The 56,922-nt window shown below is 58.5% G+C and carries 50 protein-coding genes and 1 pseudogene (2 of these 51 only partly in view); 40 read left to right on the forward strand and 11 right to left on the reverse strand.

Annotated elements, in window-relative coordinates; genetic code table 11:
- The 7 genes from ACCW71_RS05250 to biuH all read left to right on the forward strand — a co-directional run.
- A protein-coding gene (locus tag ACCW71_RS05250) for a hydantoinase/oxoprolinase family protein (protein ID WP_436370026.1) crosses the window boundary here: on the forward strand, positions 1-1,693 show its 3' portion. The gene continues 350 nt to the left of window position 1, outside the view; the window shows 1,693 of its 2,043 coding nt (coding positions 351-2,043); the start codon falls outside the window, past its left edge; it ends in the stop codon at positions 1,691-1,693.
- A gap of 1 nt (position 1,694) precedes the next feature.
- Entirely contained in the window at positions 1,695-3,653 is a 1,959-nt protein-coding gene (locus ACCW71_RS05255; RefSeq protein WP_436370027.1) for a hydantoinase B/oxoprolinase family protein, read from the forward strand.
- Between the two features lie 63 nt (positions 3,654-3,716).
- Positions 3,717-5,498: a thiamine pyrophosphate-requiring protein gene (locus ACCW71_RS05260; protein ID WP_436370028.1), complete on the forward strand. Its 1,782-nt coding sequence runs from the start codon at positions 3,717-3,719 to the stop codon at positions 5,496-5,498.
- Between the two features lie 96 nt (positions 5,499-5,594).
- Complete coding sequence (locus tag ACCW71_RS05265) at positions 5,595-6,437, forward strand: oxidoreductase (RefSeq protein WP_436370029.1); 843 nt, start codon at positions 5,595-5,597, stop codon at positions 6,435-6,437.
- Positions 6,438-6,826: 389 nt separating this feature from the next.
- Positions 6,827-8,263: an amidase gene (locus tag ACCW71_RS05270; RefSeq protein ID WP_436370030.1), complete on the forward strand. Its 1,437-nt coding sequence runs from the start codon at positions 6,827-6,829 to the stop codon at positions 8,261-8,263.
- A complete protein-coding gene (locus tag ACCW71_RS05275; protein ID WP_436370031.1) occupies positions 8,260-9,564 on the forward strand; it encodes a purine-cytosine permease family protein in 1,305 nt (434 codons plus the stop codon). The genes ACCW71_RS05270 and ACCW71_RS05275 overlap by 4 nt, the downstream gene beginning before the upstream one ends.
- Complete coding sequence (gene biuH / locus ACCW71_RS05280; protein ID WP_436370032.1) at positions 9,557-10,243, forward strand: biuret amidohydrolase; 687 nt, start codon at positions 9,557-9,559, stop codon at positions 10,241-10,243. Before ACCW71_RS05275 ends, biuH begins: the two co-directional genes overlap by 8 nt.
- Positions 10,244-10,276: 33 nt before the next feature.
- On the opposite strand, the gene ACCW71_RS05285 is transcribed toward biuH, so the two are convergent.
- Positions 10,277-12,463, reverse strand: a complete 2,187-nt coding sequence (locus ACCW71_RS05285) for a putative bifunctional diguanylate cyclase/phosphodiesterase (RefSeq protein WP_436370033.1) — start codon at positions 12,461-12,463, stop codon at positions 10,277-10,279.
- 414 nt (positions 12,464-12,877) lie between these two features.
- Here ACCW71_RS05285 and ACCW71_RS05290 point away from each other — a divergent pair, with 414 nt between their 5' ends.
- Positions 12,878-13,984, forward strand: coding sequence for a mechanosensitive ion channel family protein (locus tag ACCW71_RS05290; protein ID WP_436370034.1), 1,107 nt, complete (start codon positions 12,878-12,880; stop codon positions 13,982-13,984).
- Here the strand turns inward: ACCW71_RS05290 and ACCW71_RS05295 are convergent.
- On the reverse strand, positions 13,975-14,580 hold the full coding sequence (locus tag ACCW71_RS05295) for a LysE family translocator (protein ID WP_436370170.1): 606 nt from the start codon (positions 14,578-14,580) through the stop codon (positions 13,975-13,977). The genes ACCW71_RS05290 and ACCW71_RS05295 overlap by 10 nt on opposite strands.
- A 388-nt stretch (positions 14,581-14,968) precedes the next feature.
- Between ACCW71_RS05295 and ACCW71_RS05300 the strand changes: the two genes are divergently transcribed.
- From ACCW71_RS05300 to ACCW71_RS05310, 3 genes are all read left to right on the forward strand, one after another.
- Positions 14,969-16,447: a SulP family inorganic anion transporter gene (locus tag ACCW71_RS05300; RefSeq protein WP_436370171.1), complete on the forward strand. Its 1,479-nt coding sequence runs from the start codon at positions 14,969-14,971 to the stop codon at positions 16,445-16,447.
- An 18-nt stretch (positions 16,448-16,465) separates the two neighbouring features.
- Positions 16,466-17,290, forward strand: a complete 825-nt coding sequence (locus ACCW71_RS05305; protein WP_436370035.1) for a universal stress protein — start codon at positions 16,466-16,468, stop codon at positions 17,288-17,290.
- A 128-nt stretch (positions 17,291-17,418) separates the two neighbouring features.
- Positions 17,419-18,609 (forward strand): MFS transporter, encoded by a 1,191-nt coding sequence (locus ACCW71_RS05310; RefSeq protein ID WP_436370036.1) that lies wholly within the window; start codon positions 17,419-17,421, stop codon positions 18,607-18,609.
- Between the two features lie 220 nt (positions 18,610-18,829).
- On the opposite strand, the gene ACCW71_RS05315 is transcribed toward ACCW71_RS05310, so the two are convergent.
- Positions 18,830-19,534, reverse strand: a complete 705-nt coding sequence (locus tag ACCW71_RS05315; RefSeq protein WP_436370173.1) for a DJ-1/PfpI family protein — start codon at positions 19,532-19,534, stop codon at positions 18,830-18,832.
- Positions 19,535-20,255: 721 nt separating this feature from the next.
- Between ACCW71_RS05315 and ACCW71_RS05320 the strand changes: the two genes are divergently transcribed.
- The 5 genes and pseudogenes from ACCW71_RS05320 (at position 20,256) to ACCW71_RS05340 (ending at position 25,063) form a co-directional block, all read left to right on the forward strand.
- The gene (locus ACCW71_RS05320) at positions 20,256-20,816 is read left to right on the forward strand and encodes a hypothetical protein (protein WP_436370037.1); all 561 of its coding nucleotides are present in this window, start codon (positions 20,256-20,258) and stop codon (positions 20,814-20,816) included.
- A gap of 426 nt (positions 20,817-21,242) precedes the next feature.
- Entirely contained in the window at positions 21,243-22,112 is an 870-nt protein-coding gene (locus ACCW71_RS05325) for a hypothetical protein (RefSeq protein WP_436370038.1), read from the forward strand.
- A 110-nt stretch (positions 22,113-22,222) separates the two neighbouring features.
- Positions 22,223-22,825: pseudogene (locus ACCW71_RS05330) on the forward strand (tyrosine-type recombinase/integrase).
- A 171-nt stretch (positions 22,826-22,996) separates the two neighbouring features.
- Positions 22,997-23,662, forward strand: a complete 666-nt coding sequence (locus ACCW71_RS05335) for an AbiV family abortive infection protein (protein ID WP_436370039.1) — start codon at positions 22,997-22,999, stop codon at positions 23,660-23,662.
- 690 nt (positions 23,663-24,352) lie between these two features.
- Positions 24,353-25,063 (forward strand): RES family NAD+ phosphorylase, encoded by a 711-nt coding sequence (locus ACCW71_RS05340; RefSeq protein ID WP_436370040.1) that lies wholly within the window; start codon positions 24,353-24,355, stop codon positions 25,061-25,063.
- Positions 25,064-25,102: 39 nt separating this feature from the next.
- Here the strand turns inward: ACCW71_RS05340 and ACCW71_RS05345 are convergent, their stop codons facing one another.
- A complete protein-coding gene (locus tag ACCW71_RS05345) occupies positions 25,103-25,747 on the reverse strand; it encodes a DNA-binding protein (protein WP_436370041.1) in 645 nt (214 codons plus the stop codon).
- Positions 25,748-26,080: 333 nt separating this feature from the next.
- Here ACCW71_RS05345 and ACCW71_RS05350 point away from each other — a divergent pair, with 333 nt between their 5' ends.
- Positions 26,081-26,821, forward strand: coding sequence for an SDR family oxidoreductase (locus ACCW71_RS05350; RefSeq protein ID WP_436370042.1), 741 nt, complete (start codon positions 26,081-26,083; stop codon positions 26,819-26,821).
- 125 nt (positions 26,822-26,946) lie between these two features.
- Here ACCW71_RS05350 and ACCW71_RS05355 read toward each other — a convergent pair whose 3' ends face one another.
- Positions 26,947-27,567: a LysE family translocator gene (locus ACCW71_RS05355; protein WP_436370043.1), complete on the reverse strand. Its 621-nt coding sequence runs from the start codon at positions 27,565-27,567 to the stop codon at positions 26,947-26,949.
- 640 nt (positions 27,568-28,207) lie between these two features.
- Here ACCW71_RS05355 and ACCW71_RS05360 point away from each other — a divergent pair.
- The 15 genes from ACCW71_RS05360 (at position 28,208) to phnE (ACCW71_RS05430) (ending at position 41,327) form a co-directional block, all read left to right on the forward strand.
- Positions 28,208-29,746 (forward strand): methyl-accepting chemotaxis protein, encoded by a 1,539-nt coding sequence (locus ACCW71_RS05360; protein ID WP_436370044.1) that lies wholly within the window; start codon positions 28,208-28,210, stop codon positions 29,744-29,746.
- A 285-nt stretch (positions 29,747-30,031) separates the two neighbouring features.
- Entirely contained in the window at positions 30,032-30,745 is a 714-nt protein-coding gene (gene phnF, locus ACCW71_RS05365) for a phosphonate metabolism transcriptional regulator PhnF (protein WP_436370045.1), read from the forward strand.
- Positions 30,745-31,191, forward strand: a complete 447-nt coding sequence (phnG, locus tag ACCW71_RS05370; protein WP_436370046.1) for a phosphonate C-P lyase system protein PhnG — start codon at positions 30,745-30,747, stop codon at positions 31,189-31,191. The genes phnF and phnG overlap by 1 nt, the downstream gene beginning before the upstream one ends.
- Complete coding sequence (gene phnH, locus ACCW71_RS05375; RefSeq protein WP_436370047.1) at positions 31,191-31,766, forward strand: phosphonate C-P lyase system protein PhnH; 576 nt, start codon at positions 31,191-31,193, stop codon at positions 31,764-31,766. Before phnG ends, phnH begins: the two co-directional genes overlap by 1 nt.
- The gene (locus ACCW71_RS05380; protein WP_436370048.1) at positions 31,766-32,842 is read left to right on the forward strand and encodes a carbon-phosphorus lyase complex subunit PhnI; all 1,077 of its coding nucleotides are present in this window, start codon (positions 31,766-31,768) and stop codon (positions 32,840-32,842) included. The genes phnH and ACCW71_RS05380 overlap by 1 nt, the downstream gene beginning before the upstream one ends.
- Complete coding sequence (locus tag ACCW71_RS05385) at positions 32,835-33,683, forward strand: alpha-D-ribose 1-methylphosphonate 5-phosphate C-P-lyase PhnJ (RefSeq protein ID WP_436370049.1); 849 nt, start codon at positions 32,835-32,837, stop codon at positions 33,681-33,683. Before ACCW71_RS05380 ends, ACCW71_RS05385 begins: the two co-directional genes overlap by 8 nt.
- Positions 33,673-34,434, forward strand: coding sequence for a phosphonate C-P lyase system protein PhnK (phnK, locus tag ACCW71_RS05390; protein WP_436370050.1), 762 nt, complete (start codon positions 33,673-33,675; stop codon positions 34,432-34,434). Before ACCW71_RS05385 ends, phnK begins: the two co-directional genes overlap by 11 nt.
- Positions 34,435-35,145 (forward strand): phosphonate C-P lyase system protein PhnL, encoded by a 711-nt coding sequence (phnL, locus tag ACCW71_RS05395; RefSeq protein ID WP_436370051.1) that lies wholly within the window; start codon positions 34,435-34,437, stop codon positions 35,143-35,145. It begins immediately after the preceding gene.
- Complete coding sequence (gene phnM / locus ACCW71_RS05400; RefSeq protein WP_436370052.1) at positions 35,142-36,278, forward strand: alpha-D-ribose 1-methylphosphonate 5-triphosphate diphosphatase; 1,137 nt, start codon at positions 35,142-35,144, stop codon at positions 36,276-36,278. The genes phnL and phnM overlap by 4 nt, the downstream gene beginning before the upstream one ends.
- Positions 36,278-36,814 carry a ribose 1,5-bisphosphokinase gene (phnN, locus tag ACCW71_RS05405; protein ID WP_436370053.1) on the forward strand — a complete coding sequence of 179 codons (537 nt, stop codon included), beginning with the start codon at positions 36,278-36,280 and terminating at the stop codon, positions 36,812-36,814. Before phnM ends, phnN begins: the two co-directional genes overlap by 1 nt.
- Positions 36,815-36,860: 46 nt before the next feature.
- Positions 36,861-37,631 carry a phosphonate metabolism protein PhnP gene (gene phnP / locus ACCW71_RS05410; RefSeq protein WP_436370054.1) on the forward strand — a complete coding sequence of 257 codons (771 nt, stop codon included), beginning with the start codon at positions 36,861-36,863 and terminating at the stop codon, positions 37,629-37,631.
- A gap of 79 nt (positions 37,632-37,710) precedes the next feature.
- Positions 37,711-38,550, forward strand: coding sequence for a phosphonate ABC transporter ATP-binding protein (gene phnC, locus ACCW71_RS05415; RefSeq protein ID WP_436370055.1), 840 nt, complete (start codon positions 37,711-37,713; stop codon positions 38,548-38,550).
- Positions 38,551-38,564: 14 nt separating this feature from the next.
- Positions 38,565-39,491: a phosphonate ABC transporter substrate-binding protein gene (gene phnD / locus ACCW71_RS05420; RefSeq protein ID WP_436370056.1), complete on the forward strand. Its 927-nt coding sequence runs from the start codon at positions 38,565-38,567 to the stop codon at positions 39,489-39,491.
- Positions 39,492-39,585: 94 nt separating this feature from the next.
- Complete coding sequence (gene phnE, locus ACCW71_RS05425) at positions 39,586-40,446, forward strand: phosphonate ABC transporter, permease protein PhnE (protein ID WP_436370057.1); 861 nt, start codon at positions 39,586-39,588, stop codon at positions 40,444-40,446.
- Positions 40,443-41,327 carry a phosphonate ABC transporter, permease protein PhnE gene (gene phnE / locus ACCW71_RS05430; RefSeq protein ID WP_436370058.1) on the forward strand — a complete coding sequence of 295 codons (885 nt, stop codon included), beginning with the start codon at positions 40,443-40,445 and terminating at the stop codon, positions 41,325-41,327. The genes phnE (ACCW71_RS05425) and phnE (ACCW71_RS05430) overlap by 4 nt, the downstream gene beginning before the upstream one ends.
- On the opposite strand, the gene ACCW71_RS05435 is transcribed toward phnE (ACCW71_RS05430), so the two are convergent.
- Positions 41,281-43,887, reverse strand: a complete 2,607-nt coding sequence (locus tag ACCW71_RS05435) for an ATP-binding protein (RefSeq protein WP_436370059.1) — start codon at positions 43,885-43,887, stop codon at positions 41,281-41,283. The two genes, phnE (ACCW71_RS05430) and ACCW71_RS05435, sit on opposite strands and share 47 nt — an antisense overlap.
- 147 nt (positions 43,888-44,034) lie before the next feature.
- Here ACCW71_RS05435 and ACCW71_RS05440 point away from each other — a divergent pair, with 147 nt between their 5' ends.
- From ACCW71_RS05440 to ACCW71_RS05455, 4 genes are all read left to right on the forward strand, one after another.
- Positions 44,035-45,549 carry a sugar ABC transporter ATP-binding protein gene (locus ACCW71_RS05440; protein WP_436370060.1) on the forward strand — a complete coding sequence of 505 codons (1,515 nt, stop codon included), beginning with the start codon at positions 44,035-44,037 and terminating at the stop codon, positions 45,547-45,549.
- Between the two features lie 10 nt (positions 45,550-45,559).
- Positions 45,560-46,540 (forward strand): ABC transporter permease subunit, encoded by a 981-nt coding sequence (locus tag ACCW71_RS05445; protein WP_436370061.1) that lies wholly within the window; start codon positions 45,560-45,562, stop codon positions 46,538-46,540.
- Between the two features lie 91 nt (positions 46,541-46,631).
- A complete protein-coding gene (locus tag ACCW71_RS05450) occupies positions 46,632-47,570 on the forward strand; it encodes an ABC transporter substrate-binding protein (protein WP_436370062.1) in 939 nt (312 codons plus the stop codon).
- 254 nt (positions 47,571-47,824) lie between these two features.
- Complete coding sequence (locus tag ACCW71_RS05455; protein ID WP_436370063.1) at positions 47,825-48,505, forward strand: D-lyxose/D-mannose isomerase; 681 nt, start codon at positions 47,825-47,827, stop codon at positions 48,503-48,505.
- A gap of 22 nt (positions 48,506-48,527) precedes the next feature.
- Here ACCW71_RS05455 and ACCW71_RS05460 read toward each other — a convergent pair whose 3' ends face one another.
- On the reverse strand, positions 48,528-49,271 hold the full coding sequence (locus tag ACCW71_RS05460) for a response regulator (RefSeq protein ID WP_436370064.1): 744 nt from the start codon (positions 49,269-49,271) through the stop codon (positions 48,528-48,530).
- Between the two features lie 433 nt (positions 49,272-49,704).
- Here ACCW71_RS05460 and ACCW71_RS05465 point away from each other — a divergent pair, with 433 nt between their 5' ends.
- Positions 49,705-51,003, forward strand: a complete 1,299-nt coding sequence (locus tag ACCW71_RS05465; RefSeq protein WP_436370174.1) for an NCS2 family permease — start codon at positions 49,705-49,707, stop codon at positions 51,001-51,003.
- A 1,327-nt stretch (positions 51,004-52,330) separates the two neighbouring features.
- On the opposite strand, the gene mltC is transcribed toward ACCW71_RS05465, so the two are convergent.
- Genes mltC through mutY form a run of 3 tightly spaced genes read right to left on the reverse strand, consistent with a single transcriptional unit; the run spans position 52,331 to position 54,822 of the window.
- Positions 52,331-53,410 carry a membrane-bound lytic murein transglycosylase MltC gene (gene mltC, locus ACCW71_RS05470; protein WP_436370065.1) on the reverse strand — a complete coding sequence of 360 codons (1,080 nt, stop codon included), beginning with the start codon at positions 53,408-53,410 and terminating at the stop codon, positions 52,331-52,333.
- Positions 53,411-53,464: 54 nt separating this feature from the next.
- Positions 53,465-53,737 carry an oxidative damage protection protein gene (locus ACCW71_RS05475; protein WP_128086611.1) on the reverse strand — a complete coding sequence of 91 codons (273 nt, stop codon included), beginning with the start codon at positions 53,735-53,737 and terminating at the stop codon, positions 53,465-53,467.
- A complete protein-coding gene (gene mutY / locus ACCW71_RS05480) occupies positions 53,737-54,822 on the reverse strand; it encodes an A/G-specific adenine glycosylase (RefSeq protein WP_436370066.1) in 1,086 nt (361 codons plus the stop codon). The genes ACCW71_RS05475 and mutY overlap by 1 nt, the downstream gene beginning before the upstream one ends.
- A 154-nt stretch (positions 54,823-54,976) precedes the next feature.
- On the opposite strand from mutY, the gene trmB reads away from it, so the two are divergent.
- The 3 genes from trmB (at position 54,977) to ACCW71_RS05495 (ending at position 56,834) form a co-directional block, all read left to right on the forward strand.
- Entirely contained in the window at positions 54,977-55,696 is a 720-nt protein-coding gene (trmB, locus tag ACCW71_RS05485; RefSeq protein WP_436370067.1) for a tRNA (guanosine(46)-N7)-methyltransferase TrmB, read from the forward strand.
- The gene (locus ACCW71_RS05490) at positions 55,696-56,022 is read left to right on the forward strand and encodes a YggL family protein (protein ID WP_436370068.1); all 327 of its coding nucleotides are present in this window, start codon (positions 55,696-55,698) and stop codon (positions 56,020-56,022) included. The genes trmB and ACCW71_RS05490 overlap by 1 nt, the downstream gene beginning before the upstream one ends.
- A gap of 95 nt (positions 56,023-56,117) precedes the next feature.
- A complete protein-coding gene (locus tag ACCW71_RS05495) occupies positions 56,118-56,834 on the forward strand; it encodes a DUF2884 domain-containing protein (protein ID WP_436370069.1) in 717 nt (238 codons plus the stop codon).
- 37 nt (positions 56,835-56,871) lie between these two features.
- On the opposite strand, the gene hemW is transcribed toward ACCW71_RS05495, so the two are convergent.
- Positions 56,872-56,922, reverse strand: partial view of a radical SAM family heme chaperone HemW gene (gene hemW / locus ACCW71_RS05500; protein WP_436370070.1) — the end only. It continues 1,089 nt past the right edge of the window; 51 of the gene's 1,140 nt are visible here — the last part of the coding sequence; its start codon lies off the right edge, out of view; the stop codon is at positions 56,872-56,874.

Raw genomic sequence — 56,922 nt, forward strand, 5'->3', positions numbered from 1 at the left:
CGATCGGGTGTTTGCCATCCGCGAACGCAGCGACGCGCAGGGCAACGTGCTGCACGCGCCCGATCGCCAGAGCGTGCTCGACGCGATTGAGCAGGCGCGCGCCGCTGGCTGTCAGGGCATTGTGGTGTCGCTGCTGCACAGCTACCGCAACCGGCACAATGAAGCGGCGGTAAAAGCGATTATCGACGAAGTGGCTCCCGAGCTGCTCACCTCCTGCTCCGCCGACATCTGGCCGATTATCCGCGAATATGAGCGCACCATCACCGCCACCATTAACGCCTATGTGCAGCCGATGGTGATCCACTACCTGGAATCCTTTGAGCAGGCGCTGCAACGGCTCGGCGTGAAGCCGCCGCCGCGCATTACCAAATCCAACGGCGGGGTGATGGGGGTCGATCAGGCGAAACGTGAATGCGTGCAGATGGTGCTCTCCGGCACCGCCTCCGGGGTGATCGGGGCCAGCTATCTCGCCAGCGCCTGTGGCTTTGACAAAATTCTCAGCCTGGATATTGGCGGCACCAGCGCCGACGTGGCGGTGATCATCGACGGGCAGGTGGCGCAGGGCAACGGCGAAATCATCGGCGATTTTCCGATCTTCATTCCCTCTGTGGCGGTGACGTCGGTGGGTCAGGGCGGCGGCTCGCTGGCGTGGATTGATGGTCAGGGCGTATTGCAGATGGGACCGGACAGCGCCGGATCGCTGCCCGGACCGGTCTGCTTTCAGCGCGGCGGCACCCAGCCCACCGCCACCGATGCCTTTGCCGCCTGCGGCATGATGGGCCACGGCGCACTCGGTTATAACGCGGTGAACGTTGACGTGGCCGCCGCCTGCGCCGCCTGGCAGCCGCTGGCCGGGGCGCTCGGCATCACGGTTGAGGAGACGGCGGAAACCGCCATCCAGTTGGCGATCTCCAGCATGTATAGCGACACCAGCGGCCTGCTGTCGCGCTTTGGTCTCGATCCGCGCGAGTTCTGGTTTCTGGCCTTTGGCGGAGCCGGACCGATGATGGGCTGTTTCCTCGCCCGCGAACTGAACATGAAAGGGGTGATCGTGCCGCCGACGCCGGGGGTGCTCTCGGCGCTGGGCGGGCTGGTGGCGGACATCCGCAACGACTTTATCCGCACCCTCTACAGCGACCTGACCCCGGCGCTGGCGGACACCTTAGCCAGCGAAGCGGAGGCGTTACAGCAGCGCGCCAGCGGCTGGCTGGCACAGGAGCATGGCAGCGACATGCCCTACAGCCTGCACTTCAGTGCGGAGATGCGCTATCGCGGTCAGTCGTTTGAGATCGAGGTGCCACTGGAGGCGAGCTGGCTGGCGCAGGCTGACGTCGCCGCGCTGCATCACGCCTTTGATCGCCAGCATCAGCAGCTGTTTGGTCACAGTGACGCGGACGCGCCGGTGCAGCTGATCAACCTGCGGCTGGTGATCGCCTCACCGACGCCCAAACCGGCGCTTAACCGGCTGCCAGCGGCCAGCGGCCCGGTGCCGGTGCTGAAGCAGGTCAGGGCGTGGATCGATGGCGCATGGCATCAGGTGGATGTGGTGCTGCGTTCAGTGCTGTGCGCCGGGCATCAGCTGACGGGTCCGGTGATTGTCGCCCAGGATGATTGCACCACCTGCGTGCCGCCCGGCATGGCGTTGAAGGTTGATCCCTTTGGTAATCTGCTGATCACGATGAGCGAGGCGTAACATGGCGATTGATGGACGTAACCTACAGATCCTGGCGAACTACTGCGCGGCCGCCGCCGATGCGATGGCTTTTACCCTGATGCGCACCGCGCACTCCACCTTTGTGAAAGAGACCGAGGATTTCTCCTGCCAGATTGTCAGCCGCAGCGGGCTGGCGTTCGCCTCGCCGCGCAGCTTTGGCGCGCCCTGGTATAGCGGCATCGACTATGCGCCGGTGCTGGCGCTGATTGAGGAGTACGCCGAAGGGGATATCTGTATCACCAATGACGCCTACGCCGGCAACGTGGCGACCCATTCACCCGATATTCATATCTGGAAGCCGGTGTTTCATCAGGGCGAGATTGTCTGTTTTGTGGTGGGGCATATCCACAACACCGACGTCGGCGGCGCGGTGCCCGCCTCGCTGTCACGCTCGCTGACCGATATTGTGCAGGAGGGGATCCGCATTCCGCCGCTGAAGATTATGCGCCAGGGCCAGCTCAATGAAGAGGTGGCCAGCATTATGCGGCTCAACGTGCGGGTGCCGGATCAGAACTGGGGGGATTTCAAAGCCCAGCTGGCGTCGGTGAACGTCGGCGAGCGCAAAATCCATGACATTATCGCCCGCTTTGGCATCGACGATTTTTTGCAGGGCATTGAAGGTATTCTCGATTACGCCGAAGCGCAGGCGCGCACCATTATCCGTACCATTCCCGACGGTGAATATTTTTATGCCGACTACGCCGATGAAGATGGCGAGGGCGGCTATCCCTGCCGTATCGCTATTACTCTGCGGGTTGCGGGCGATCAACTGGAGCTGGATTACACCGGCAGCGACCCGCAGCTGGCCTCGTCGCTGAACATGCCGACCGGCGGGCGCGAGCGGCATCCGCTGGCGCTGGTGGGCGTGACCTATGTGCTCTCCACCCTCGATCGCTCGCTGCTGCTTAACGCCGGTACGCTGCGGCCTACCCGGGCGATCCTGCCGCCGGGCACGGTAATGAACTGTGAAGCTCCGGCGGCGGTAGGGATGCGCTCGCTGACCTGCGCGCTGTCACAGATTGCCACCGTCGGCGTTTTCTCGCTGGCGATGCCGGACCGTCTGCCCGCCAACTCACCAGGCGGCAACTCGATCATGAATATCCGCACCCAGACCCACAACCGCAGCGTGGTCGCCTCGCTGGGGCCGGTGGGCGGCGGCGCGGGCGGCACGCCGCGCCATGACGGACCCGACGGCTCCGGTGGCCTCTCCGCCTTCCTGAAAAACACCCCGATTGAGATCAACGAAGCGGAAGTGCCGATTCGCTTTCATCGTTACGGGCTGGCGCAGGACAGCGCCGGAGCCGGTCAGTATCGTGGCGGCCTGGCGACCGAAATGGCGTTTGAGATCTTCTCACCCAACACCACCATCACCGCGCGTAACCGCAACCGTTCGGTGTTCGCCTCGGCGGGCGTGGTGGGCGGGCGGAGCGGGGCGCTCTCATACTTCCGCACCCGCCGTGATGGTCAGGTGATTAACCACGGCAACACCGATGTGATTAGCTGCCAGCCGGGTGATGTGGTGGAAGTGCAGGGACCAGGCGCGGGCGGTTATGGCCTGCCGTCGCAGCGCGATACCGAGGCGGTGATGCAGGATGTGCGCTGCGGCTATCTCAGCGTCGCGGCGGCCAGGGCGCAGTATGGCGTGGTGATCACCGATAACCGCGTGGATCACCCGGCCACCGCGCAGCTGCGCGCCGATATGCCGCAGCAGTTTTCGGATCATTTTGAGCACGGCGAAGCACGCAGTCGCTTCGAAGCGCGCTGGACGCCTCAGCGGTATCAGTTACTCACCGATTTTCTGGCCAGTGCGCCGGTGAGCTGGCGTCACTTCCTGAAAACCCAGGTATTCCGGGCGGTGGCGGAGAAAGGCGAAACGGCGGATATGAGGCAAATATTCAGTGATTTGCGTCAGCGATACCCGGCAATGGCGAACAGTTAACGGCGATTGCTCAGCGTCGACTACGCTTTAAGTCTGCATGGACTTACGAGGGGAAACGCGACGATGAGCATGAAAACCAGTGATTTTTTTGTCCAGCGCCTGAAAGAGTGGGGCGTCACACGCATTTATGGCTATCCGGGAGACGGGATTAACGGCGTATTAGGGGCGATCCAGCGGGCGAACGCCAAAGGCGACGGCATCGAATTTATTCAGGTGCGTCACGAAGAGATGGCGGCCTTTATGGCGGCCGGACACGCGAAATTTACCGGTGAGCTGGGCGTCTGCCTCTCCACCGGCGGGCCGGGCGCGACCCATCTGCTGACCGGTCTCTATGACGCCAAAATGGATCATGCCCCGGTGCTGGCGATTGCCGGACAGGCGGAAGCGACGGCGCGCGGTGCCAGCTATCAGCAGGAGATGAATCTGGATCGCATCTTCTCGGACGTCGCCAACTTCGTTCAGGAGGCCTCGACCACCACCCAGGTGCGCCATCTGCTGGACCGTGGCGTGCGCATCGCCAAAGCGCAAAACGGCGTGGCGGTGATCATCATTCCAAAAGATATTCAGGATGAAGAGTGGCAGCCGCCGCAGCATCTGCACGGCTTTACCCATTCCGGCAGCGGCTATCAGCGTCCTAAAGTCATTCCTTACGAAGCGGATCTGCAACGCGCCGCCGAAGTGCTGAACGCCGGTAAAAAAGTGGCGATTCTGATTGGTGCGGGGGCGCGTGACGCCGCCGTCGAGGTGGTGCAGGTCGCCAATGTGCTGGGGGCGGGCGTGGCCAAAGCGCTGCTGGGCAAAGATGTGCTGCCGGACGACGCGCCTTTTGTCACCGGCTCGATTGGCCTGCTCGGCACCAAACCCTCTTCCGATTTAATGCAGAACTGCGACACGCTGCTGATGATCGGCAGCGGCTTCCCCTGGACCGAGTTCCTGCCGGAAGAGGGCAAGGCGCGGGCGGTGCAGATAGACATCGATCCGGCCATGCTCGGCCTGCGCTATCCCAGCGAAGTGAACCTGCACGGTGACGCGGCGGAAACCCTGCGCGCGCTGCTGCCGCTGCTGGAGCACAAAGAGGATCGCAGCTGGCAGGAGGATATCGCGGTTCAGGTACGCGACTGGTGGACGCTGATGGAGGAGCGCGCCATGGCTCCGGCCAATCCGGTCAATCCGCAGCGGGTGGTGTGGGAGATGTCACCGCAGCTGCCGGACAACGCCATCGTCACCTCTGACTCCGGCTCCTGCGCCAACTGGTTTGCCCGCGATTACCGGGTAAAACAGGGGCAGCGCGCCTCGCTCTCCGGCGGCCTGGCCTGCATGGGCGCGGCGGTACCTTATGCGATTGCGGCGAAATTTGCCCACCCGGAAAAACCGGTGGTGGCGCTGGTAGGTGATGGGGCGATGCAGATGAATAATATGGCGGAGCTGATCACCATCCAGAAATACTGGCAGCAGTGGGCCGATCCGCGCCTGATCGTCTGCGTCTTCAACAACCAGGATCTGAATCAGGTCACCTGGGAGCAGCGGGTGATGGAGGGCAATCCGCGCTTTGACGCCTCGCAGCAGCTGCCGGATGTGAAGTATGCCGAGTTTGCGCAGTCGCTGGGGATGACGGGCATCTTTGTCGACAATCCTGACGATCTGGCTACCGCCTGGCAGCGTGCGCTCAGCGCTGACCGCCCGGTACTGCTGGAGGTGAAAACCGACCCGGAAGTGGCTCCGCTGCCACCGCACATCACCTTTAAGCAGGCGAAAGCCTTTATGGCGTCGATGGTGAAGGGCGATCGCGGTGCGGCGCAGATCATCACGGACACCGCCAGCCAGCTGTTCAGCAAAAAGCATTAAGGGCTAAGCCGGGCGGTAACGCCTCACTAGCCTTATCCCGGATGCCTTCGCATCCGGGTTCACCCCGGTTTTCGCACCCTCAACAGGAGTCTTACTATGGCTGTTCAATCAAGCCCTGTCTGGTTTATCTCAGGATGTTCCACCGGCTTCGGTCGCGAACTGGCGCAGCAGACCATCGCGCGCGGATTTAAGGTGGTGGTCACCGCGCGTGATACCGCGAAAGTGGCCGATCTGGTGGCGGGACATGACAACGCGCTGGCGCTGACGCTGGATGTTACCGATCAGGCGAGCATCGATCAGGCCGTCAAAGCGGCACTGGAGACGTTCGGCACGATTGATGTGCTGGTAAATAACGCCGGTTATGGCTATCAGAGTTCCGTGGAGGAGGGTGAGGAGCAGGCGATCCGCGCCCAGTTCGACGCCAACGTCTTTGGCCTGTTTGCCCTGACCCGCGCCGTGCTGCCGACGATGCGGCAGGCGCGCAGCGGCCACGTAATCAACATCACCTCGGTGGCGGGCTTTATCGGCTTTGCCAGCTCCGGCTACTACTCCGCCAGTAAACACGCGGTGGAAGGCTGGTCCGATGCGCTGGCGCAGGAAGCGGGGCCGCTGGGCATCCACGTCACCTGCGTCGAGCCAGGCCCGTTCCGCACCGACTGGGCCGGACGTTCACTGCATCAGACGCCGAGCACCCTGCCGGAATATGCCGATACCGCGGCGGCGCGGATGAAAGCCACCGCCGAATACAGCGGTACCCAGAAGGGCGATCCGGCACGGGCGGCACAGGCGATGATCGCCATAACCGAACATGACAACCCGCCACGCCATCTGGTGATGGGGGCCTGGGGCCATGAGGCCGTGACCAGCAAGCTCAAAGAGCGGCTGGCGGAGATTGAAGCGTGGAAACAGACTTCTGTGGAGACCGATTTTCCAGAGTAACGGTCTGTGCATAAGGCAGCCAGTGTCATTCACAAGCCGGTAAAAACAGTAACGGCCCGTTTAACGGGCCTTTTTTTCGGCAACCCGAGTGCACTGGACATTTTCTCAGCCAGTCCGGGCGTCACAGATCGCGGCGGCCATGAAAGCGGGTCGCCCCATTCAGTTACTCCTGCCGCAAAAACCCACAGCGGTCGCGCCCCCTTATCGCGCAGCCCTGCGCCATCATCGTGCTGAAAAAATAAACAGCGCCACGCCCCGGCATCATAAGAATTCGATCTTGTATCCCAGCCCGTATTCCATCTGGCATCCCCGCAGCAGCCCGGCGTTCAGGCCGTTTTCTGGCACGCTTCCTGCACCGGCAACACTGTGATTTTTTGCCGAGGTAGACCATGTTTGACTCCTTATTAGATGAAGATGCCACCACGATGGCTGCACTGATCCGCCAGGGTGATGTTTCAGCCACTGAACTTACCCAGGCGGCGCTGGCGCGGATGGAAGAACGGGAACCGGCAATCCAGGCGTTTTGTACGCCCACGCCGGAGGTCGCCTTAAAGCAGGCGAGAGCGGTGGATGCCAGACGGGCACGCGGAGAAACCCTGGGCGCACTGGCGGGCGTGCCGCTGGCGGTGAAAGATCTTATCTGCACCGCCGGCGTCAGAACCACCTCCGGGTCGGCGGCGTACCGGGATTTTGTGCCGGAAGATGACGACATCACGGTGGAACGGCTGCTGGCGGCTGACGCCATCCTGCTTGGCAAAACCACCGCGCCGGAGTTTGGCTACAGCGGCGTCGGGCACAATCCGCTGTTTCCGTCGCCGCGCAACCCCTGGGATCTGACGATGACGCCCGGCGGTTCCAGTGCCGGGTCCGGTGCGGCGGTGGCGGCACGGCTCTGCCCGATTGCGCTCGGCAGCGACGGCGGCGGCTCGGTGCGCATTCCGGCGGCGCACTGCGGCATTTTCGGCTTCAAGGCGTCGATGGGACGGGTGCCGCTCTGGCCGGGCTGTCGCGATGAACGCTATCCCGGCGTGTCGAGCTGGGAGTCGCTGGAGCATATCGGGCCGATGACGCGCAGCGTGCGAGACGCCGCCCTGATGATGTCGCTGATGGCGGGACCGGATATGCGCGACCGCCACTCTATCCCCTGTAGCGATGTCGACTGGCTGACCGCACCCCAGCAGCCGCTGGAGAAACTGCGCATCGCCTTTAGCGCCGATTTTGGCTATGTGGCGGTCGACCCGGAGGTCCGTGCGCTGGTCACAGCCGCCGCCCAGCGCTTTGCCGCAGAGCTGGGCGCGGAGCTGGAGCTGGCCGATCCCGGCTTCAGCGATCCCGCGGCAGCCTTTGGCGCGCTGGTGGCGATGGAGAGCGATCTCAGTGGTATGCGTCAGATGATGGCGGAGCAGGGCGATGAGATGTCACCGCACCTGCTCGCCATGCTGCAACGCGACTGGCGGGCGGAGAACTTCACCGATGCCATCGCCACCCGTAAAGCGGTCAGCAACAGCCTGTGGCGCTTTATGCAGCGCTTTGATCTGCTGATCACCCCGACGCTGGCGGTGCCGCCGTTTCCGCTGGGGATGCAGGGGCCGGAGGTGATTGATGGCCGCATGGTGCGCAGCGATCACTGGCTCTCGTTCTGCTTCCCGTTCAACTTCACCGGTCAGCCCGCCGCCTCACTGCCCGCCGGTTTTACCGCCGCTGGCCTGCCGGTCGGTCTGCAAATTGTCGGTCGTCATCTTGATGATGGCTTAGTGCTGGCTGCCAGTGCGGCTTTCGAGCACATTCAGCCGTGGAATCACCTTCAACCCGGAATCGCCCAATGAAAACATCGTCTTCACCTGCGCTGGAGCAGGAGTTTGAACATCAGCCGGTGCCGCTGTCGCACCGTCACTCCACCCGCTCCGTCTCGGCGGTCTGGTTTGGTTTTCCGATGATCCTGACCAACGCGCTGTTTGGCGGGATTATCACCTGGCATCTGGGTTTCTGGCCGGCGCTGATTGCCATCCTGCTCGGGAATCTGGTGCTGTTCGCCTACGTCGGCGCACTGAGCTGGTACGCCGGTAACAGCGGGATGAATTTCGCCCTGCAAGCCAGACGCACCTTTGGTAGTAAAGGCTACATCCTGGTGTCAGGTTTTCTCTCGACGGTGGTGATCGGCTGGTACGCCTTTCAGACCGGGCTGACCGGCACGGTGATCAATCAGACCTTTGGCTGGAATGCGCTGGCGGTGACCGCCTTTGCCATGATCCTCTACACCGGTATCACGTTTCTGGGCGTGCGCGCGCTGTCGGTGCTGGGGATGATCGCCGCGCCGCTGTTTGTGGTGCTGGGGTTGGTGGCGCTGTGGCTGATCGGCAAACAGCATGACTTCTCGGTGGTGACGCAGTGGAAGGGCAGCGCCAGCGCCGCCGGGGCGATGAGCATGGGCACCGCTGTCACTATGGTAGTGGCCGGTTTTGCCGACTCCGGCACCATGACCGCCGACTTTACCCGCTGGTCGAAAAATGGCCGCTCGGCGGTGATCGCCGCGTTCTCCGCCTTCCCGGTCGCCAACGTCATCTCCTATCTGTTCGGGGTGGTGATTGTGGCGGTGGGCGCGGCGGTTGATCCGCTGACCAACGGCGGCAACTTCCTGCCGATGCTGATGGGACACAGTGCCTTCCTGTCGGTGGTGGCCTGCCTGTTTGTGTTTATCAATCTGGGCTCGGTCTGCACGCACTGTCTCTACAACGGCGCGGTGGGCTTCAGCCATCTGTTCAGCAGTAAAATGCGGCTCTGGACGCTGATCCTTGGGGCGGTCGGCGGCGTGCTGGCGCTGGCGGGCGTCTGGTCTTACTTCCTGGAGTGGCTCAGTCTGCTGGGCATTGTGGTGCCGCCGTTTGGCGCGGTGATGATTGTCGATTTGATTTTTATGGCGCGCAGCAGCGAACAGCGTCCGGCCGAGCGCTTTCGCGGCACCGCGTTTGCCGCCTGGGCGATTGGCAGCCTCTGTGCGGTCATCGCCCACGTCGCTTTCCCTCAGTTCGGTGAAGCGGTGATCGGCCTGGTCACCGCCGCGCTCAGTTACAGCCTGATCAGCCGGATGCGCCTGCCACGCCCGGTGATGGAGAAAACCAATGCCTGACTACAGTGTCAACTCCACCCCCTACGCCTGGCCATTTGATGGCGGGTTTACCCCGGCCGACACCGCGCTGGTCGTGATCGATATGCAGACTGACTTCTGCGGGGTCGGCGGTTATGTCGACAGCATGGGCTATGACGTCAGTCTGACCCGCGCGCCCATCGCTCCGCTACAGCAGGTGCTGGCGGCGATGCGCGCCCGGCAGTTCCCGATTATTCATACCCGTGAAGGGCACCGTCCCGATCTCAGCGATCTGCCCGCCAACAAGCGCTGGCGCTCACGCCGGATGAATGCCGGGATCGGCGATGTCGGGCCATGTGGCCGGATTCTGGTGCGCGGCGAACCGGGCTGGGAGATTATCCCCGAGCTGGCCCCGCTGCCGGATGAGGTGGTGATTGATAAGCCGGGCAAAGGATCGTTCTACGCCACCGACCTGGAGCTGATCCTGCGCAGCCGTGGCATCCGCAATCTGATCCTCAGCGGCATTACCACCGATGTCTGCGTCCACACCACCCTGCGCGAAGCCAACGATCGCGGCTTTGAGTGTCTGGTGCTGTCAGACTGCTGCGCCGCCACTGAGCGGCGTCATCATGAGGCGGCGCTGAGCATGATCCATATGCAGGGCGGCATCTTTGGCGCGGTCGCCAGCTCCGCCGCGCTGCTGGATAGCCTGGGCGTATAGCCGCGCCCCGGCGGGTGCGGAACGGCGGGGCGATTACCCCTGCCGTCCGCGCTCTGCCAGCGCGGGCTTCATCAGCGCCGCAAGCTGATCGGCCGGCACCGCCTGACTGAACAGATAGCCCTGCAACTGATTGCAGCCCGCATTCGCCAGCGCCGACATCTGCCCGGCGGTTTCCACCCCTTCAGCCGTGACCATCAGGCCCATGGCGTGGCCGAGTTTCACCACCGATTCAATAATCGCCACCGAATTTTCCGCCACCCCCAGCGACTGGGTAAACGAGCGATCAATTTTAATTTTATCCACCGGAAAAGTGCTGAGATAGTTCAGGCTGGAGTAGCCGGTGCCGAAGTCATCCAGCGCAATGCGGAAGCCCGCTTCGCGCAGCGCCACAATTATCGCGCGGGCTTCACGTTCATCATCAATTAACACCCCTTCGGTGATCTCCAGTTCAAGGCGGGTGGGATCGCCGCCGTGCTGGCGCACCAGCGCCAGAGTTCGCTCAACAAAACCGCTGGCGCGGAACTGCACCGGCGAGACGTTGACCGCCACCAGCAGTTCAGGAAAGCGCTGCTGGGTCGCGCAGGCTTCCGCCAGCACCCACTCTCCCAGCGGAATGATCAGGCCGGTCTCTTCGGCAATCGGGATAAACTCGCCGGGGGCGATCGGGCCGCGTGTTGGATGGTGCCAGCGCAGCAGCGCTTCGATGCCCATCATCTGCTGGCCGCCAATATCCATCAGCGGCTGATACCACACCTCCAGCCCCTCGCCGTTTTGCAGCGCCGCGCGCAGATCGGCGGCGACGATCTGCCGGGTGCGCACCGACTCATCCATCGCCCGCTCAAACTGACGATAGCGGCCGCGCCCGCCATTCTTGGCTTCATATAGCGCAATATCCGCTTTACGCATCAGCTCCTGCCGGTCGACGCCATCCTTTGGTGCCAGCGCCAGCCCGATACTGGCCCCGCTCCAGACCTCGCTGCCAGAGAGCGTAAAGGGCTGGCTCAGCTGTTCGACAATGCGCTGTGCCAGGCTCTGCACCTGGCCGATGTTATCGACCTCCGGCATCACCACGATAAATTCATCGCCCCCCAGACGTCCCACGGTATCGCTGGCGCGCACGATGCGGCTCAGCCGCTGCGCTACCGCAATGATCAGCTCGTCACCGGCGTGATGGCCGTGGGTGTCATTGATGGTTTTAAACCGGTCGAGATCGATCAGCAGCAGGGCGACCCGCTGCTGGTGCCGTGTCGCCAGCGCCAGCGCCTGGGTTAAGCGGTCCTCCACCAGCGCGCGATTGGGCAGGCCGGTCAGCACATCATGAAACGCCAGATGCTGCGCCTGCGCTTCAGAGGCACCGAGCCGCAGCATCGACTGCGACAGGCTCATTGAGGAGGTCCAGAGTCGCCGCACCATGTAGAGACAGAGCAATGAGATCGCCAGCACCGACAGGCCGGTCGAGGGGCCAATGGTGCGCAGCATCTGTGCACCGGGCCGGGCCGGGACCCAGTTGAGATAACCCACCGCTTCGCCCGCCTGGGCAATCAGCAGATAGCGCGCGTCGGTGCCCGGCTGCGAACTGCCGTCGGAGAAATGCAGTCCCTGAAGCTGGTTGCGCTCCGCTAAGCTCGCCAGATAACCGTCGTCGAGGAACTTCAGGCTGACCAGCCGGAAACCGGGCAGGTCACGGCTTTCCCGCTGGATATTTCCGACCGCCAGCGCCGCTGCACGGCCCATCAGCCGGGCATAATCGGCGTTATCCTGGCGGGCCGGAGCGCTCACCAGCGGGTTTTGCAGCACTTCATCCACCAGCGGGTCGCGTTCGGGGGCGGCGAGCGGCTGACCCTCACGCCAGACTCTGACCAGCTGGTTCTGCGGGTTCAGCACCAGGATCAGCTGATGCCCGAACATCTCGTAGAGCCACTGACCCACATTCTCATCCATCCACCCGACGCTGTTGCTGCTGATCAGATGCTGCTCAAGCGGGCCCCAGCGCGACAGGCTGTTCAGCTGGCGCAGATGCTCGCTGAGACTCTGCGAAAACGAGGCCTCAATCATCTGCTGCTGCTGCTGACGGGCCTCGCTGTTGGTCAGAGAGGTACCGACAAACAGCCCGGTGCCCGCACCGATATAGGTCAGGGCTAAAATGGCCACCAGCGGCACCAGTACTTCACGCAGGAAGCTGCGACGGAAATCGGCAGAAAGTTTAATGGTATTAATCATTTTTTAGTTTTTCGCTTAGCCAGAGGAACAGTTTAAAAACTAGCAGACCGGCGCGTCTCGTCCAGACAAACATTCCTGCAAGGTGAATCCGGCAGCGATTATTTTTAACAAAAGGCGGAAGGGCGCGGGTGAGTGCGTGATAAAAATGAGAGCGGCATATCAGATTTTCTAATGCATGCGGGCGCACAGACAGCGGCTTAACCCTGGCCGCGCAGCGGCCCCGGCGGTGGCGGGCAGCGTCGCGCCCGCTGCTGTGGTCACGCCGCGGTCATGACCATTTCCTGTTAACTTCGCCGCTATGGTTCATACTGAAATGCGTTAATTGTCAGCCACGGATAACCGGAACGACAACGGTTACGGATTCTGCAACTTAGCTGACCACCTGGTGTTGTCAGCTTGATATAAGGGGAAATAATGCCACTGTTATTTGGTGAGTTATCTGGCTTTCCATCCTGGGTGCCTGTTGTATTACTCGTCTCTCTCTCGTTTATTGTGGGTTTTCTCGCCCGACTGATCCTGCTCAGGTTCATCCGCTACTGGCAGAATCGCGACCGTAAGCTGTTTAAATCGCTGGAAAAGCACCTGAGCGGCTCGATGTTTTTCTTTTTCCCGTTGATGCTGATTAATGTTGGCGTCAATTACATCAACATTCACCCCGACACCCTCTATTTCATTACCAATACGCTGAATGTCTTTATTATTTTATCGTTCTGTTCGGTTCTTATCCGGCTGACCAACGTGGCGCAGGATATGCTCTATATCCGCTACGATATCAATATTTCGAATAACCTGCGCGCGCGTAAAATCCGCACCCAGATTATCTATGTCAAAAAGGTGGTGATTGTCATCCTGGTGTTGTTCTGCCTCTCGCTGATCCTGCTCAGTTTCCCCGGCGTGCGAAAATTCGGCACCACGATTCTGGCCGGTGCCGGGGTGGCGGGCATCATCATTGGTTTCGCCCTGCAAAAATCGCTGGTTAACCTGTTTGCCGGTATTCAGATCGCCTTTACCCAGCCGATAAAAATCGATGACGCAGTGGTGGTGGAGAAAGAGTGGGGCTGGATAGAGGAGATCAACCTGACCTATGTGGTGGTGCGCATCTGGGATCTGCGTCGGCTGGTGCTGCCCATCACCTATTTCACTGAAAATCCGTTTCAGAACTGGACGCGCAACAACGCGCAGATTTTAGGCACGGTGTTTCTCTATGTCGATTACTCCATGCCGGTTGAACCGCTGCGCAGGCACTTTGAAAAGATCCTCAGTGAAACCCGACTCTGGGATCAGGAAACCCAGGTGCTTCAGGTGACCGATACCACGGAGAAAACCATGACTATCCGTATGCTGATGACCGCCCAGAACTCGCCTATCGCCTTTGATTTACGCTGCTACGTGCGGGAAAAGATGATTGAGTTTATTCAGCAGAACTATCCGCAGAGCCTGCCACAGGTGAGGGCGACGCTGACCGATTCCGCTGGCGATTCCACCGACCGCGCCGCCATCCCGCCTTCTGCTCATGAGTGAAGGAGGCTATGCAGGGAGAAAACAATCAGCAGCAGGCCGCCGCTGATGTTGACATACTTTTTCAGCCGTACCGGATCGGCTTTTTGGGTGGAGAAGACCAGCGCCTGACTCAGGGTGATCAGCCAGAGGCTCATCACCATGACGTGGACCGTCGCCAGGGTCAGATAGCTGGCGACGCCGCCGCCGATCCCGGCAAACTGAGACACCACCGTGAGATAAAAAATAATCGCTTTGGGATTGATGACGTTAGCCAGCCAGGCCTGTTTAACCGTCACCGCGTGGGGGGAATGTTCAATGCGGGCGCGGCTGGCGTGGAAGCCGCTGCGCATCAGCATCCCGCCCAGCCAGAGAAGATAGACTGTTCCGGCTATTTTCAGCAGGCTAAACAGCGCGGGCGATGAGACCAGCACGGCGGTGATGCCGAAACCGATCAGCATCGCATGGGTGTAGATGCCCAACGCGGTGCCGGCCAGGGTGCTGAAAAGCCCTTTACGTCCGCCCGCCAGCGCGCTGCCCATCACCAGGGTAAAACTTGCGCCGGGAGAGAGTGCCACCGGCAGAAGGGCAGGCATAAAGCCGAGGAGGTTAATATCCATATGCTGAAAGCCTATGCCAGATTGCGCTCCGTCGCCAGCCGCAACCGGGCCACCGTCGCGGTGGTGAAATTTGATCTTCATCAGGTTTCGTTTATAGTAAAACGCTGTTCTGCGCTAAGCCACCCCGGTTGCTGACGATGCAGACTTCGCCACCCGCGCTGAACCACTGTGTCAGCCGGGTATATCGGTTCCTGAAGGCACACCGCTGCCGTAAAGGAGAAGTAAAATCATCATGCGTCTTACGCCACCCTGAGTCGTCACCCCTCTCTGCCGCACTGAGTCACCTCAGCTGCGCGCCTGAAAACATCCCTTCTGCGGATATGCTTTTTCGTACCTGAAATCTTTGTGCCCTGACGGGCTGACTGCATTCAAAATTTGAGAAATGACTATGTTGCTGTCCTCGACACGTAAGGACTGGCTCGGTAACGTCCGTGGTGACGTCCTTGCCGGTATTGTGGTCGCGCTCGCGCTTATTCCTGAAGCGATCGCCTTTTCTGTCATCGCCGGTGTTGACCCGCAGGTCGGGCTCTACTCCGCGTTCTGTATTCCGATTGTGCTGGCCTTTTTTGGTGGCCGCCCGGCGATGATCTCCTCCTCAACCGGCGCGATGGCGCTGCTGATGGTCACGCTGGTGAAGGATCACGGTTTGCAGTACCTGCTTGCCGCCTCGATACTGACCGGGCTTTTTCAGCTGGCGGCGGGCTATCTGAAACTCGGCAGCCTGATGCGCTATGTCTCGCGCTCGGTGGTCACCGGCTTTGTTAACGCGCTGGCGATCCTGATTTTTATGGCGCAGCTGCCGGAGCTGACCCACGTCAGCTGGCACGTTTACGCCCTGACCGCCGCCGGTCTCGGCATCATCTATCTCTTCCCCTATGTCAATAAAACCCTCCCTTCGCCACTGGTCTGCATCATCGTGCTGACGGCGATCTCCATCTGGCTGCATCTGGACGTGCGCACCGTTGGCGATATGGGACAGCTGCCCGACAGCCTGCCGGTCTTTCTGCTGCCTGATGTCCCGCTTAATCTCAGCACGCTGCTGATTATCCTGCCTTACTCAGCGGGTCTGGCCGTGGTCGGGCTGCTGGAGTCGATGATGACCGCCACCATCGTCGATGACATGACCGACACGCCGAGCGACAAAAACCGTGAATGCAAGGCGCAGGGTGTCGCCAATATCTGCACGTCGCTGATTGGCGGCATGGCAGGCTGCGCCATGATTGGCCAGTCGGTGATTAACGTTAAATCGGGCGGGCGCGGGCGTCTCTCGACCCTGACCGCCGGTGTGGTGCTGTTCTGCCTGATTATCTTCCTGCGTCAGTGGGTCGCTCAGATCCCGATGGCGGCGCTGGTGGCGGTGATGATTATGGTTTCGATCGGCACCTTCTCCTGGCGCTCTATCGCCAACCTGCGCACCCACCCGCTGTCAACCAGCGTGGTGATGCTGGCGACCGTGGTGGTGGTGGTCGCCACCCATAATCTGGCGTTTGGCGTGCTGACCGGCGTGCTGATTGCGTCACTGAACTTTGCCACTAAGGTGGCCCGTTTTATGGCGGTCTCCAGCGAGCGGAAAGCGGATTGCCGTATCTACACCGTGACCGGTCAGCTCTTCTTTGCCTCGGCCGATCGTTTTACCCGCTGTTTTGACTTCCGCGAAGCGGTGGAGCGGGTGGTGATTGACGTGACGCACGCCCATTTCTGGGACATCACCTCCGTCAGCGCATTGGATCGGGTGGTGATCAAATTCCGCCGGGAAGGCACCCAGGTAGAGATCCGCGGCATGAATCAGGCGACCCGCACGCTGGTTGACCGCTTCGGGGTGCATGACAAGCCGGAAGAGGTGGAAAAACTGATGGGCGGCCACTAATCAACAGGAGATGAAGTCATGAAAAAGAGTGTTATCGCCTGCGTAGACGGCTCGCCGTCAACCCGCGCAGTCTGTCTCTATGCCGGCTGGGCAGCCCGCCTGCTGAATAGCCCGCTGACCCTGTTGCACGTGCTGGAGAAGAGTGACCAGCCTGCCGTCTCCGATCTCACCGGCAGCCTCGGCGTTGACAGTCACGAGCAGCTGACCGAGGCGCTGGTGCGTGTTGAGAATGAGCGCAGCCGCCTGCTGATGGCGCAGGGAAAAGCGGTGCTGGCAGGCTGCGCCGAACTGCTAAAGCAGGGACATCCTGAGGTGCAGCAGCTTCAGCGGCATGGCGCGCTGGATACCATCCTGGCGGAGCTGAGCGAGGCCGGTCTGATGGTGCTGGGCCGCCGGGGGAGGGAACATCCGGTTGGCAGCCATCTGGAGAGCGTGATCTGGTTGCAGAAACAGCCGGTGCTGGTGGTACCGGAAACCTTCTCTCCGCCGTCGCGGATGATGTTTGCCTATGACGGCAGCGATGTGGGCCGCCGAAATCTGGCGCGCCTCAGCACCAGCCCGCTGCTCAGCGGACTCGACTGGCATATCGTGATGGTGAACGGGGAACCGGCAGCGATGCAGGAGGCGCAGGCGATGCTTCAGGAGGCGGGTATCCACGCTGACGCCGCGCTGCTGAGTGATGAATCGGTGACCGGTGCGCTGCGACGTTATGCGGATGAGCATGAGATTGATCTGACGGTGATGGGGGCTTATGGACACTCCCGGCTGCGCCGCTTTTTTATTGGCAGCCACACCTCGGCGATGCTCGCGGAGAGTCGGCAACCGCTGCTGATGCTGCGGTAAACGGCACGGATCGCACCGGCGCTGGCCTGCTTAAAAGGTCAGAACACCCGTTGCCATCGCCTGGCAGGCTGAAAAGTCTGGCCTGACGTTGCGCAACGGTATTTTTCCAGCGACGTTTGGGGAGAAATATGCGTCAGCTATTTCGTTTTATCTTTCAGCACGGCCACTCTCTGACTTTTGGGGCCATCCTGATGGCGATGTCGAGCTTTGGACAGACTTACTTTGTTTCGCTCTACGGACAGGATTTAAGGCAGAGTTTTGGACTCAGTGACGGCGGGCTGGGCGGCCTGTACGCCGCCGGGACGATAATGAGCGCCGTGACACTTAGCTGGGTGGGACAGCTGATTGACTATACTACGACCCGTCGCTTTACGCTGGCCGTTACGCTGCTACTGATGATCGCCTGCCTGCTGGTTGCCGGTGCGCAGGGGAGCTGGATGCTCTGTATTGGCTTCTATTTTCTGCGGCTGGGCGGTCAGGGGCTGATGGTGCATACCGCACTCACCGCAACGGCACGACAGTTTCCGCTTGATGCAGGTAAAGCCCTCGGGGCAATCGCGCTGGGTCTGTCACTGGCGCAGGCCCTGTTTCCGGTTGTAGCGGTGCAGATAACCGATGTGACAGGCTGGCGTACCGCCTGGCTTATTAATGCCGTGCTTCTGGCTACAGGCGTCGCGGTGGCAACCCGCTTTTTGCCTGCCGGACGTGAGGTGCCGTTGCGCAGGTTCAGAAAGCCCGGCGAAGCAAAGGAGCGGCCACTTTCACTATGGAAAAACCGCAATCTTCTGCTGGCGCTGCCGGTGGTGCTGGCCTCTCCTTTTATTACGACGGGCTTCTTCTTTCACCAGGCGCGGCTTGCTCAGGAAAAGGGCTGGGCGCTGTCATGGGTGGCGGCGTGGTTTATCGCTTACGCTCTCACTCAGGCCGTCTCGCTGCTCTCTTTTGGTCCTGTCATTGACAGATTGACGCCGCGCCGCCTCCTGCCGTGGTTTCTGATGCCACAGGCCGCCGCCATGCTCGCGTTATGGCTGAGCAGCAGTCAGTGGGTTACTCCGTTTTATCTCATCATGACCGGCATCTCATCGGCCATTGCTTCCACGCTTGCGACCGCACTCTGGGTACAGTTGTTCGGTCCGGCGCAGCTGGCGAGGGTGCGATCAGCGGTCGAGGCCGCAACGGTCATCGCCAGCGGCGCTTCGCCGCTGATCATTGGTGTTCTGCTTGATCACCACATTACGCTACGGACGCAGGCGCTGGTGTGTCTGATTTACATCCTCACTGCCAGCGTTCTTGCTACCCGCATCAAAACCCAGGGCTGAAACCTGTCGCTCTTGCCGCGCGCTGACTTGCGATAACTGTGACTCCGGCATGCATGACAACCAAAGGGGGAGCTCGGTTTACGGGGAGAGGTGACGCTTTTCAGCGCTGAGGTTTAGCTTTACGTTTGCGGGTTGCATCGGGAAAACTGTCCCTGTTTTCCGCACTGCCCTGTGCCGGTCGCGGCCGCTGTAAACACCAGCGCGCCATTCTCCTGGTTCGCTACTTTCCCTGCTGCTGAAGCCTGGCGGCTGCTTTTAATGTCGCCTGTCGCCTCTTTTCAAGAAAGGGTGCAGCCTGCGCCTGTGCATTTTTCAGCTGCTCTTCAGAGGCTGTTCGCGGTGAGCCACTGTTAAAGGGTGGGGCGGGGTCATACTCCATTTGCAGTTGAATATTCTGAGCCACCTCGCTTCCATATAATTCCGCCACGACAGTGAGGGCAAAATCGATTCCTGAAGTCACACCTGCGCCTGTTATACGGTTGCGGTCACGCACCACGCGCTGATTGACCGGCACCGCACCTAATAACGCCAGCTGATCCAGCGAAGCCCAGTGGGTGGTGGCTTTATATCCCGTTAACAGTCCGGCAGCACCCAGCACCAGCGATCCTGTGCAGACGGACGTTACCCACGTTGCCTGTTTGCTCTGCGTGCGGATAAACGCAAGGGCTTCCTCATCCGTCATTAAATCTATTTGTCCCGGTCCGCCGGGAACACAGATGAGATCCAGTGCCGGACAGTGGCTAAAGGTTGTGGTGGGTTGTATTGCCATCCCACGGTCAGAAACGACCAGATCCCGGTTTTTCCAGATGAGATGAACCTGCGTGTTGGGCGCTCTGACAAACACTTCATACGGGCCGGTAAGATCGAGCTGGGTAAGTGACGGAAACAGGAGCAGGCCGATCGACAGGGGAGGAGAATTATTCATAAAAAATCCTTTGCCTAAAAAGTCATCATTACGGATCTGTCGATTAAAGCAACCCCCGTTCTTTGCCCTGAAAGCCCGAACTTCTTTTTCAAACCCTTCAACACTCAACACTCATCGCTTTTTCACCACCCGCTAAGGTTCTGTCATCTGATCCCAGCAAGCTGACACTATTCCGCCGCCGCTTTTCACCATATCCACGCTGTAATCCGCGAGGAATTGCTCGTGATGGGGTTATCTGAACATCTGACCACTATCTGTCAGGCGGTTGCCGCCCAGCGGGAGCAGGCGCTGAAAGCGCGCTATCGCTGGGCCTGGCCGTCGACGATCGGGGGCAAAAAGGGTTGCTGCAAAGGGTCACGGCGTCGGCATTCTGGTGCTGATGCGGCTCTATGACTTTCGAAGCAGGCTCACAGGCTGAAGCTATGGCAGATGGGTGCCAGAAGCGGACGTAGCTAACAACATTTTGGTGTGGAGTAACTGGGGGCAGTTCAGTACGCTTCAAGCCAGATACATACATACGATTATATCTTTTTTTCAATCCAGGTGGAGAACGACATATTAAATTTATCATAAAGCGATATAGCATATGATTTTTCAGGTCAGCAGATTCAAGCTTTTCGGATATAAAAAGTGTTGGGAGGGAATAAAAAATATTGCATTAATATCCTAAAGTTATGATTTATCTTGCCGATAATATTTTTTATTTGAATGGTGCATGCAAGTGAGTAATTTTTTTGTTAGATTAACAATGGCCCTCATCATGACACTCAGCCTGTCCGGTTGTGGTACTTTGCTGGGAAGTAAGTTTTACGATGTCGACATCCATCCTAAAAGATATAATGATACCCGTCATAAGTTCACAGAATATACTAACACCGTTTTACTGTCTGAAAATATTGATGGTAGTCATAATTTTATTACAGATGGTGGTACCGTATTTCTTCTGGTTGCTGGCACAGGGAATTTTACTAAAGAAAATATAAATCAGAGACTTAAGCCTTTTTATGATTTCTTGACCTGGGCTAAGCTGGAAGGCAGTGAAAGCGAAAATAAACGTATTTTTTACAATATGCAAAAGGAAATGAAGCGGCGTCATATAGAGTTTCGTTACTTTCCAGACGGCACGCCAGCGTTTGTTGATACCAATGACGGGAAAACAGCTTTTGAGAAAGCTATTTTCCAGAATATTTCAGATTATTATACGACACAGCAAATCGCTGAGCTTGTTTTAATCGCTATTAGTGTCACTTACCAGCGTGAGTCCAGGGAGGTTATAAAATGAAAATCAATTATAAAAATAATCAGCAGCCATTTTGGTTAATTGCCATTAAATCTTCGACATTCCAGTCTAAATAGACGGATACAGCGTTATTACCCGCTTTAACAGGCAGGATGACCATGCAGCAGATTGCCGATGAAATTGCTGCTGCAAAATCTGCCTGCCGGGAGAAAATTCGATGGCTCAGCCACGTTACACTCCCGGATTGGCATCCGTGAAACTATGATAATCAGTCCTGTCGCGCGAACGCTTTCAGCTTTCGTTCATTTCTTGTAAAGCTGGTATGATGTCCGCTTTGTGGCAAAAGCGGACGTTGAAATATGTCACAAGTTCAAACGTGTGATTAACCATTTTTTCATTTAATGCTACAGTTTTAATGCATTATATCAGTCCATTTTTATTAGGCATTCATGATAAATAAGAGGAATTATGAAGTTTGAATTTGGTGATTTATACAGGTTTATCGTTTCATTGGGTATTTTTCTGATAAGTTCTGCATTTATTTTTCCATGGTTATTTTTAAAGGAAAAGCTGGAATTAAATACTGATACTATATGTAAGATATCAAGTCTTGATTGTGACGTTGCGCATACAAAAAAAGAAATTATTTACTATATACTTAAATCAATACCGGTTATTTCCCCTGTGTTTTTTATCGTAGGGGTATTGGTTGTTATTTTTGGCATGGCGAAATGGAGAAAGAATCAATTACTATTGGATGAGCAAATAAAAATTGAGCACGATTTGAAACAAGCCAGTCTGAGACCTGCTACTCAGGATGAGATCATTGACAAACTTGAGAGTGAGATCATAGAGTCAGAACCTGAAATAAGTTGCGTGAATAACTTTTCGGAGAAGGTAAGTGTTTGGGAACGTATGGAGGATAAAATTGCCGGAAAATTAACAAACACTAATGTAGGCAATGGACTGGAAAGAAATGTTATCATAGCAAATCATGAAGTGGACTTTATTGTTAAAGGTAACTTTTTCAGAAGGGATTGTTTGGTAGAATTAAAATACATACGCAAAGGATTTAATTTTGGTTGGTTAAAAGAGGTGTTTCTAAAGCATCTTTATAAAAAAAATTTATATGAACAGTTCAGAGGAAAAAAAGCAATCGCTCTTGTGTTAATATTAATAGAGGACGAGGTTTTCAGTAAAGATAAATATGAAGAATTGCAGACAAGATTGATTCATTCAAATGTTTATCATGATAAAAATGACAGGATAAAAATCTTCCCAGTGAGTCAGTTTATGAACATTGAAGCATCCAAAATGGATTCAGTATTGTTTGGCTAAACTTACAGACGTATACTTTCTCAGTTGCATGTAAGAACCATATATATGGCAGCTCTTCGCTCATAAGGGACAACCATACTCAAATCTCCCACATTGTAGGAGATTTGAGTATGAACACGTCACCGTGGAACAAAGACCGTATCATCGGCCAAAAAAGACCACTTCAGATATCTCATATCTGGGGGATCCGAATCCGGCTTGAACTGGAAGGTAAAACGCGCGATTTAGCTCTGTTCAATATGGCCTTGGACAGTAAGCTACGAGGCTGTGATCTGGTCAAACTCAAAGTATCTGATGTTGCATATGGTAGCTCTGTTTCAAGCAGAGCTACGGTGTTGCAACAGAGAACCGGTAGCCCTGTGCAGTTTGAGATAACCAAAGGGACAAGAGAAGCTGTTGCTCCATTGATAAAGCCTGGTAATTTGCATAGTAAAGACTTCTTGTTTCGGTCTCGAATCGGAACTAACCAGCCCATATCTACCCGGCAATACAACCGAATTTTTCATGGGTGGGTAGAAAAGCTTGGTCTCGAAGATTCGCTTTACAGCACACATTCCATGAGATGAACAAAACCTTATCTAATCGACAAGAAAACCAAGAATCTCCGAGTGATCCAGCTTCTGTTAGGCCATAAGAAACTGGAAAGCACAGTCCGTTATCTGGGCATTGAAGTCGATGATGCATTAGAGATCTCTGAATCGATCGAAGTCTAAGGTTGTCAGGGCTGCAACAGCAGCCCAGTGCCAAGAGCGGAATCTGGAGCGCCAGAGGTCCTCTAAAAATTGATGGTTCGTTTTGCAGGGATACTTACAGTAGAGCATCTAGCTTTTCAGTAGGAATTATGTGTTCTAAGATTGATGAAATTTTTAACTCGAGCAAATGTTATGACAAAAAAGCTAGAGCAATGGAAAAATTCACTTGCCGTTGAGAAAATTGTAGAAGGCATGAATGCTGCATCATCTAACGCACAAAGGCTTCTGAACGATGCCTCTGCTTTGTTTGATTTAGAACGCTATCCCTCTGCTACCTCTTTAGCAATCTTGGCTATAGAAGAAGCAGGAAAGGTGTCAATACTTCGAGAGATGTCGCTGTTGAAAGATGGCAAAGATATTAAACAGATTTGGCACAGGTATCGCTCACATACTGAAAAAAATATGATGTGGGTGTTTCTTGATGCATTTAAAAAAGGCGCTAGGAATCTCAACGATTTTGCACCAATTTTCAGCGATCAATCAGAACATCCCTTTGTATTGGAGCAATTAAAGCAAATATCATTTTATACGGATTGTCTTGGTAAAGCACATTGGTCGATACCAGACAATGTAATCGATAGAGGTACAGCTATAAGCATCATAGAAGCCGCTAAACCTTTAGTGTCGTCAAAATTACACACAGTCGAGGAGGTTGAACTCTGGGTGAAGTACTTGGGACCTGTGTGGAAAACTGATGATGCTATTAAGCGTGAGGCATTAAAAAGTTACTTCGATGCCATGTCCGCAAAAGGACTACTTTCAAATAAAACTGCCGTCTCAGCATTCTTAAGCATCTGAATCAATATTTCTTTAGGGATATTGCTGTTGGCGCTGCGAGAGACCTGAGATGGTTGAGCTGCTCCCCGTTGATTAACACGCCGCAATGTTAGTAACGTGACTGTTTGGCTACGAGATAAACTGCGAACTTCCGCTGTTCGCTCATAGCAGACCTTCATCTCAATCAGCCTGTCCGCTTTGTGCCATAAGCGGAAGTATTAGGCCTTCGACGGCTGCGGAAAACGCGTTGTGAACGGTGAGTCTGGGCCGATAAGATTACCTGTTCTTCGGCTCGGATTATAGCGGCGATCGTGGCGCGTCATCCTGCCCGGGGAATAATCTCCGGGTCATGCTGCCAATACGGCTCTCGTTAGACGCTTATTGAGAGACTCAAACTATCTTCACTAAAAATACAGTTTTCAGTGAAGTTATCATTTCTAATTCTCCTGATAAGGATCTGTATGGTCCTCCTTTCGGTAAAACTCTCTGCGTTATTTCTTATTTTCAAACCTACCAATATATCAAGAAGGCACGCGAAGTATTTTAAAGAAATTTCTAAATTTCTGAAACATAGAATTTTTTCTTGGTATAATCGAGATTGAGATGCACGTGGTCTCGCGAACCCTGCTGGGCAAGCACGGCAGGGATTTTTTTTCAATCAATATGGAGAGGAGCCTATGGCTTAATCTGTTTATAGAAGGAGAATTAAAAATGACCAAATGGACATTTGATAAAACTGTTGTTGCAAAAGGGATTGCTGCACAAAACAAATCTGGACGTATTCCGGCGATTGACATTCAACAAGGCCCTAGTCTTTTGAAGCGTCATCAAAGGAAGTTGTATAAAAGCGCAATCAACTTCAGCGCGCCAATTGAGAAAGACGACTGTGGGCGATACAACCCTCCCGGGGGAAGTGTGGCGGTATGGTATGCTTCTGACTCGGCGTTAACGGCGGCGGCGGAAGCATACGGGCGTTTGTTCCATCTCAAAGGAACGATTTCTTATCCTGAAACGGTACTTTCACAACATTATATGTGCTCTGTGGATGTCGCGAGAACGGTGAAAGTGATTGATGTTGTGGCACTCTGTGAGTTGTTACATATCCCTTTGGATAGCTTAGAGAACGAGGATTACACCTTTCCTCAGTGGCTAATGGAACATCTTTATACGCATTTCGGGCGTGACTATGACGGGATTGCCTATACCTCAAGACATAAGCGCTATAAGCGTTGTTATGCCTTTTGGGAACGACCGGGTAGTACACCAGCCTTTACCGATACCCCTCAGGGGATGTGGCCTTATGCTAGTTACGTCGAAACTGACGAAGGCATGTTCCCTAAGGGGTGGCACAAAGGAACGATGTCAGGTGAAGAGATGTTCGAAGAATTGCTTGGATTCGAAATTACGCCAGAACCAGTGTAAATCAAAGAGGGGCGGGCTGGCCCCCTTTTTTTAAATCCGTTAACTAGCTACTTGATTTCCGAACTGTTTAGCTGCACGTATGGCCAGACTAAGTTCACACTTTTTAGCACCGTCCAGCATGATTTGAATCGGCGTCTTTTGTAGGCCTTCACTATTAACCTCTATCGGTGATTTCAGCACACCCAACCGCAACATTGGATGTGTATCCTCTTCGAATGCCGCCATCACATCTTCAAAGCCGGGAATTAGCCCATTATCAGCGAACTGAAATTTCGGGAAAATAAAATCCCTGTTTTGTTTGAATGCTAAAAGCTTGTTCTTCTTAACGCGAATGTTGATCGCCTGGCGTGTGATACCAAGGATATCGACCACGTCGTTCACTTTAAGCGTACCGCCCAATTCCTGAAGCTCACGATAAAATCTTTCCAGATTTTCGCGACGACGGCGCACTTTACGCATTTCGTAGTCGTTGACGCGTGTCTTCTGCTCGAGTTGAACGGTATAGAGCAACTGCATCAGAGAACCGTCATCTAGCGTGATAGCATCCATAGCCTGATTTTTGTCTTCAAATTCAGGCATCAGGGAAATAGCGAGGTTGTTAATCCTTTTCAGAAGGTTCAACTGGAACTCATTCAGCTTTGCTGAAGTGTTGATTTCTCTTTCTGCTGTGGTGTGTTTAATCATTATGCACCTCCATTTGACCATTATCATAATTGATTTTTTAGGAATGGTCAAATAATGGATGTTTTTCGAACAATCCATGATCACGCAAGGCGTAAGACTTTGACCTGCTCCCGGTCGATTCATACACCGTGATGGCAGCATGCATACAATTATGGATGTCCGCTCCTCGCTCATAGCGGACATTAGCTTTTTCGTGAGTCCATTCTGCGCCAGAAACAGATGTCCAGGCAGCAATCCAATTACTCCCATCGTTGCGTAATGAAACAGATGACGAATAGTGTTTGTTTTACGTATGGTAGAGGCTGATTTTGCAGCAAAATAGAGGGAGTTAGCATGGGCAGATTTCAGGGTAAACGGATATTAATTACGGGAGGTACCAGCGGCATGGGGCTGGCAGGCGCTCAGCGTATTGTCACTGAAGGCGGCCATGTAGCCATTACGGGTCTCAATGAAGAACGGCTGGAGCGTGCACGTAGCCTGCTTCCTGCGTCATCGCTTATTCTGAAAAGCGATGCTGCGAGCGAAGCTGATATAAATGGGCTTGAAGAGGCTATTAGCGGCTGGGGTTCACTTGATGGATTATGGCTTAATGCGGGCTTTGCAGAGGTAGGTTCTCTGGAATCTGTAACGGCAGACTCTTTCAATCACATGATGAACGCTAATGTGCGCGGTCCGATGTTACAGCTGGCAGCTCTCTCCAAATCACTTAATTCAGGCGCATCCGTTCTGGTTACTTCCTCTTCCTCAGTATATGAAGGTGCGGCGATGACAAGCCTGTATGCAGCAACGAAAGGCGCCGTTATCGCTATGGTCAAAAGCTGGGCATCAGCGCTGGCTGAACGTGGCATCCGCGCTAACACGCTAGTACCGGGTCCGATTGAAACCAACTTCAGGCACTTTATGCCAGAGAAGTCGCGTCAGCAGTTTGAAGATTTTGTGGTGAGCCAGGTTCCTTTGGGGCGCGCAGGGACAGCCGAAGAGGCCGCGGCAGTTGCACTTTTCCTCCTTTCAGATGACGCATCCTATGTGACCGGCAGCCAGTATGCTGTAGATGGCGGTCTGGTTCATTACTGATCGTTAGTAGAATGCAATAAAGCAATTGAAATTAACCCCATGCTGTCCGCTTCTCGCTCAAAGCTGTCTCTGGCCGATCCTGGGGCAGCTTTGAGTCAGAAGCGGAAATAGATAGCCCGTCCAGGCTATCTGGTACTTATGGCAAGTTTAGCCGCGAAGCATAAAAATAAGCCTCCTGTTGCTCTGTCCATAACCTGGACAACGCGATCTTTCTTCAATACGGCTGACGCAAAATGTGTGGATAAAATGAGAGTCACTGACCACATAGTTCCAATCGTTACGTGGATGCTGACAAGGATGAAAGTCCATATTAAAGGCGAGTGGCCGGTGGGTATAAACTGAGGCAAAAAAGAGACATAGAAAATGCCCATTTTAGGATTGAGCACATTTCCAAGCATTCCTCTGATAAACCAGTTCCTCTGAGAACCGTTGTTCCTCTCGCTGTTATTGAAAGACGATCGCGGGCGTATCAGGAGTTGCAAGCCCAGCCAGCTCAGGTAGAGCGCTCCACAAACTTTGAGTATTGTATAAGCCACCTCTGAAACTGCCAGTAAAGCACCAAGACCTAATGCTACCAGCGCACCCCATATAAAACAGCCCGCATCAATACCAAGAGCAGCCTGAAAAGCCTTCTTGCCACCCTCAGTACAAGCGGTGCGAAGAATAAGTGCCGTATCGAGGCCGGGAGTAAGAGTCAGTAACAGTGCGGCGAGAGAGAATGTCAGGAGGGAATCGTTAACAGTCATTTTCTTTGTCCGAAAGAGCAAATGCTAATCATTTAGTTCCACACAATCAATCCGTCAAATATTCCTTTTTTAAACGTCCTCCCTTTCGCTCATCGCCACCGCTGGCTCCGCCATTCACGCCAACAGCCCGCACTGGCAGCCGTGCTTTGCTCCGCCGTGACGCTCAGAAGAGCCTGTGAAATCTATGCCGCGAACCCGGTCTTAAAACTCATCTCAGAAAAGAGGTTATGTCAGTCTGGATAAACAATCCTGCGAAATAACCGCCATAAAACAGTAATTACTCTCATGTCTCAGGCCGATTGAGAGTTGATGCAGGCACCCCTGTTCAGTAATTTAATTAACACATACAGCCATTTAAGAAAGTGATCGCTTCCTTTCAGCTCTGTTTCTATTCGTCGCTTACACCGGTCTGCCATCCTTTCACCCTGAGTACTCACCGCGCCGCGATACCCACGGCATCCCCAATCCTCTCGCGTCACGGCCTGAGCCGGAAGAGGTAAATCACAGTAATGATTAAGGATTGCGACACTTCCCGCTAAATATAAAAATAACTGTTTAGTTTCACCGCTTGACTATAAAGTGTGATTCGGGCAGGCCGATAAAGGAAAGGTATCTTGACTTCTGCCTCGGGTAACCTGAAATGACTATTTTAAAGAAACTTACGCTGGTATTTACCTTTACGCTGCTGGCGCTGCTTTTCCTCGGCGTCATCGGAATCCGTTCTCTGAGCAACGCCCAGGACCGGTTCGACTATGTGACCACTAACTCTCTGCCCAGCATCAATAAAATCAGTGAAATCTCTCAGTCTCGCGAAGAGGCGAGACGACAGATACTGATGGGTCTTCTGGGTACCGACAAAAGTGTATTTGAAAAACATCTGGTTTCCGCACGGGGGTATCTGAACCAGACCCGCGAAGCTATGGATTACTATAAAGCCCATCTGATTTCCGATGAGAAGGATGGGCAGGCAATAAACCAGACCATTCAGAACTTCAGTCTCTATCTGGACAAAGTCAACAAGATGGCAGGCGTCTATCAGAGCGGCGGGATCGAGGCTGCCAGGGCGATGGTCTCCGATCAGGGTGAGACGGCGGCGGCCTCCGTGGTTGTCAGCCAGAACCTGAAAGACCTTCTGGCTTATAACTATCAGATAGCCAAAAACTTTGCAGCGGAGAACCATGCGCAGTATCTGCATACGCTCTGGCTTCTGAGCGGCATTATTGCCGCGGCGGTGATACTGACAGCGCTTTCTTCCTACTCTGTGCTGAGCTACATCAGAAAAGGCTTACAGAATTTACAGAGCACCATGAAAACCATTGAGGAAAACCTCGATCTGACCCTTCAGGTCAACCTGAATAAAAAGGATGAACTTGGCGCGACGGCGGGCAGTTTTAACGCCCTGGTCGCGAAGTTCCGCGACGTTCTGGCGGGCGTCAGGGATGCCAGCAAAGAGGTGGATACGGCGTCGGAAGAAATCGCGCTCAGCAATAACGATCTTTCCTCACGCTCAGAGTCTCAGGCCTCTTCACTGGAGCAAACCGCGGCAAGCATGAATCAGCTGTCGGCCACAGTGAAACATAATATGGATAACTCAGCAGAAGCGAATAGCTTCATCGGTAAGGTGCAGACGATCGTTAACCACAGCAACCGTGAACTTAACGATTTGAAAAGCGCCATCAACGATATATCCCGCTCTTCAAATAAGGTTTCAGAAATTATCTCGATTATTGACGGCATCGCATTCCAGACCAATATCCTGGCGCTTAACGCCGCCGTGGAAGCGGCCCGAGCCGGGGAGCAGGGCAAGGGGTTTGCGGTGGTCGCCGGTGAGGTGCGCTCATTGTCGCAGCGTTCTTCGGTTGCAGCTCAGGATATTCGGGGTCTGATTGAGGAAGCCATCCAGAATGTGGACAAAGGGGTGGTCTATGCCGCCAATGTGACGTCGCGAATGGATGAAGCCCTGAATGTGGTCGACGAAACGACCCAGTTGATTAATCAGGTTAATAACTCATCGAAAGAGCAGAGTTACGGTATCGATCAGGTGAACATTGCGGTCACGCAGATGGAAAGCAATCTGCAACAGAACGCCGCGATGGTCGAGCAGATGTCCGCGGCCGCCAGCTCATTGAGTCAGCAGGCTGGCAGGCTGCTGACAGAGGTCAGCGCCTTTAAGCTCTGAAGCCGCACATAATCGCTGACGCATCACCCTCTGGCCGGAAATGTGACTGACACCTTTCCGGCCTTCGCCGTTCTGCTCCATTCTGCTGTATGCCAATCCCCGGTTAGCGCCTCGCGCTCTGCGCTAAACCCAGGCCGGTTGGCTGTCGCTCACGCACGATGTCCATATTCACCGCTCCTTCACCCCCCCGTCACGGTTCTGTCATCTGATCCCCGCAAGCTAACCCCATCCCGCAGCTGCTTTTCACTGCGTTCCCACTCTGTAATCCGTGAGGAGTTCATCGTGATGGAGTTATCCAGACATCCGACCACTGTCTATCAGGCGGTTGCCGCCCAGCTGGAGCAGGCGCTGAAAGAGCGTTATCGCTGCGGCGACTATCTGCCCTCGGAGCAGCAGCTGGCCGACCACTACGCCGTCAACCGTCACACGCTGCGCCGGGCCGTCGATGAGCTGGTGCAAAAAGGGCTGCTGCAACGGCGTCACGGCGTCGGCATCCTGGTGCTGATGCGGCCCTATGACTATCCGCTGCATGCCCAGGCGCGCTTCAGCCAGAACCTGCTGGAGCAGGGCAGTCACCCGACCAGCGAGCGGCTGCTGGCGGTGCTGCGTCCGGCCAGCAGTGACGTTGCCAGCGCGCTGGCGGTGAAAGAGGGCGACAACGTGATTCATCTGCGGACCCTGCGCCGTGCCAACGGCGTGCCGCTCTGCCTGATCAACCACTTCCTCGCCGACCTCAGCTGGTGGCCGCAGCTGCAACATTTTAACAGCGGATCGCTGCACGACTTCTTAGTTGAGCACACCGGCAAACAGCTGGTGCGCACCCAGACCCGCATCAGTACCCGCCGGGCGCAGGCGAAAGAGTGCCGCCAGCTCGATATTGCCCTGCATGCGCCGCTGCTCTGCGTACGCACCCTCAACAAAACCAGTGACGGCGCGCTGGCGGAATACTCCGTCAGCCTGACGCGCGGCGACATGATCGAACTGACTCTGGAGCACTAATGGAACAGCAAACCGATCGCCAGCGCTGGCTCTCAGTGCTGGCACACAGCAGCGCCGCCTTGCTGGAAGCGCACTGGCAGGCGCTCAACCTTCAGCCTGCCTTCACCCTGATCCGTCCGGCAGAGATCGGGCTGACCCGGTTGCAGGCGCGGATGGGGGCGACCGGCAAACGCTTTGTGATGGGCGACGCCACCGTGACCCGCGCCGTGGTGCAGCTGGGCGACGGCACCCTGGGCTACAGCTATCTGTTAGGGCGCGACAAAGCCCACGCCGAGCGCTGCGCTCTGCTGGATGCGCTGTTGCAGCAGCCGGAAACCCGGCCACTGCTGGAAGAGAAGATTATTACCCCGCTGGCGGCCTGGCGCGATGAGCAGCGACAGCTGCGCGCCCGTGAGATCGCCAGCAGCAAAGTGGATTTCTTTACGCTGGTTCGCGGAGATAACTGATGACTTTACTGGCAAGTTTTAACCATCCGGTGGCGGATGCGCAGCGGGCGTTTCGCCGCATTCTGAAAGCGATGAGCGAACCGGGCGTGATGGTCGCGCTGCCGCTGCAACAGGGCTGGGGCGCGCTGTCGCCGGCCGCCACCGCGCTGCTGCTGACGCTGGTCGATCAGGAGAGCCCGGTCTGGCTCGATGCGCGGATCGACACGGAACAGCTGCGCAGTAACCTGCGCTTCCATACCGGCGCACCCATTACCAGTCAGCAGGATGCGCCCTTTGCCCTGAGCCATGCGGCGGCGCAGCCCGACCCGACGCAGTTCGCGGCAGGCGATAATCTGTCGCCGGAAAAAAGCACCACGCTGATTATCGAAGTGCCGTCGCTGAATGGCGGCCTGACGCTGCGCCTCTCCGGTCCCGGCCTGCGGGAAACCCGTGCCATCGCGCCGCAGCTGCCGGAAAGCGTGCTGGAATATCTGCGCACCCGGCCGCATCCGTTTCCGCAGGGGGTGGATCTGATCTTCACCTGTGGCGAAGCGATGATGGCCGTGCCGCGCACCACCGTTGTGGAGGTGTGCTGATGTATGTCGCGGTGAAAGGGGGCGAAAAAGCGATTGCCCATGCTCATCAGCTTCAGGCCGATCTGCGGCGCGGCGACCGGGCGCTGGCGGAACTGAGCTGCGATCAGCTGGCGCAGCAGCTGGGGCTGGCGGTGGATCGGGTGATGACCGAAGGCGGGATTTACGATCCTGAACTGGCGGCGCTGGCGATTAAGCAGGCGAGCGGCGATCTGGTCGAGGCGATCTTCCTGCTGCGCGCCTATCGCACCACGCTGCCGCGGCTGGCGCAGAGCGTGCCGCTGGAGAGCGGCTCGATGCGCATCGAGCGCCGCATCTCGGCGGTGTATAAAGATCTGCCGGGCGGCCAGGTGCTGGGGCCTACCTATGACTACAGCCACCGTCTGCTCGACTTCACCCTGCTGGCTAATGGCGAAACCCCGGCTGCGCCGCGTGACGATCGGGCGATGCCTGAGTCCTGCCCGCACCTGTTCAGCATGATGAGCGGGGAGGGGCTGGCGGCCGCGGAGGTGGATGATGGCAGTGAACCCACCGACATCACCCGCGAGCCGCTGAGCTTTCCCGCCTCACGCGCGGCAAGGCTGCAACAGCTGGTGCGCGGCGATGAGGGTTTTCTGCTGGCGCTCGGCTACTCCACCCAGCGCGGCTATGGCCGCACCCATCCGTTTGCCGGTGAGATCCGCACCGGCTACCTTAGCGTCAGCCTCTGCCCGGAAGAGCTGGGGTTTGAACTGGAGATTGGGGAAATCCTGCTGACCGAATGTGAAATGGTCAACGGCGTGGCCCACAGCGAGGAGAGTGCGCCGCACTTTACCCGTGGCTACGGACTGGTGTTTGGCCGCGCCGAGCGCAAAGCGATGGCGATGGCGCTGGTCGATCGCGCGCTGCAAAGCCGCGAGCAGCAGGAGCGCATCACCAGCCCGGCGCAGGACGAGGAGTTCGTCCTGTCCCACGCCGATAACGTCGAAGCCGCCGGGTTTGTCTCCCATCTTAAGCTGCCGCACTACGTCGATTTCCAGGCGGAACTGGCGCTGCTGAAGCAGCTCCGGCACGATTATCAGGAGCGCGACCATGACTAAGCTCACCGGCTATAACAATGGCTATCTCGATGAGCAGACCAAGCGCACCCTGCGGCGTGCCATCTTAAAGGCGGTGGCGATCCCCGGCTATCAGGTGCCATTCGCCGGTCGCGAGATGCCAATGCCCTACGGCTGGGGCACCGGCGGTATCCAGCTTACCGCCAGTCTGATTGGCGATCAGGATGTGCTGAAGGTGATCGATCAGGGTGCGGATGACACCACCAACGCGGTGTCGATCCGCCAGTTCTTTCAGCGGGTCAGCAATGCGGCGACCACCGAACGCACCGCCGACGCCACCCTGATCCAGACCCGTCACCGCATCCCGGAAACCCCGCTGGAGGAGGATCAGATCCTGATATTCCAGGTGCCGATCCCGGAGCCGCTGCGTTTTATCGAGCCGCGCGAAACCGAGACCCGGACGATGCACGCGCTGGAGGAGTATGGCGTGATGCAGGTGAAGCTCTATGAAGACATCGCCCGCTATGGCCATATCGCCACCACCTACGCCTATCCGGTGAAGGTCAACGATCGCTATGTGATGGACCCGTCGCCGATCCCCAAATTCGACAACCCGAAAATGCACATGATGCCCGCGTTGCAGCTGTTTGGTGCCGGGCGTGAAAAGCGTCTCTACGCCTTGCCGCCCTATACCCGGGTAGAGAGTCTCGACTTTGACGATCACCCCTTCACCATCCAGCAGTGGGATGAGCCCTGCGCGCTGTGCGGCTCGCGCCACAGCTATCTCGATGAGGTGGTGATGGACGATCAGGGAACGCGGATGTTTGTCTGCTCCGACACCGACTTTTGCCATCAGCAGCAGGAGCAGCACCATGCAGAGTAATCAGCCGCTGCTGGCGGTCAACCAGCTCACCCATCTCTACGCGCCGGGCAAAGGCTTTGAGCAGATCAGCTTCGACCTCTATCCGGGCGAAGTGCTGGGGATTGTCGGCGAATCCGGCTCCGGTAAAACCACGCTGTTGCAGAGCCTCTCGGCGCGCCTGACGCCGCAGCAGGGCACCATTCTCTACCAGGGGCGCGACCTGTGGCAGATGAGCGAAAGCGATCGCCGTCGCCTGCTGCGCACCGAATGGGGCGTGGTGCATCAGCATCCGCTGGAGGGATTGCGTCCGCAGGTCAGCGCGGGCGGCAATATCGGCGAACGGCTGATGGCGACCGGCCAGCGCCACTATGGCGACATCCGCGCTGAGGCGAGCCGCTGGCTTCAGGCGGTGGAGATTGACGCCAGCCGCATCGACGATCTGCCAACCACCTTTTCCGGCGGGATGCAGCAGCGTCTGCAAATCGCCCGCAACCTGGTGACGCAGCCGAAGCTGATGTTTATGGATGAGCCAACCGGCGGGCTGGATGTCTCGGTGCAGGCACGGCTGCTGGATCTGCTGCGTACCCTGGTGCGTGAGCTGAATCTGGCGGTGGTGATTGTCACCCACGATCTCGGCGTGGCGCGTCTGCTGGCCCATCGCCTGCTGGTGATGAAACAGGGGCGGGTGGTGGAGAGCGGCCTGACCGATCGGGTGCTGGACGATCCTCACCATCCTTACACTCAACTGCTGGTCTCTTCGGTGCTCAACTAAATGACGACGACAACTCCCCGGCTGCGGGTCAGCCAGCTGTGTAAAACCTTTGTGCTGCACAATCAGAACGGCGCGGCGCTGCCGGTGCTGCATAACGCCAGCCTGACGGTCAACCGCGGCGAATGCGTGGTGCTGCACGGTCACTCCGGCAGCGGTAAATCGACGCTGCTGCGCGCGCTTTACGGTAACTATCAGCCTGACAGCGGCCAGATTCTGGTCGGCCATCAGGAGCAGTGGATCGACATGGCGCAGGCCCCGGCGCGCCAGATCCTCGCCCTGCGGCGCGACACGCTCGGCTGGGTCAGCCAGTTTCTGCGGGTGATCCCGCGGGTGCCGGCGCTGGAGATTGTGATGCAGCCGCTGCTGGAGCGCGGGGTCGATCGCGCTATATGTGAAGCGCGCGCCGCCGAACTGCTGACGCGGCTCAACGTACCGCCGCGTCTCTGGTCGCTGGCCCCCTCCACCTTCTCCGGCGGGGAACAGCAGCGGGTCAATATCGCGCGCGGTTTTATCGCCGACTACCCGATCCTGCTGCTGGATGAACCCACCGCCTCGCTCGACAGCGTCAACTGCGCGGCGGTGGTGAGCTTAATTGAACAGGCGCGCGCCCGTGGTGCCGCCATTGTCGGTATTTTTCACGATCGGGCGGTACGCGAGCAGGTGGCCGACCGGCTGCACCTGATGCAGGCCGACACAGGAGCGCAGGCATGATCATCAATAACGTCAGACTGGTGCTGGAAAACGAGGTGGTCGCCGGATCGCTGGAGTTCCGCGATGAGCGTATCAGCAGCTTCAGCGAAACCGCCAGCCAGCAGCCGGGCGCGCTGGACGGCGAGGGGGCCTGGCTGCTGCCGGGGCTGGTGGAGCTGCACACCGATAACCTCGACAAATGTTTTACGCCGCGGCCGAAAGTGGACTGGCCGGCGCACTCGGCGATGAGCAGTCACGATGCGCTGATGGTCTCCAGCGGCATCACCACGGTGCTGGATGCGATTGGCGTCGGCGATGTGCGCGACGGCGGGCACCGGCTGGATAACCTCAGCCGGATGATCGACGCCATCCGCGACAGCAACCGCAAAGGGCTGAACCGGGCCGAGCATCTGCTGCATCTGCGCTGTGAACTGCCGCATCCCACCACCGCGCCGCTGTTTGAAGCGCTGATGGGGACGCCGGAGCTGGCGCTGGTGTCGCTGATGGATCACTCGCCGGGGCAGCGGCAGTATGCGTCGCTGGTGAAGTATCGCGAATATTATCAGGGCAAATATCAGCTCAGTGATGGCGAGATGGATCAGTTTGAGCAGGAGCAGCTGACGCTGGCGGCTACCTGGTCGCAGCCCAACCGGCAGACGATCGCCACCCTGTGCCGGGAGCATGGCATCGCCATCGCCAGCCACGATGACGCCACGGCGGCCCATGTGGAGGAGTCCTACGCGGCGGGCAGCCGCATCGCCGAGTTTCCCACCACACTGGAGGCGGCACGCGCCTCGCGCTATCGCAACATGCAGGTGCTGATGGGTGCGCCCAATATCGTGCGCGGCGGCTCACACTCCGGCAACGTCGCCGCCTGGGAGCTGGCCTCGCACGGGCTGCTCGATATTCTCTCCTCCGACTACTATCCGGCCAGCCTGCTGGATGCGGCGTTCCGGCTGGCGGCGGATGAGCGCAACAGCCTCGGCATGGCGCAGGCGGTTGCGCTGGTGACCTGCAATCCGGCGCGGGCGCTGGGGCTGGTCGATCGCGGAGTGATCGCCGAAGGCTGCCGCGCCGATCTGGTGCTGGCCCACACCGCACACGGCTACCCGCACGTGCGGCACGTCTGGAGCAAAGGCCGGCAGGTTTACTGATGGCGCGGCTAATCTGGCTGATCGGGCCGTCGGGATCGGGCAAGGATAGTCTGCTGAACGCGCTGCGGGCGGAACCGCCGCCGCAGCTGCTGGTCGCCCATCGTTACATTACCCGCGCCGCCGATGCGGGCGGTGAAAACCATGTGGCGCTGAGCGAGACGGAGTTCGCCCGCCGCGAGGCGCTGGGGCTGTTCGCGGTCAGCTGGCAGGCGCACGGCTTCCGCTATGGCATTGGCTGTGAAACCGAGCAGTGGTTAGCGCGCGGGCAGCATGTGGCGGTGAACGGCTCCCGGTTGCATCTGGCTCAGGCGCTGGCCCGTTTCGGTCCCCGGCTGCTGCCGGTCTGTTTGCAGGTGACGCCTGCGGTGCTGGCGACGCGGCTGCGCCAGCGCGGACGGGAAGATGAGGCAGCGATCGCCGGGCGGCTGGCACGCGCCGCCCAGCCGCCACCTGATGGCGCGCTGATCCTCAACAACGACGGCGCGCTGCCGGAGACCCTGCGGCAGTTACGACAGCTGCTGGCGGCGCACCCGTGACACCCACTTTTTCCGGCAGCGATCGGCCGGATAGCGGAGCAGACCGATGAAACTCACTTTTCTGGGCACCGGCGGCGTCACCGCCGCGCCGCTGCCGGGCTGCGACTGCCGCGCCTGTCAGCGGGCGCAACTCAACAGCAGCACTGCGCGCGCCCCCTGTAGCGCGCTGATTGAATATGGCCGTGAACGTATACTGCTGGATGCCGGGCTGCCGCTGCTGGCGTCGCGCTTTCCGCCGGGCAGCCTGACCCGCATTCTGCTGACCCACTACCATATGGATCATGTGCAGGGGCTGTTTGCGCTGCGCTGGGGTAAAGGGGCGGCGATTCCGGTCTGGGGGCCGCCCGACCCGCGCGGCTGTGACGATCTCTATAAACATCCTGGCCTGCTCGATTTCCGTCCCGCCCTGACGCCGTTTGTGGCGCACGCTTTCGGCGAGTTGCAGCTGACGCCGTTGCCGCTCCAGCATTCGCGCCTGACGCACGGCTACCTGTTCGACTGGCACGGCAGCCGGCTCGCCTGGCTGTGCGACACCTGCGGGCTGCCACCCGACACCGCCGATTTTCTGCGCGGGCAGCCGCTCGATCAGCTGGTGATTGACTGCAACGATCCGCCGCACGCCGCGCCGCGCAACCACAACGATCTCACCCTGGCGCTGGCGATTGTGGCGCAGCTCCAGCCGCGTCAGACCTGGCTGACCCATCTCAGTCACGAGATGGACAACTGGCTGGCCGACCACCCGTTGCCGGAGGGGGTGCTGCCTGCCCGTGACGGTCAGACGCTGCGCTGCGGCGCGCACTGGCCTGTCACGGTTTGATCAACTGACTGTCATCCCGTGTTCATCGCGTCACGCCTTAATAAGCGGCAGAACGCATTCAGCGATGACGGAGAACAGCATGGCACAGGCACTTCTGAAAACGGTGGTCGATAACGATCTGCCACCGGCCAGCCTCAGCGGACAAAAAGTGTTGTCGGTGCAGGGGTTGAGCAAAACCTACGGCGACACCCAGGTGCTGGATCGGGTCAGTTTCGATCTCCATGCCGGTGAACTGGTGGCGGTGATTGGCCGGTCGGGAGCAGGGAAATCGACCCTGCTGCACATGCTCAACGGCACCATTGAGGCCAGCGCTGGCGCGATTATCAGCGTGCAGGGTGAGGCGGAACGCAACGTGGTTAATCTCAGCCGTCGCCAGCTGCGTGAATGGCGCAGCCAGTGCGGCATGATCTTTCAGGACTTCTGTCTGGTGCCGCGCCTTGACGTGCTGACCAACGTGCTGCTCGGCCGTCTGAGCCAGACCTCCACGCTGAAATCCTTCTTTAAAATCTTCTCTGACCGCGACCGGGCGCACGCCATCGAACTGCTGCAATGGATGAACATGCTGCCGCAGGCGCTGCAACGGGCGGAGAACCTGTCGGGCGGCCAGATGCAGCGCGTGGCGATCTGCCGGGCGCTGATGCAGAACCCGAAAATCCTGCTGGCCGATGAGCCGGTGGCGTCGCTCGACCCGAAAAATACCCGGCGCATCATGGAGGTGCTGCGTCAGGTGAGCGGGCAGGGCATCAGCGTGATGGTCAACCTGCACTCGATTGAGCTGGTGAAAAGCTATTGCAGCCGGGTGATCGGCATCCAGCGCGGCGTGGTGCTGTTTGACGGTCATCCTTCGCAGTTGACCGACGAACTGCTGCACCAGCTTTATGGCGATGAACTGAATCAGATCCACTCACTTCCACAGTAAGAGAACAACCTCGAATGAAACTGACTTCTTTAGCGCTCTTGACCGGTGTTATGGCTTTTGGTGTGAACGCAGCGGATGCGCCGAAACAGCTCAATCTGGGCATTCTGGGCGGTCAGAACGCCACCCAGCAGATTGGTGACAACCAGTGTGTGAAGACCTTTTTTGATAAAGAGCTGGGTGTCGATACCCGGATGCGCAACGCCTCAGACTACTCCGGCGTGATTCAGGGGCTGCTGGGCGGCAAAATCGATATGGTGCTGAGCATGTCACCCGCCTCGTTTGCCTCGGTCTATTTGCAGGACCCGAAAGCGGTAGATGTGGTCGGCATCGTGGTGGATGACAAAGATCAGTCACGCGGCTACCACTCGGTGGTGATCGTCAAGGCGGACAGCCCCTATAAAAAGCTGGAAGATCTCAAGGGTAAATCGTTCGGCATGGCCGATCCTGACTCCACCTCCGGCTTCCTGATGCCCAACCAGGCGTTTAAAAAGGAGTTTGGCGGCTCGGTGGATGACCAGTACAACCACACCTTCTCCAGCGTCACCTTCTCCGGTGGCCACGAGCAGGACATTCTCGGCGTGCTGAACAATCAGTTTGACGGCGCGGTGACCTGGACCTCGCTGGTGGGTGACTACAACAGCGGCTACACCTCGGGTGCCTTTGGTCGTCTGATCCGTATGGACCATCCCGACCTGATGAAGCAGATCCGCATTATCTGGCAGTCACCGCTGATCCCTAACGGTCCGGTGCTGGTCAGCAACAAGCTGCCCGCCGACTTTAAAGCGAAAGTGGTGTCGGCGATTAAAAAGCTGGATAAAGAGGATCACGCCTGCTTCGTGAAAGCGGTGGGCGGCGAGCAGCACATCGGCCAGGCAACGGTGGCGGACTATAAAAATATCATCGATATGAAGCGCGACCTGATGAAAGGCAGTCGCGGCTAAGGCCAGCGACTCCCTGACTTTCCCCGCCCAGGCGGGGAGAGCGGGACGCGGCAACCCCGCCTGTGTCCCGCTGCTTCAACGCCGGAGATCCCCTTTGACCGAATTCGAACTCTACTACCAGCGCATCCGCCGCCAGCAGAAACGTGACACCCTGCTCTGGTCCCTGCTGCTGCTGGCGCTCTATCTGGCCGCAGGCAGGGTGGCGGAATTTAATCTGTTTACCATCTGGCAGTCGCTGCCGCACTTCTTTGACTACCTGCACGAAATCCTGCCGGTGCTGCATCTGCCGCTGCTGTTCGCCGACGGCAAAACGGAAGGCTCGCTGGCTTACTGGGGCTACCGCCTGCCGATCCAGCTGCCGCTGATCTGGGAGACGCTGCAACTGGCGCTGGCCTCGACGCTGGTCGCGGTCGCGCTGGCCGCCGGGCTGGCCTTTTTCGCCGCAGATAACACCGGGACGCCGGTCAGCCTGCGCGTGGCGATCCGCGCCTTTGTCGCCTTTCTGCGCACCATGCCGGAGCTGGCGTGGGCGGTGATGTTTGTCATGGCCTTTGGCATCGGGGCGATTCCCGGTTTCCTGGCGCTGGCGCTGCACACCGTCGGCAGCCTGACCAAGCTGTTTTATGAGGCGGTTGAGTCGGCGTCAGACAGGCCGGTGCGCGGTCTGGCGGCCTGCGGAGCCAGCCGGCTGCAACGGATGCGCTTCGCCTTCTGGCCGCAGGTCAAACCGATTTTTCTCTCCTACAGCTTTATGCGGCTGGAGATTAACTTCCGCTCCTCCACCATCCTCGGGCTGGTAGGGGCGGGCGGCATCGGCCAGGAGCTGATGACCAATATCAAACTCGACCGCTACGATCAGGTGAGCATGACCCTGCTGCTGATCCTGATTGTGGTGTCGCTGCTGGATACGCTCTCCGGCCAGTTACGTCGTCGTGTCACAGGAGCACGCGCATGATCACCGCCTCGCCCGATATTGCCCGGCTGAAACAGCAGCACCGTGAACTCTTCGCCGCCCAGCCGCGCTATCTGCGTCGCCTCGGCCTGCTGGTGCTGGCGGCGCTGCTCTACTATCTGTTCTTCTTCTCGGTGTTTGGCCTGGAAGGGTCGCGGCTGCTGGCGGGCTGTCAGCAGCTGGGGCGCTACTTCCTGCGGATGTTTGTCTGGCACGACTTCGTCAACTGGCCGTTCGGCTACTATCTGTCGCAGGTCGGGATCACCCTGGGGATTGTGTTTGCCGGGACGATTACCGCCTCGCTGCTGGCGCTGCCTCTCTCGTTTCTGGCGGCGCGCAACGTGATGCAGGGGCGGGCCGCCTGGCCGCTGGCGTTTCTGGTGCGGCGGCTGTTCGACCTGCTGCGCGGCATCGACATGGCGATCTGGGGGCTGATCTTCGTCCGGGCGGTCGGCATGGGGCCGCTGGCCGGGGTGCTGGCGATTATTCTTCAGGATGTCGGGCTGCTCGGCAAACTCTACGCCGAAGGGCATGAAGCGGTGGAACGCTCGCCATCGCGCGGGCTGAGCGCGGTGGGGGCCAACAGCCTGCAAAAGCACCGTTTCGCTATCTTCACCCAATCCTTCCCGCAGTTCCTGGCGCTGAGCCTCTACCAGATCGAATCCAATACCCGTTCTGCCGCGGTGCTGGGCTTTGTCGGGGCCGGTGGCGTCGGCCTGGTCTATGCCGAGAACATGCGGCTGTGGAACTGGGATGTGGTGATGTTCCTGACGCTGATTCTGGTGGGAGTGGTGATGGTGATGGACATCCTCTCCAGCCATCTGCGTAAGCGCTACATCAGCGGGAAGCCGGTGCCGTTGTGGCAGCCTGCCGGGCACGATTAAGCCGGGTGCTGCGCTGCCAGGCGCGCTGCAACGCCTCAGACAGCTGCCCCTGCTGCCAGGGTTTCGCCAGCCGCTCACACAGCGGCAGCGTCACCGGCTGATGGCGCAGATCCTGACCGCTGATGAGCAGCGTCGCCAGCTGCGGCCAGTTCTGCTGCGCCTGGCGGATCACCTCTGCGCCGTTGATCTCCCCCGGCAGCATTAAGTCGCTGATCAGCAGGTCAACATCGGGCGTCTGACGCAGCAGCGCCAGCGCCTGTTCGCCGTCGCCGCACTCCAGCGTCAGATACCCCAGCTGGTGCAGATGCTCACACAGGGTCTGGCGCACCGCCGGTTCATCATCCAGCACCAGCACCAGCTGATTAGTGGCCGCTTCGGCGGGCGCAGGCGGGGGCGGGGCGATCGCCGGGCTGAGGGCGGCGGCTTCCGGGGCTCGCGGTAACAGCAGCCGTACCGTGGTGCCCTGGCCCGGCGCGGTTTCCAGCTCTATCTGCCCGCCTGACTGCCGCACGAAGCCATAGACCATCGACAGCCCCAGTCCGCTGCCGCTGCCGGTCGCCTTGGTGGTGAAAAAGGGTTCAAACACCTGTTCACGCACCTCCGCCGACATGCCGCAGCCGCGATCGATCACCTCAATTGTGACCCGGTCACGTTTTTCAGGTCCCTCCTGACGTCGCTGATTCCAGATGCGCAGCCGGATCTCCCCACTGCGCTGCTGCATCGCATCACGCGCGTTCACCACCAGATTCATCAGCGCGTTCTCCAGCTGGCCGGCATCAATCCAGGCGGGCCAGCCGGGACGCCGGGCATCGATAATCAGCTGCTGTCCCGGCAGCAGCGAGTGCTGCAACAGCCCCTGTAAATTCTCTACCAGCGTTACCACAGACACCGCGCGCGGATAGAGCGCCTGTTTGCGCGAGAAGGCCAGCAGCCGCTGGGTCAGCTGGGCGGCGCGGTCAGCCGCCTGGCGCGCCCGCTCAATCCGGCTGGCGAGCGGGCCGGGCGGCAGCTGGCCTTCGGTCAGCGCCAGACTGCCAATAATCACCGCCAGCAGATTGTTGAAGTCGTGCGCCAGTCCACCGGTCAGCTGACCCACGGCTTTCATCTTCTGGCTGTGCAGCAGCGCCTCCTCCAGCGTTTTACGCGAGGTGCGATCCAGCACGGTGTTGACCATGCCGCGGCGGGGAATCGGGCTGAAGCGCAGCTCCAGCGTGCGGCCATCGGCCAGCCGGATCTCCTGCGGCTCGCCGGGATCGTGCAGATCGACCGCCAGTGGGGTCAGCAGTTGCTGATAAGTGACGCCGCGCCGCAGCTCGCGTGGCGCAATGCCGAGCAGCTCCGCATACTGCGCGTTCCACACCACCAGCTGACCATGCTGATCAAACAGCGCAAAGCCGTCGCGCATGGCGAGGAAGGTTGACTCCAGCTGATTGCTTTTCTCTTTCAGCAGTCGCGAGGTGTGGGCCAGCGAAGCGGTATTGCGGGCAAAGACGTTAAACGCCCGCGCCAGTTCGCCCAGCTCATCGCGGCGTTGCAGCCCCGGCACGCTGACGTTCTGCTCGCCCTGCGCCAGCCGCGTCATCGCCCCGGCAATCGCCGTCAGGCTCGACCCGAGATTGCGGTAGATGTAGATCCCGGCATAGCCGGTGATCGCCAGCGCCAGCAGCACAAACAGTGCGATAAAGCCGATGATCGAGTCGAGTTCGCGGTGGGTCGCCAGGGTGCGCGCCTCACTCTGTAGCGCCACCTGCTGCACCGAGGCGCTGATATCTTCATTCAGCATCGCCACCAGCGCTTTAATCCGGTAGGTCGAGTAGGCGATCGCCAGGTCGCTCTGCTCCAGCGCCTCCGCCAGCGGCACCAGACGCTGCTGGGTCGCCAGCAGCCGCTGCACTTTTTCGCCGGTCACGCCCTCCAGCGGCACCGAGCGCCACTGCGCCATCACCTGCTGAAGCTGATCCACCACAGCGATGGGAGAAGGTGTGCGGATGGCGATGGCGATCAGCCGTTCAGTCTGTTCGCGCAGTGCGGCAGCCGGGAGCGTCCGCTGTTCGCGCTGCACCAGCTGGTTGATATGCGCCAGCAGCAGCTGCGACTGCCACAGCTCGCTCAGCATGGTGTTGCGTTGCAGATGGCGCTGATGGCCGGTCAGCAGCAGCCGGCTGATGGTCTGCTCCAGCATCAGACTGCGGGCACGTATCCGGGCGATGCGCTCCGGCTGACGCGCCGCCAGCGGCGCGCTGGCCAGCAGGCTCAGCGACTGTTGCAGCGCCTGCTGATTCTGTTGCAGCCGCTGCGATTCACTCTGATACTCCAGCGCCCCGACCACCTGCGACAGCCGCACCGCCGCGGTCGCCACATTGGCGGTATCCCGCGCCAGCGCCAGGCTGCCGTTCATATCCGCCAGGGTCTGCGCCTGGGCCTGCTCCTGAATGGTTCCGGCGTGGCGAAAGCCGAGGATCGCCACCACGCTGACCATCAGCGTCACCGACACCACCAGCAGATTAAACATCAACAGGCGACCACGCGCCCCGGCCTGCCACGGATAACTGCGCTGCATCCCACGACCTCTTCATCACTGCAACAGTGGGCCGAGTATAGGAGCGCGCAGGCGGCCATTTATGACAAATATGAACGGCCGCTGACATTTTCCATTTATCTGGCGCGGGTTAACTGGCGGCTCTCAACAGTCAGCAGGAGCGAGGCGATGACAGCCACACCGATACTGGAAATGCGGGAGATTACCCGGCGCTTCGGCAGCTTTTATGCCCTGAAAGGGGTCGATCTCACCGTTTATCCTGGTGAGGTTCACGCCCTGATGGGGGAGAACGGCGCGGGCAAAAGCACACTGATGAAGATTCTGGCCGGTGCCTATAGCGCCAGCAGCGGGGAAATTTTAATTGAAGGCAAGCCTTACGCCCTGAAGGGGCCAAAAGAGGCGCTGGCGGCCGGGATCACCCTGATCTATCAGGAGATCAATCTGGCACCCAACCTGACGGTGGCGGAGAACATCTTTCTCGGCAGCGAGATCGCCCCCGGCGGGCTGGTGAAACGTCGCCAGATGGCGGAAGAGGCGCAGCGGGTGATCGACCGGCTCGGCGCACAGTTCAGCGCCTGGGATTTAGTCAGTCGCTTGAGTATCGCCGAGCAGCAGCAGGTGGAGATTGCCCGGGCGCTGCAACGTAACAGCCGCATTCTGGTGATGGATGAGCCGACCGCCGCGCTCTCCAACCGCGAAACCGAGCAGCTGTTTGCGCTGATCAAGCGGCTGCGCAGCGAGGGCATGGCGATTATCTATATCAGTCATCGGATGGCCGAAGTCTATGAGCTTTCCGACCGGGTCAGCGTGCTGCGCGACGGCCAGTATGTCGGCAGCCTGACGCGCGAGCAGCTCAACGCCAGCGAGCTGGTGCGGATGATGGTCGGGCGGCCGCTCAGCGATCTGTTCAACAAAGATCGCACCATCCCGCTCGGTGATATCCGGCTGGCGGTCAATCACCTCAGCGACGGCGGCAAAGTGCATCCCAGCAGTCTGGCGGTGCGGGCCGGTGAAATCGTCGCGCTGGCCGGGCTGGTGGGGGCGGGACGCAGTGAACTGGCGCAGCTGATTTTCGGCGTCCACAAACCCAAAGATGGCGAGATCTGGATCGATGGCGAAAAAGTGACTATCCGGTCGCCGCGTGAAGCGATTGCTTACGGCATCGGCTTCCTCACCGAAAACCGCAAAGAGCAGGGGCTGTTTCTGGAGATGGCGGCGCAGGAGAACATCGTGATGGCGACGCTGGAGCGCGACGCCAGTTTTGGCCTGCTCAACCGGCGTAAAGGGCAGGGCATCGCCACCGAGGCGATCGCCTCACTCAATATCCGTGTGCCCCATGCTCAGGTGCGGGCGGGCGGCTTATCGGGCGGCAACCAGCAGAAGCTGCTGATCTCGCGCTGGGTCGCCATCGGCCCGCGCATTCTGATCCTCGACGAGCCAACGCGCGGTGTAGACGTCGGGGCCAAAAGCGAGATCTACCGCATGATGCAGCAGATGGCGCGGCAGGGCGTGGCGATTTTAATGATCTCCAGCGAGCTGCCGGAGGTGGTCGGGATGAGCGACCGCGTTTACGTGATGCACGAAGGCACCATCGTCGGTGAGCTGGAGGGCAGCCACATCAGTCAGGAAAATATTATGACGCTGGCAACCGGTGCGCACAGCGCGTCAGCCCCCGCGATTTAAGGAGACCACCATGACACAACTGGCCCGCACCAAAGCGCCGACGCTGAAACGCGCCCTGATGGGCGATCTGCTGCAAACGGTGGGTATCCTGCCGATCCTGATCCTGATCGTGGCGGTGTTTGGCTTCGTCACGCCGAACTTCTTTACCGAAGCCAACCTGCTGAATATTACCCGCCAGGCGTCGATTAATATCGTGCTGGCGGCAGGGATGACCTTTGTGATCCTCACCGGCGGCATCGATCTGTCGGTCGGCTCAATGCTCGGCACCACCGCCGTTGTCGCGCTGGTGGCGTCGCTGGACCCGATGCTCGCCTCAATGACCATTCCGATGGCGCTGGGGGCGGGGCTGGTGATGGGGCTGTTCAACGGCATCCTGGTCGCCTGGGCCGGACTGCCGCCCTTTATCGTCACCCTCGGCACCTATACCGCGCTGCGCGGCGCGGCTTATCTGCTGGCGAACGGTACCACGGTGATCAACTCCGATATTAATTTCGAGTGGATCGGCAACGGCTATCTCGGGCCGGTGCCGTGGCTGATTGTGATCGCCTTTGCGGTGATCGCCATCTGCTGGTTCATCCTGCGCCGCACCACGCTGGGCGTTCACATCTACGCGGTCGGCGGCAACATGCAGGCGGCGCGCCTGACCGGGATTAAAGTCGGGATGGTGCTGATTTTTGTCTACGGCATGAGCGGCCTGCTGTCGGGGCTGGGTGGCCTGATGAGCGCCTCACGCCTCTACAGCGCCAACGGCAACCTCGGCGTCGGCTATGAGCTGGATGCGATTGCGGCGGTGATCCTCGGCGGCACCAGCTTTGTCGGTGGCATCGGCACCATTACCGGCACCCTGATCGGTGCGCTGATTATCGCCACGCTGAATAACGGCATGACGCTGATGGGCGTCTCCTACTTCTGGCAGCTGGTGATCAAGGGCGCGGTGATCATTATCGCGGTGCTGATCGACAAATACCGTACCCGTCATCATGTGAGTTGAGGCTTAAAAGGGGGGATGCGCTGTTGAGCCTCCGCCCTCCAAAAAAACGCCATTAAGCGGTTGGCATCTTGAAAACAGCAGGAGAAGGTCTATGCGTTTTAATCCGATTGTAACCGGGCTGCTGGCGGCGACGCTGTTCAGCACCGGCCTGGCTCAGGCAAAAGAACTCAAATCTATCGGCGTCACGGTCGGCGATCTGGCTAACCCGTTCTTCGTGCAGATCACCAAAGGCGCAGAGATGAAAGCGCGCGAACTGGCGGGCGATAAGGTCAACGTGACGCTGGTCTCCAGCGGCTACGATCTCGGTCAGCAGGTTGGCCAGATTGATAACTTTATCGCGGCGAAGGTCGACATGATTATCCTCAACGCCGCCGACTCCAAAGGGATCGCCCCGGCGGTGAAGCGGGCGCGTGACGCCGGTATCGTGGTGGTGGCGGTCGACGTGGCAGCCGATGGCGCGAATGCGACCATCACCTCCGATAACACCCAGGCAGGCGCGATGGCCTGTAAATATATCTCTGACCGCCTGAAAGCCAAAGGCAACGTGGTGATCATCAACGGACCGCCGGTTTCCGCCGTGCAGAACCGCGTTGAAGGCTGCATGAACGAGCTGAAAACCCATCCTGACATCAAGCTGCTCTCTTACAACCAGAACGCCAAAGGCAGTCGCGAAGGCGGGCTGGAGGTGATGACCGGTCTGCTCTCGGCGAATCCAAAAATTGATGCGGTGTTCGCCATCAACGACCCGACGGCGATTGGCGCGGACTTAGCGGCGAAACAGGCGCAGCGCAGTGAATTCTTTATTGTCGGCGTCGATGGTTCACCGGATGGCGAAGAGGCGCTGAAGCGTAAAAATTCGCTGTTTGTCGCCACCCCAGCCCAGGACCCGCAGGTGATGGCGGCCAAAGCGGTTGAGATTGGCTATGACATTTTGCAGGGCAAACCGGCCCCGGATAAACCGGTGCTGATCCCGGTGAAACTGATCGACCGCGATAACATCGGCAGCTATCAGGGCTGGACGGTGAAATAAGCGTCAGGGCGGCACCTTTAGGTGCCGTTTCAGACTTCTGACAGACTTAAATCAGGGTGAATCTGGCAGCAGCGAATAACCTTATCGCGCAGGGAACCCGGTCAGAGGAGGAAAGCGTCCCGCGCCAGGGACGGTGCGGGCCGAGCGGCCAGGGATTGGCCTTAGCGACTTTCCGATCTGACCGGGTTTTCTGAGCAGGCTCGTTCTTACAGCTAACCCGGGCCAGACTTTGTCAGTATCCTCAGGAGGCCACCATGCAACGTTCCGAGGTTAACCACTATCTGCAACAGACCCGCGAGTTTTTCCGGCAGCAGAATGTGCATCTGCCGCCGTGGGCTGATTTCGGGCCGGGTCAGTGGCAGGCGCAGGATCGCGCGGTGGCGCAGGAAATTCTGGCGCTGCGGCTGGGCTGGGATCTCACCAGCTTTGGCTCGCCCGACTTTCTGCATACCGGCCTGACGCTGTTTACCCTGCGTAACGGCTCGCCAGAGGGGCAGCCGTGGCATAAACCCTACGCCGAGAAGATCATGCATGTGCGCGAAGGGCAGCTGACGCCGATGCACTATCACCCGCGCAAGATGGAGGACATTATCAATCGCGGCGGCGGCAACCTGATTGTCGAACTGCACAACCGCGAGGGCGACGGGCTGGCGCAGTCGGCGGTGGCGGTGTCACTCGACGGCCTGCGGCAGACCCATGCCGCCGGTTCGCAGCTGCGGCTCTCACCGGGTGAAAGCGTGACGCTGGAGGCGGGGATCTGGCACAGCTTCTGGGGCGAGCGCGGTTATGGTGATGTGCTGGTGGGCGAGGTCTCGCTGCCCAATGATGATGAGAACGACAATGTGTTTCTGACGCCGCTGGCTCGTTTCAACGCGCTGGGGGAGGATGAAGCGCCGCGCTGGCTGCTGGGTAATGATTACGCTGACCGGCTCTGATGAGCCGGTCAGTCGTAGAGATTCAGGCGATCTGGCTGGCGCGTGCGGCCGTTTCTGGTCTCAGCACGTCAGCTGAAAAGACATAGCCCAGCCCGCGGATAGTGCGGATCAGGCTCGGCTGATGTGGATTGGTTTCGATTTTGCGTCGCAGCCGCATGATCAGCACGTCAATAGTGCGGTCAAAGACATCCAGGGTTTCGCTGTGGGTCAGCTCCAGCAGCTGATCGCGGGTCAGCACCCGGCGGGCGTGACAGACCAGCGCGCGCAGCAGGCTGTACTCCCCCTGAGTCAGCGGCACCAGCTCGCGCTGCGGATTAAACAGCTGGCCGCGACCTTCGTCGAGCTGCCAGCCATTAAAGCGCCAGCCCGCCTCGCCAGCGTCAGCCTGGGTGACACGACCGCTACGGCGCAGGGCGGCGCGGGCGCGGGCCACCACCACGCGGGGATTAAAAGGTTTAGCGATGTAGTCATCCGCCCCCATCTCCAGCCCGACCACCATCTCAGACTCCGATCCCATGCCGGTCAGCATAATCACCAGCAGATCGGGCCGCTGACGCTGGAGCTGCTGCAACACCAGCAGGCCGTTAGTATCGGGCAGCATCATATCCAGCATCACCAGCGCAATCTCCGGGTGATCGGCAAGCATTTTCAGCGCCTCTCTTCCCTGATGACAACGATAAACCTTTAACAGATGTTCACTTAACGCATCCTGCAACACGTCGCAGACAGCAGGATCATCATCCACCACCAAAATCGCTGGCTTCATGGCGCGGCCTCAATGTTACGAAAGAGTTAATTCAGGAGTCTACACAGGCCAGAAAAGGTTGCTGAGGCAGCGTGCTGAAACGTGACCAGCTTCGCCTGTCAGAGTGCGGAAGCGTGCGCTGGCGCAGAGTTTTTGGCGGCTCACTCTCTGCCGCAGGAAAACGATTGCGCGGTATCGGTGCATTGCACCATAATCGCGCCTCGTTTTGGTTCGGAATTCTCTTAGGCTCTGCCGGTGCTGCCAGGTAATCGATTGCGTCGCCAGGTGGCATGGCAATTGCTTAGGGCAGTGGGTCAGTCAGCGTTTTTCAAACGATTTCAGACTTGTGAGTATGCAGCAGTCGAGGTCGCCGTCCCGGAAACAGAATAATCAGCATGCAAACCCCTTTGGCAAGCGAGACGCACCGCGGTGCGCGCTCCTGTATCGAGAGATGATGATGTTAGAAAAATTATTCAAACTCAAAGCACACAACACCACGGTTCGTACCGAGATTATCGCCGGGATCACCACCTTCCTGGCGATGGCTTACATTCTGTTTGTCAATCCCAGCATCCTGGGCGCCACCGGCATGGACAAAGGCGCGGTGTTTGTCGCGACCTGTCTGGCGGCGGCGATTGGCTGCGTGCTGATGGGCCTGATTGCTAACTACCCGATCGCCCTGGCGCCGGGTATGGGTCTGAACGCCTTTTTCACCTATACCGTGGTGCTGCACATGGGCTACACCTGGCAGATTGCGCTGGGCGCGGTGTTTCTTTCGGCGGTGATCTTCTTTGCGCTGTCGATCTTTAAAATCCGCGAGTGGATTATCGCCAGTATTCCGCTGCCGCTGCGCGCCGGGATCGGTGCCGGTATTGGGCTGTTTCTGGCGCTGATTGCGCTGGAAGGGGCGGGCATCGTAGTGGATAACCCGGCGACGCTGGTGGGCATTGGCGATTTGACTAAGCCGGGCCCGCTGCTGGCGATGCTGGGTTTTATCGTGATTGTGGTGCTGGAAGCGCGTCGCGTGACCGGCGCAGTGCTGATTGGCATTCTGCTGGTGACCTTTATTTCGATGGGCATTGGCCTGTCGCCGTTTGCCGGTGTTTTTTCGGCACCGCCGTCGATTGCTCCGACCCTGATGCAGCTCGATATTGCTGGCGCGTTTAACGTCGGCCTGGTGAGCGTGATTTTCGCCTTTCTGTTTGTCGATGTGTTCGATAACACCGGGACGCTGCTGGGCGTGACTAAGCGCGCTGGTCTGGCGGATGAGCAGGGCAACGTGCCGAAGATGGGCCGGGCGCTGATTGCCGACAGTGCGGCCGCGCTGTTTGGTTCGCTGCTGGGCACCTCAACCACCACCAGTTATGTGGAATCGGCGGCCGGCGTGAGTGCTGGTGGTCGCACCGGTCTGACGGCGATTGTGGTCGCGGTGCTGTTCCTGCTGGCGCTGTTTTTCTCGCCACTCGCCTCCAGCGTGCCGGTTTATGCCACTGCGCCTGCGCTGCTGTTTGTTGCGGTGCTGATGGCCTCAGGTCTGGCGGAGATTGACTGGAAAGATATTACCACCGCCGCGCCCGTGACCGTGACGGCACTGGCTATGCCGCTGACTTATTCGATCGCTAACGGCATCGCGTTTGGTTTTATTACCTGGACGCTGGTGAAGCTGCTGAGTGGCCGCACCAAAGAGGTGAATGCTGCGCTGGTGATTCTGTCGATTTTGTTTGTGATTAAGCTGGGATGGTTGAGTGCTTGATTTGAGTCTGGTGGCGGGCAGGGTGTAGCGCAGCGGTTTTGCAGCGGTTACACGCTGAGAAGGTTTCGCTTAGCAGCGGGCTGACATTGAGAAGGTTTCGCCCGCCAGGCGTGGGGGAGTTTCAGGCCGCCGGTGCAGGCGGTCGCGTCAAGGGGCGGACGCCCGCCCCTTAACAATCCCGGCGCCCGGCAGCCTGCGCGCCCCGCTTTGCGGGGTGCCTTCGTCACGCCCTGCGGCCACGGACCGGCCGGACGCGCCATCCCTGGCGCGGCCCGTCCTTTCGCCGACGTCCTGTCGGCTCATCCTTGCCTCCGGTTGTTCCTCAGCGCTTCGGATGCCTCCCCAACGGCCCCGCCTGTGATTTTTGTTTTCCTGGTGGTGCTACCGCGTTGCCTGGCATTAAGGGCGCAGGGCCGGTTAACTCGACAGGGGTTCGCTGTGCAGCGGTTACACGCTGAGAAGGTTTCGCTGTGCAGCGGGCTGACACTGAGTGGGTTTCGCCCGCCAGGCGTGGGGGAGTTTCAGGCCGCCGGTGCGGGCGGTCGCGTCAAGGGGCGGACGCCCGCCCCTTAACAATCCCGGCGCCCGGCAGCCTGCGCGCCCCGCTGTGCGGGGTACCTTCGTCACGCCCTGCGGCCACGGACCGGCCGGACGCGCCATCCCTGGCGCGGCCCGTCCTTTCGCCGACGTCCTGTCGGCTCATCCTTGCCTCCGGTTGTTCCTCAGCGCTACGGATGCCTCCCCAACGGCCCCGCCTGTGAGTTTTTTCTTCTTTGTTGTGCCACCGCGTTGCCTGTAAACCTGCAAAGCACATCTGCCAATGCTCTGATTAAAATAGATACAGCGATGAAGAACCTGGCAAAGAAAGAAAATCTAACAGCGGGAGGGGAGGCCGTCAGAAACGCTGAGCCGAAGCGGGATTTCAGGACGAGCGACAGGGATGTCGCGAAGAGGCGGGTCAGCGCCAGGGATGGCGCGTTCCGCCGGTCCGTCGGAAATCCCGAGGAGGCGAAGGAACCGCGAAGCGGCGTTGAAGCCGGCCGGAGCCGGGGGTCAAGGGGGCGCGGCGAATGGCGCCCCCTTGTTGGTCGCCCGCAGCGGCGAACCTGAAACTGCCGTATCCGCCAGGCGAACGAAACCCTCTCAGCGCCCGTTCGCTGCTGAACAAATCCAGCCCGTTCAACGCGTGAACAACCAGCCCCGTATCCGCCAGGCGAACGAAACCCTCTCAGAGCCCGTTCACCGCGTGAACAACCCAGCCCGTTCGCTGCCGAACCCATCCAGCCCACTCGCGCAGCGAACACCCCCCACCTTTAGCGCCTTACAATCAGAACCCGCGATAACTCCGCTGCGCGGTACTCACCTTATACAGATAACGCCGCGACTCCGCCGACGGATGCTGACTGGTCAGGATCTGATAAACCCGGTTTGGCGGCATGTTGTTAATCATGGCAAACGCCCGATCCTTATCGCTGGAGAAAACGCGAAGCACGCTGCCAGCCCCGCCATTGTAGGCGGTAATCACCGCGTAGCGGCGTGACAGCGGATCCTGAATGCCGCCCAGATAGCTGCGCTGCAACAGCGACAGATAAGCCGTACCGGCATCGATATTATTCTCAGGATCCAGCAGATAGCTGCGGCTCGGCTTGCCCCATTTCCCCTTCATGCGGAACACGTCAACACCAGCGGTATGCTGCACCACCTGCATCAGACCCAGCGCATCAGCATGGCTGACGGCGTAGGGGTTAAAGCTCGACTCGGTCTGCATGATCGCCAGGATCAGTGAGGCGTCCACTCCATACTGCTCGGCGGCTTTACGCACCATCGGCAGATATTTGTGAGCACGCTTATCCAGGTGGTTCGGCACCATCGGAATGGAAATGGTGTAAATCACATGCAGGCCGGAGGTGCGGCGCTGCAATTTATGCTGAATCAGATAGTCGGCAAAGGCTTCGGCGCGCCCCTGCCAGCGGATCGGCTGACCGGTATTATCCAGCACCTGGCCATAGAGCAGCGGCTCTTTACTGATCACAATATCGTTGGCGTCAGAATAGAGATCGACATTACCCGGATCTTCACCAATCAGCAGGGTGGTGACAATCGCCTGACGCAGGCTGGCCATCGGATCGGTGCCGGAAATCGTCTCAATGGTCAGCTTACCGCTTTCGAAGTTGATGTGGCTGCGGGTGTAATAGTTGTCGCTGTATTTAACGTAATCTTTGGGTCCGGCAATCAGGACCTCGTTGATACCCCAGATATTCTCAATATTATGAGCAAACTGCCCCATCAGAATATCAAAGCCATTGGTATCTTTTACCCACTCTTCATGAGACTGCTGATTCTTTGACCCGGAACAGGAAGCCAAAAGTGGTGCTATCACCAGCAGGGCGATTAATTTTTTATTCATTGGAAGTGCAAGCCTGACCTGGATAAAAGGCCCCAGCGATGAGGCCCTGAATGTTTATGCTTCTGGCGGTGTATAGCCTTCGATGTGAACGTCTTTACCTTCGAACAGGAAATTGATCATCTCCTTCTCCAGCACTTTACGATCTTCGGGATTCATCATGTTGAGCTTCTTCTCGTTGATCAACATGGTCTGTTTCGCCATCCACTTCTGCCAGGCTTCTTTAGAAATTTCGTTATAGATGCGCTTGCCCAGATCGCCTGGATAGAGCTGGAAATCCTGCCCTTCCGCGTCGCGTTGTAAAAAAGTACAAAAAATGGTGCGGCTCATTACTCTTCCTCATTAATCTCACAACTGTTCAAAGCCAGTTGCTGGGGATGGCGCAGCTCGTGTAACAGCCGCTCAACAGGTGCGGCTAATCCTACCGAGGGTGGCAGCGCTAAGTTATACCAGAGACCGCCTGCTTCATCCATCGCCGCCCCGACAAGAGGCCACGCCAGCCACATCGGAACAATATCGAGATGGAAATGGCTGAAGGTGTGACGAAACGCGGTGAGCTGCTGCGGTTTAGCATGGATTCCGCGCGCGGCCAGCCAGTCGGTCAGCGCCGCTTCGCTGCTGAACTGCGGGAAGCAGAACAGACCGCCCCACAAGCCCACTGGTGGTCGCTGCTCCAGCCAGACATCGTCGCCATCCTGCATCATCAGGAACCAGCCGCTGCGCTCAGGCAGCACCTGCTTCGGCTTTTTGCCGGGATAGCTGGCCCAGCTGCCGCTGGCATAGGCTTCGCAGCCGCTGTTCAGCGGGCAGATTTCGCACTTCGGCTTAGAGCGGGTGCAGACGAGCGCGCCGAGATCCATCATCGCCTGATTAAACTGGCTGACGCCCTCGGCGGGCGTGACTTCTTCACTGATCTGCCAGAGACGCTTTTCGACCTCTTTCTTGCCCGGCCAGCCGCTGACGGCGTAGCAGCGGGCCAGCACCCGTTTAACGTTGCCATCGAGGATCGGAAAGTGCTGCCCCAGCGACAGCGACAGAATTGCGCCCGCTGTGGAGCGTCCGACGCCGGGCAGGGCGGCGACATCGTCGAAATTCTGCGGAAACGCGCCCTGATGAACCTCAACCACCTGCTTCGCGGCTTTATGCAGATTACGCGCCCGGGCGTAATAGCCGAGGCCGGTCCACAGATGCAGCACTTCATCCAGCGGAGCCGCCGCGAGATCGGCCACCGTTGGAAAGCGCGCCATAAAGCGTTCAAAGTAGGGGATCACCGTGGCGACCTGGGTCTGTTGTAGCATCACTTCAGAGAGCCACACCTTGTAAGGCGTTTTCTCCAGCTGCCACGGCAGGGTTTTGCGGCCAAAGCGCTGATACCAGTCCAGCACCTGTTGCGCGAACTGCGGCGCTTGCATCATAAGAAGGAAATTTTCCGTGTTTACTCTACACTCAGGCAGGAATTCCAGCACATGCGCACCTGGGTGTAAACCGGAAGATTGCAAAGGCTTGCTTCTGCTTATGAACTTTGCATAATGCCCGTTTCCCGGAACAGGCTAACCAGCAGGCTTTTACATGATTAATGACGTCATCACCCCAGAATTTGATGAGAACGGGCGGCCATTGCGCCGGATCCGCAGTTTTGTGCGCCGCCAGGGTCGCCTGACCAAAGGTCAGCAGCAGGCGCTGGATACCCTGTGGCCGGTTATGGGCGTGGAATATCAGCCCGAGTCGATCGATCTGCCTGAGCTGTTTGGCCGTGACGCGCCGGTGACGCTGGAGATTGGCTTTGGCATGGGCGCCTCGCTGGTGACCATGGCGCAGAACACCCCGCATCAGAACTTCCTCGGCATTGAAGTGCACGCGCCGGGCGTAGGCGCTTGCCTGGCCGCCGCTAAAGAGGCGGAGGTCCAGAACCTGCGGGTGATGTGTCATGACGCCGTAGAAGTGCTGGAGAAGATGATCCCGGATAACTCGCTGCGTATGGTCCAGCTCTTCTTCCCCGATCCGTGGCACAAAGCGCGTCACAATAAACGTCGTATCGTGCAGGTGCCTTTCGCCGAGCTGGTGATGCGCAAGCTGAAGCTGGGCGGCGTTTTCCACATGGCGACCGACTGGGAAGCCTACGCGGAGCATATGCTTGAAGTGATGAACAGCATTGATGGCTACCGTAATCTCTCGGAGCAACAGAATTATGTGCCACGTCCTGAGACGCGGCCACTGACCAAGTTTGAGCAGCGCGGGCAGCGTTTAGGCCACGGCGTATGGGATTTAATGTTTGAGAGGGTGAAATAATGGCCACACAACGCAGCCGCCGTTTACGTAAAAAACTGCACATTGATGAGTTTCAGGAACTGGGCTTCTCCGTCGCCTGGCGCTTCCCGGAAGGCACCAGCGAAAACGAGATTGATGAGACGCTGAACCAGTTCATCAATGAAGCGATCGATCCTAATGGCCTGGCCTTTGATGGCAGCGGTTATCTGGTGTGGGAAGGACTGATCTGCCTGCAAAAAACCGGCAAGTGCACCGATGAGCATCGCGAGCTGGTGCGCAAATGGCTGGAAGACCGTAAGGTGCAGGAAGTGCAGGTGACTGAACTCTTTGACGTCTGGTGGGACTAATAACCTGTCCCCTGCGGGACAGGTTTTACCTCACACAGCGTCGGGCTGACGCCCGCTCTTCAGGAACGGTTCCACTCAGAGGTTAGGGAGATTATATGATGCGTAAAGCGCTTCTTGCGCTGCTGCTGGTGGCAGCGAGCCAGGCTCAGGCAGCCTATGAATGCAGCGTTAAGCCGCAGGATGATGTGGTGATCAAGCCGCAAAGCGTGCAGGTAGTTGGCGCCAACGGTAATCTTGAGATCTCGCCACAGGGCGACGTGCAGTTCAACGGCCAGAAGATCACGGTCAACACAGCCGAACGTCAGCAGGCGATCGACTACCAGAACGCGCTGCGTCGCGATCTGCCGTGGATCGACAGCGGCGCAACCTCCCGTCTGGAGAAAGGGCGTGCGGCGCTGGATCGCGTCATCGTTGAGAAACTGGGCAGCGACAGCAACGTACGTAATCGCCTGACCACCCTGAATGGTCAACTGAAACAGCAGATGAACCGCATCATTGAGCACCGTGACGACGGGCTGACTTTCCACCATCAGGCGATTGACCAGGTGCGCGCCGAAGGGGAAAGGCTGGTGCAGTCGACGCTGGGCGGCGTGATGCAGGATAGCCTGAATGAAATGGGCAGCAAGCAGGCCAGCAGCAGCGGCAATCCGTTGCAGGCGATTATGGGCAATCTGGGCGGTCTGCAACAGTCGATTCAGGCGGAGTGGAGCAAGCAGGAGCAGGATTTCCAGAACTTCGGCCATGAAGTCTGTAATCGCGTGGTGTCGCTGGAGAATCAGCGCAAACAACTGACCGGTGCACTGAAAAAATAACTACCACGCCTCAGCCTGCCGGGCTGAGGCGCTTTTCTTACTCTTCCGCTAAAAACAACTCCAGCAGCGAATTCAGGAACAGCTTTCC

Origin of the sequence: Pantoea sp. C2G6, from assembly GCF_051336815.1 — a bacterium.
Classification (GTDB): domain Bacteria; phylum Pseudomonadota; class Gammaproteobacteria; order Enterobacterales; family Enterobacteriaceae; genus Pantoea.

What these genes read in the sequence shown, in the direction of transcription:
- ACCW71_RS05255 (WP_436370027.1), top strand. Translation starts at nt 1,695, where the DNA reads ATGGCGATTGATGGACGTAACCTACAGATCCTGGCGAACTACTGCGCG.
- ACCW71_RS05260 (WP_436370028.1), top strand. Translation starts at nt 3,717, where the DNA reads ATGAGCATGAAAACCAGTGATTTTTTTGTCCAGCGCCTGAAAGAGTGG.
- ACCW71_RS05265 (WP_436370029.1), top strand. Translation starts at nt 5,595, where the DNA reads ATGGCTGTTCAATCAAGCCCTGTCTGGTTTATCTCAGGATGTTCCACC.
- ACCW71_RS05270 (WP_436370030.1), top strand. Translation starts at nt 6,827, where the DNA reads ATGTTTGACTCCTTATTAGATGAAGATGCCACCACGATGGCTGCACTG.
- ACCW71_RS05275 (WP_436370031.1), top strand. Translation starts at nt 8,260, where the DNA reads ATGAAAACATCGTCTTCACCTGCGCTGGAGCAGGAGTTTGAACATCAG.
- biuH (WP_436370032.1), top strand. Translation starts at nt 9,557, where the DNA reads ATGCCTGACTACAGTGTCAACTCCACCCCCTACGCCTGGCCATTTGAT.
- ACCW71_RS05285 (WP_436370033.1), bottom strand. Translation starts at nt 12,463, where the DNA reads ATGATTAATACCATTAAACTTTCTGCCGATTTCCGTCGCAGCTTCCTG.
- ACCW71_RS05290 (WP_436370034.1), top strand. Translation starts at nt 12,878, where the DNA reads ATGCCACTGTTATTTGGTGAGTTATCTGGCTTTCCATCCTGGGTGCCT.
- ACCW71_RS05295 (WP_436370170.1), bottom strand. Translation starts at nt 14,580, where the DNA reads ATGGATATTAACCTCCTCGGCTTTATGCCTGCCCTTCTGCCGGTGGCA.
- ACCW71_RS05300 (WP_436370171.1), top strand. Translation starts at nt 14,969, where the DNA reads ATGTTGCTGTCCTCGACACGTAAGGACTGGCTCGGTAACGTCCGTGGT.
- ACCW71_RS05305 (WP_436370035.1), top strand. Translation starts at nt 16,466, where the DNA reads ATGAAAAAGAGTGTTATCGCCTGCGTAGACGGCTCGCCGTCAACCCGC.
- ACCW71_RS05310 (WP_436370036.1), top strand. Translation starts at nt 17,419, where the DNA reads ATGCGTCAGCTATTTCGTTTTATCTTTCAGCACGGCCACTCTCTGACT.
- ACCW71_RS05315 (WP_436370173.1), bottom strand. Translation starts at nt 19,534, where the DNA reads ATGAATAATTCTCCTCCCCTGTCGATCGGCCTGCTCCTGTTTCCGTCA.
- ACCW71_RS05325 (WP_436370038.1), top strand. Translation starts at nt 21,243, where the DNA reads ATGAAGTTTGAATTTGGTGATTTATACAGGTTTATCGTTTCATTGGGT.
- ACCW71_RS05335 (WP_436370039.1), top strand. Translation starts at nt 22,997, where the DNA reads ATGACAAAAAAGCTAGAGCAATGGAAAAATTCACTTGCCGTTGAGAAA.
- ACCW71_RS05340 (WP_436370040.1), top strand. Translation starts at nt 24,353, where the DNA reads ATGACCAAATGGACATTTGATAAAACTGTTGTTGCAAAAGGGATTGCT.
- ACCW71_RS05345 (WP_436370041.1), bottom strand. Translation starts at nt 25,747, where the DNA reads ATGATTAAACACACCACAGCAGAAAGAGAAATCAACACTTCAGCAAAG.
- ACCW71_RS05350 (WP_436370042.1), top strand. Translation starts at nt 26,081, where the DNA reads ATGGGCAGATTTCAGGGTAAACGGATATTAATTACGGGAGGTACCAGC.
- ACCW71_RS05355 (WP_436370043.1), bottom strand. Translation starts at nt 27,567, where the DNA reads ATGACTGTTAACGATTCCCTCCTGACATTCTCTCTCGCCGCACTGTTA.
- ACCW71_RS05360 (WP_436370044.1), top strand. Translation starts at nt 28,208, where the DNA reads ATGACTATTTTAAAGAAACTTACGCTGGTATTTACCTTTACGCTGCTG.
- phnF (WP_436370045.1), top strand. Translation starts at nt 30,032, where the DNA reads ATGGAGTTATCCAGACATCCGACCACTGTCTATCAGGCGGTTGCCGCC.
- phnG (WP_436370046.1), top strand. Translation starts at nt 30,745, where the DNA reads ATGGAACAGCAAACCGATCGCCAGCGCTGGCTCTCAGTGCTGGCACAC.
- phnH (WP_436370047.1), top strand. Translation starts at nt 31,191, where the DNA reads ATGACTTTACTGGCAAGTTTTAACCATCCGGTGGCGGATGCGCAGCGG.
- ACCW71_RS05380 (WP_436370048.1), top strand. Translation starts at nt 31,766, where the DNA reads ATGTATGTCGCGGTGAAAGGGGGCGAAAAAGCGATTGCCCATGCTCAT.
- ACCW71_RS05385 (WP_436370049.1), top strand. Translation starts at nt 32,835, where the DNA reads ATGACTAAGCTCACCGGCTATAACAATGGCTATCTCGATGAGCAGACC.
- phnK (WP_436370050.1), top strand. Translation starts at nt 33,673, where the DNA reads ATGCAGAGTAATCAGCCGCTGCTGGCGGTCAACCAGCTCACCCATCTC.
- phnL (WP_436370051.1), top strand. Translation starts at nt 34,435, where the DNA reads ATGACGACGACAACTCCCCGGCTGCGGGTCAGCCAGCTGTGTAAAACC.
- phnM (WP_436370052.1), top strand. Translation starts at nt 35,142, where the DNA reads ATGATCATCAATAACGTCAGACTGGTGCTGGAAAACGAGGTGGTCGCC.
- phnN (WP_436370053.1), top strand. Translation starts at nt 36,278, where the DNA reads ATGGCGCGGCTAATCTGGCTGATCGGGCCGTCGGGATCGGGCAAGGAT.
- phnP (WP_436370054.1), top strand. Translation starts at nt 36,861, where the DNA reads ATGAAACTCACTTTTCTGGGCACCGGCGGCGTCACCGCCGCGCCGCTG.
- phnC (WP_436370055.1), top strand. Translation starts at nt 37,711, where the DNA reads ATGGCACAGGCACTTCTGAAAACGGTGGTCGATAACGATCTGCCACCG.
- phnD (WP_436370056.1), top strand. Translation starts at nt 38,565, where the DNA reads ATGAAACTGACTTCTTTAGCGCTCTTGACCGGTGTTATGGCTTTTGGT.
- phnE (WP_436370058.1), top strand. Translation starts at nt 40,443, where the DNA reads ATGATCACCGCCTCGCCCGATATTGCCCGGCTGAAACAGCAGCACCGT.
- ACCW71_RS05435 (WP_436370059.1), bottom strand. Translation starts at nt 43,887, where the DNA reads ATGCAGCGCAGTTATCCGTGGCAGGCCGGGGCGCGTGGTCGCCTGTTG.
- ACCW71_RS05440 (WP_436370060.1), top strand. Translation starts at nt 44,035, where the DNA reads ATGACAGCCACACCGATACTGGAAATGCGGGAGATTACCCGGCGCTTC.
- ACCW71_RS05445 (WP_436370061.1), top strand. Translation starts at nt 45,560, where the DNA reads ATGACACAACTGGCCCGCACCAAAGCGCCGACGCTGAAACGCGCCCTG.
- ACCW71_RS05450 (WP_436370062.1), top strand. Translation starts at nt 46,632, where the DNA reads ATGCGTTTTAATCCGATTGTAACCGGGCTGCTGGCGGCGACGCTGTTC.
- ACCW71_RS05455 (WP_436370063.1), top strand. Translation starts at nt 47,825, where the DNA reads ATGCAACGTTCCGAGGTTAACCACTATCTGCAACAGACCCGCGAGTTT.
- ACCW71_RS05460 (WP_436370064.1), bottom strand. Translation starts at nt 49,271, where the DNA reads ATGAAGCCAGCGATTTTGGTGGTGGATGATGATCCTGCTGTCTGCGAC.
- ACCW71_RS05465 (WP_436370174.1), top strand. Translation starts at nt 49,705, where the DNA reads ATGATGTTAGAAAAATTATTCAAACTCAAAGCACACAACACCACGGTT.
- mltC (WP_436370065.1), bottom strand. Translation starts at nt 53,410, where the DNA reads ATGAATAAAAAATTAATCGCCCTGCTGGTGATAGCACCACTTTTGGCT.
- ACCW71_RS05475 (WP_128086611.1), bottom strand. Translation starts at nt 53,737, where the DNA reads ATGAGCCGCACCATTTTTTGTACTTTTTTACAACGCGACGCGGAAGGG.
- mutY (WP_436370066.1), bottom strand. Translation starts at nt 54,822, where the DNA reads ATGATGCAAGCGCCGCAGTTCGCGCAACAGGTGCTGGACTGGTATCAG.
- trmB (WP_436370067.1), top strand. Translation starts at nt 54,977, where the DNA reads ATGATTAATGACGTCATCACCCCAGAATTTGATGAGAACGGGCGGCCA.
- ACCW71_RS05490 (WP_436370068.1), top strand. Translation starts at nt 55,696, where the DNA reads ATGGCCACACAACGCAGCCGCCGTTTACGTAAAAAACTGCACATTGAT.
- ACCW71_RS05495 (WP_436370069.1), top strand. Translation starts at nt 56,118, where the DNA reads ATGATGCGTAAAGCGCTTCTTGCGCTGCTGCTGGTGGCAGCGAGCCAG.